This is a genomic window from Streptomyces sp. NPDC056479 (genome assembly GCF_042795335.1).
Classification (GTDB): Bacteria; Actinomycetota; Actinomycetes; order Streptomycetales; family Streptomycetaceae; genus Streptomyces.
In genome coordinates, this window is sequence record NZ_JBHTRZ010000004.1 from 707331 (window position 1) to 763036 (window position 55706).

General features: G+C 69.2%; 54 protein-coding genes, 1 tRNA gene and 2 pseudogenes (1 of these 57 only partly in view). 22 read left to right on the top strand and 35 right to left on the bottom strand.

Annotated features, from left to right (window positions below; genetic code table 11):
* The first annotated feature begins 157 nt into the window (after positions 1–157).
* The 7 genes from ACFQ6S_RS19695 to ACFQ6S_RS19725 all read left to right on the top strand — a co-directional run bounded on the left by ACFQ6S_RS19695 (position 158) and on the right by ACFQ6S_RS19725 (position 10951).
* A complete protein-coding gene (locus ACFQ6S_RS19695; RefSeq protein ID WP_383411313.1) occupies positions 158–1546 on the top strand; it encodes a hypothetical protein in 1389 nt (462 codons plus the stop codon).
* Between the two features lie 122 nt (positions 1547–1668).
* Positions 1669–2640, top strand: coding sequence for a glutamate ABC transporter substrate-binding protein (locus ACFQ6S_RS19700; protein WP_383411315.1), 972 nt, complete (start codon positions 1669–1671; stop codon positions 2638–2640).
* A gap of 75 nt (positions 2641–2715) precedes the next feature.
* Positions 2716–4044: a hypothetical protein gene (locus tag ACFQ6S_RS19705; RefSeq protein ID WP_383410941.1), complete on the top strand. Its 1329-nt coding sequence runs from the start codon at positions 2716–2718 to the stop codon at positions 4042–4044.
* 22 nt (positions 4045–4066) lie between these two features.
* Positions 4067–6577 (top strand): tetratricopeptide repeat protein, encoded by a 2511-nt coding sequence (locus ACFQ6S_RS19710; protein WP_383410943.1) that lies wholly within the window; start codon positions 4067–4069, stop codon positions 6575–6577.
* The gene (locus tag ACFQ6S_RS19715; RefSeq protein ID WP_383410946.1) at positions 6578–7891 is read left to right on the top strand and encodes a PP2C family serine/threonine-protein phosphatase; all 1314 of its coding nucleotides are present in this window, start codon (positions 6578–6580) and stop codon (positions 7889–7891) included.
* A 96-nt stretch (positions 7892–7987) separates the two neighbouring features.
* Positions 7988–9334, top strand: coding sequence for a VWA domain-containing protein (locus tag ACFQ6S_RS19720; RefSeq protein ID WP_383410949.1), 1347 nt, complete (start codon positions 7988–7990; stop codon positions 9332–9334).
* 93 nt (positions 9335–9427) lie between these two features.
* Positions 9428–10951: an FHA domain-containing protein gene (locus ACFQ6S_RS19725; protein WP_383410952.1), complete on the top strand. Its 1524-nt coding sequence runs from the start codon at positions 9428–9430 to the stop codon at positions 10949–10951.
* A gap of 69 nt (positions 10952–11020) precedes the next feature.
* On the opposite strand, the gene ACFQ6S_RS19730 is transcribed toward ACFQ6S_RS19725, so the two are convergent.
* Positions 11021–12007, bottom strand: coding sequence for a methyltransferase domain-containing protein (locus tag ACFQ6S_RS19730; RefSeq protein ID WP_383410955.1), 987 nt, complete (start codon positions 12005–12007; stop codon positions 11021–11023).
* Between the two features lie 144 nt (positions 12008–12151).
* Here ACFQ6S_RS19730 and ACFQ6S_RS19735 point away from each other — a divergent pair, with 144 nt between their 5' ends.
* Complete coding sequence (locus ACFQ6S_RS19735) at positions 12152–12556, top strand: globin (RefSeq protein WP_383410958.1); 405 nt, start codon at positions 12152–12154, stop codon at positions 12554–12556.
* Positions 12557–12584: 28 nt separating this feature from the next.
* Here the strand turns inward: ACFQ6S_RS19735 and ACFQ6S_RS19740 are convergent, their stop codons facing one another.
* From ACFQ6S_RS19740 to ACFQ6S_RS19755, 4 genes are all read right to left on the bottom strand, one after another.
* Positions 12585–13253 carry a hypothetical protein gene (locus tag ACFQ6S_RS19740; protein ID WP_383410961.1) on the bottom strand — a complete coding sequence of 223 codons (669 nt, stop codon included), beginning with the start codon at positions 13251–13253 and terminating at the stop codon, positions 12585–12587.
* Positions 13250–13678 (bottom strand): thioesterase family protein, encoded by a 429-nt coding sequence (locus ACFQ6S_RS19745; protein ID WP_363050329.1) that lies wholly within the window; start codon positions 13676–13678, stop codon positions 13250–13252. The genes ACFQ6S_RS19740 and ACFQ6S_RS19745 overlap by 4 nt, the downstream gene beginning before the upstream one ends.
* Positions 13679–13684: 6 nt before the next feature.
* Positions 13685–15349, bottom strand: a complete 1665-nt coding sequence (gene ettA, locus ACFQ6S_RS19750) for an energy-dependent translational throttle protein EttA (protein ID WP_383410965.1) — start codon at positions 15347–15349, stop codon at positions 13685–13687.
* A 132-nt stretch (positions 15350–15481) separates the two neighbouring features.
* Positions 15482–16108 carry a hypothetical protein gene (locus ACFQ6S_RS19755; protein WP_383410968.1) on the bottom strand — a complete coding sequence of 209 codons (627 nt, stop codon included), beginning with the start codon at positions 16106–16108 and terminating at the stop codon, positions 15482–15484.
* A gap of 283 nt (positions 16109–16391) precedes the next feature.
* Between ACFQ6S_RS19755 and ACFQ6S_RS19760 the strand changes: the two genes are divergently transcribed.
* The gene (locus ACFQ6S_RS19760) at positions 16392–16832 is read left to right on the top strand and encodes a VOC family protein (RefSeq protein ID WP_383410971.1); all 441 of its coding nucleotides are present in this window, start codon (positions 16392–16394) and stop codon (positions 16830–16832) included.
* 231 nt (positions 16833–17063) lie between these two features.
* On the top strand, positions 17064–17357 hold the full coding sequence (locus ACFQ6S_RS19765; RefSeq protein ID WP_383410974.1) for a hypothetical protein: 294 nt from the start codon (positions 17064–17066) through the stop codon (positions 17355–17357).
* 263 nt (positions 17358–17620) lie between these two features.
* On the opposite strand, the gene ACFQ6S_RS19770 is transcribed toward ACFQ6S_RS19765, so the two are convergent.
* From ACFQ6S_RS19770 to ACFQ6S_RS19785, 4 genes are all read right to left on the bottom strand, one after another.
* Positions 17621–19057, bottom strand: coding sequence for a Cys-Gln thioester bond-forming surface protein (locus tag ACFQ6S_RS19770; protein ID WP_383410977.1), 1437 nt, complete (start codon positions 19055–19057; stop codon positions 17621–17623).
* A gap of 260 nt (positions 19058–19317) precedes the next feature.
* A complete protein-coding gene (locus ACFQ6S_RS19775) occupies positions 19318–19779 on the bottom strand; it encodes a single-stranded DNA-binding protein (RefSeq protein ID WP_383410980.1) in 462 nt (153 codons plus the stop codon).
* A gap of 266 nt (positions 19780–20045) precedes the next feature.
* Positions 20046–22454, bottom strand: coding sequence for a GTPase (locus tag ACFQ6S_RS19780; protein ID WP_383410983.1), 2409 nt, complete (start codon positions 22452–22454; stop codon positions 20046–20048).
* A 3-nt stretch (positions 22455–22457) separates the two neighbouring features.
* Positions 22458–24065, bottom strand: a complete 1608-nt coding sequence (locus ACFQ6S_RS19785) for a dynamin family protein (RefSeq protein WP_383410986.1) — start codon at positions 24063–24065, stop codon at positions 22458–22460.
* A 320-nt stretch (positions 24066–24385) separates the two neighbouring features.
* On the opposite strand from ACFQ6S_RS19785, the gene ACFQ6S_RS19790 reads away from it, so the two are divergent.
* Positions 24386–24458: transfer RNA gene (locus tag ACFQ6S_RS19790), tRNA-Arg, on the top strand.
* A gap of 179 nt (positions 24459–24637) precedes the next feature.
* Here ACFQ6S_RS19790 and ACFQ6S_RS19795 read toward each other — a convergent pair.
* From ACFQ6S_RS19795 to ACFQ6S_RS19845, 11 genes are all read right to left on the bottom strand, one after another.
* On the bottom strand, positions 24638–26032 hold the full coding sequence (locus ACFQ6S_RS19795) for a tyrosine-type recombinase/integrase (RefSeq protein ID WP_383410989.1): 1395 nt from the start codon (positions 26030–26032) through the stop codon (positions 24638–24640).
* Positions 26032–26229, bottom strand: a complete 198-nt coding sequence (locus ACFQ6S_RS19800) for a helix-turn-helix transcriptional regulator (protein ID WP_383410992.1) — start codon at positions 26227–26229, stop codon at positions 26032–26034. The genes ACFQ6S_RS19795 and ACFQ6S_RS19800 overlap by 1 nt, the downstream gene beginning before the upstream one ends.
* Positions 26226–27605: a replication initiator protein RepSA gene (gene repSA / locus ACFQ6S_RS19805; RefSeq protein ID WP_383410995.1), complete on the bottom strand. Its 1380-nt coding sequence runs from the start codon at positions 27603–27605 to the stop codon at positions 26226–26228. Before repSA ends, ACFQ6S_RS19800 begins: the two co-directional genes overlap by 4 nt.
* Positions 27598–27780 carry a hypothetical protein gene (locus ACFQ6S_RS19810; RefSeq protein WP_383410998.1) on the bottom strand — a complete coding sequence of 61 codons (183 nt, stop codon included), beginning with the start codon at positions 27778–27780 and terminating at the stop codon, positions 27598–27600. Before ACFQ6S_RS19810 ends, repSA begins: the two co-directional genes overlap by 8 nt.
* 89 nt (positions 27781–27869) lie before the next feature.
* Complete coding sequence (locus ACFQ6S_RS19815) at positions 27870–28190, bottom strand: SpdD-like protein (protein ID WP_383411000.1); 321 nt, start codon at positions 28188–28190, stop codon at positions 27870–27872.
* A 24-nt stretch (positions 28191–28214) separates the two neighbouring features.
* Positions 28215–28370 carry a hypothetical protein gene (locus ACFQ6S_RS19820; protein WP_093746058.1) on the bottom strand — a complete coding sequence of 52 codons (156 nt, stop codon included), beginning with the start codon at positions 28368–28370 and terminating at the stop codon, positions 28215–28217.
* Positions 28371–28382: 12 nt separating this feature from the next.
* Complete coding sequence (locus ACFQ6S_RS19825) at positions 28383–28574, bottom strand: mobile element transfer protein (protein ID WP_383411003.1); 192 nt, start codon at positions 28572–28574, stop codon at positions 28383–28385.
* Positions 28575–28594: 20 nt separating this feature from the next.
* The gene (locus ACFQ6S_RS19830) at positions 28595–29266 is read right to left on the bottom strand and encodes a DUF2637 domain-containing protein (protein WP_383411006.1); all 672 of its coding nucleotides are present in this window, start codon (positions 29264–29266) and stop codon (positions 28595–28597) included.
* An 83-nt stretch (positions 29267–29349) separates the two neighbouring features.
* Positions 29350–30705, bottom strand: a complete 1356-nt coding sequence (locus tag ACFQ6S_RS19835; RefSeq protein WP_383411009.1) for an FtsK/SpoIIIE domain-containing protein — start codon at positions 30703–30705, stop codon at positions 29350–29352.
* Between the two features lie 2 nt (positions 30706–30707).
* Positions 30708–31061 carry a hypothetical protein gene (locus ACFQ6S_RS19840; RefSeq protein ID WP_383411012.1) on the bottom strand — a complete coding sequence of 118 codons (354 nt, stop codon included), beginning with the start codon at positions 31059–31061 and terminating at the stop codon, positions 30708–30710.
* Positions 31062–31202: 141 nt separating this feature from the next.
* Positions 31203–31982: a GntR family transcriptional regulator gene (locus ACFQ6S_RS19845; protein WP_383411015.1), complete on the bottom strand. Its 780-nt coding sequence runs from the start codon at positions 31980–31982 to the stop codon at positions 31203–31205.
* Between the two features lie 18 nt (positions 31983–32000).
* On the opposite strand from ACFQ6S_RS19845, the gene ACFQ6S_RS19850 reads away from it, so the two are divergent.
* Together ACFQ6S_RS19850 and ACFQ6S_RS19855 are read left to right on the top strand one after the other, a co-directional pair.
* Positions 32001–32462 carry an NUDIX hydrolase gene (locus ACFQ6S_RS19850; protein ID WP_383411018.1) on the top strand — a complete coding sequence of 154 codons (462 nt, stop codon included), beginning with the start codon at positions 32001–32003 and terminating at the stop codon, positions 32460–32462.
* Between the two features lie 146 nt (positions 32463–32608).
* Positions 32609–32851: a hypothetical protein gene (locus ACFQ6S_RS19855; protein WP_383411021.1), complete on the top strand. Its 243-nt coding sequence runs from the start codon at positions 32609–32611 to the stop codon at positions 32849–32851.
* Positions 32852–33222: 371 nt separating this feature from the next.
* Here the strand turns inward: ACFQ6S_RS19855 and ACFQ6S_RS19860 are convergent.
* The 4 genes and pseudogenes from ACFQ6S_RS19860 to ACFQ6S_RS19875 form a co-directional block, all read right to left on the bottom strand.
* A pseudogene (locus tag ACFQ6S_RS19860) lies at positions 33223–33375 on the bottom strand (LacI family transcriptional regulator); the annotation flags it as partial.
* A 91-nt stretch (positions 33376–33466) separates the two neighbouring features.
* A complete protein-coding gene (locus tag ACFQ6S_RS19865; RefSeq protein WP_383411024.1) occupies positions 33467–34459 on the bottom strand; it encodes an aldo/keto reductase in 993 nt (330 codons plus the stop codon).
* A 615-nt stretch (positions 34460–35074) separates the two neighbouring features.
* Complete coding sequence (locus ACFQ6S_RS19870) at positions 35075–35632, bottom strand: NADPH-dependent FMN reductase (RefSeq protein ID WP_383411027.1); 558 nt, start codon at positions 35630–35632, stop codon at positions 35075–35077.
* Between the two features lie 82 nt (positions 35633–35714).
* Positions 35715–36485, bottom strand: a complete 771-nt coding sequence (locus tag ACFQ6S_RS19875) for an SDR family NAD(P)-dependent oxidoreductase (protein WP_383411030.1) — start codon at positions 36483–36485, stop codon at positions 35715–35717.
* Between the two features lie 237 nt (positions 36486–36722).
* Here ACFQ6S_RS19875 and ACFQ6S_RS19880 point away from each other — a divergent pair, with 237 nt between their 5' ends.
* Both ACFQ6S_RS19880 and ACFQ6S_RS19885 read left to right on the top strand, forming a co-directional pair.
* Positions 36723–37163, top strand: coding sequence for a winged helix-turn-helix transcriptional regulator (locus ACFQ6S_RS19880; RefSeq protein WP_383411033.1), 441 nt, complete (start codon positions 36723–36725; stop codon positions 37161–37163).
* A 125-nt stretch (positions 37164–37288) separates the two neighbouring features.
* Positions 37289–38399, top strand: a pseudogene (locus ACFQ6S_RS19885) (PP2C family protein-serine/threonine phosphatase).
* Between the two features lie 299 nt (positions 38400–38698).
* On the opposite strand, the gene ACFQ6S_RS19890 reads toward ACFQ6S_RS19885, so the two are convergent.
* Complete coding sequence (locus ACFQ6S_RS19890) at positions 38699–40693, bottom strand: SpoIIE family protein phosphatase (RefSeq protein ID WP_383411036.1); 1995 nt, start codon at positions 40691–40693, stop codon at positions 38699–38701.
* A 462-nt stretch (positions 40694–41155) separates the two neighbouring features.
* Positions 41156–42532, bottom strand: a complete 1377-nt coding sequence (locus tag ACFQ6S_RS19895; protein ID WP_383411039.1) for a hypothetical protein — start codon at positions 42530–42532, stop codon at positions 41156–41158.
* A gap of 557 nt (positions 42533–43089) precedes the next feature.
* Here ACFQ6S_RS19895 and ACFQ6S_RS19900 point away from each other — a divergent pair.
* Positions 43090–44604, top strand: coding sequence for a restriction endonuclease (locus ACFQ6S_RS19900; RefSeq protein ID WP_383411042.1), 1515 nt, complete (start codon positions 43090–43092; stop codon positions 44602–44604).
* A 111-nt stretch (positions 44605–44715) separates the two neighbouring features.
* On the opposite strand, the gene ACFQ6S_RS19905 is transcribed toward ACFQ6S_RS19900, so the two are convergent.
* The 5 genes from ACFQ6S_RS19905 to ACFQ6S_RS19925 all read right to left on the bottom strand — a co-directional run bounded on the left by ACFQ6S_RS19905 (position 44716) and on the right by ACFQ6S_RS19925 (position 46787).
* The gene (locus tag ACFQ6S_RS19905) at positions 44716–45018 is read right to left on the bottom strand and encodes a hypothetical protein (RefSeq protein WP_383411045.1); all 303 of its coding nucleotides are present in this window, start codon (positions 45016–45018) and stop codon (positions 44716–44718) included.
* A 2-nt stretch (positions 45019–45020) separates the two neighbouring features.
* Complete coding sequence (locus ACFQ6S_RS19910) at positions 45021–45758, bottom strand: GntR family transcriptional regulator (RefSeq protein WP_383411048.1); 738 nt, start codon at positions 45756–45758, stop codon at positions 45021–45023.
* Positions 45755–45982 (bottom strand): hypothetical protein, encoded by a 228-nt coding sequence (locus ACFQ6S_RS19915; RefSeq protein WP_383411051.1) that lies wholly within the window; start codon positions 45980–45982, stop codon positions 45755–45757. Before ACFQ6S_RS19915 ends, ACFQ6S_RS19910 begins: the two co-directional genes overlap by 4 nt.
* A gap of 199 nt (positions 45983–46181) precedes the next feature.
* A complete protein-coding gene (locus tag ACFQ6S_RS19920; protein WP_383411054.1) occupies positions 46182–46376 on the bottom strand; it encodes a hypothetical protein in 195 nt (64 codons plus the stop codon).
* A 132-nt stretch (positions 46377–46508) separates the two neighbouring features.
* On the bottom strand, positions 46509–46787 hold the full coding sequence (locus tag ACFQ6S_RS19925; protein ID WP_383411056.1) for a hypothetical protein: 279 nt from the start codon (positions 46785–46787) through the stop codon (positions 46509–46511).
* A gap of 78 nt (positions 46788–46865) precedes the next feature.
* Here ACFQ6S_RS19925 and ACFQ6S_RS19930 point away from each other — a divergent pair, with 78 nt between their 5' ends.
* On the top strand, positions 46866–47621 hold the full coding sequence (locus tag ACFQ6S_RS19930; RefSeq protein WP_383411058.1) for a GntR family transcriptional regulator: 756 nt from the start codon (positions 46866–46868) through the stop codon (positions 47619–47621).
* On the opposite strand, the gene ACFQ6S_RS19935 is transcribed toward ACFQ6S_RS19930, so the two are convergent.
* From ACFQ6S_RS19935 to ACFQ6S_RS19945, 3 genes are all read right to left on the bottom strand, one after another.
* Complete coding sequence (locus ACFQ6S_RS19935; RefSeq protein ID WP_383411061.1) at positions 47611–48006, bottom strand: DUF5958 family protein; 396 nt, start codon at positions 48004–48006, stop codon at positions 47611–47613. The genes ACFQ6S_RS19930 and ACFQ6S_RS19935 overlap by 11 nt on opposite strands.
* Before the next feature lie 471 nt (positions 48007–48477).
* Positions 48478–48912, bottom strand: coding sequence for a septal ring lytic transglycosylase RlpA family protein (locus ACFQ6S_RS19940; protein WP_383411064.1), 435 nt, complete (start codon positions 48910–48912; stop codon positions 48478–48480).
* 69 nt (positions 48913–48981) lie between these two features.
* On the bottom strand, positions 48982–49848 hold the full coding sequence (locus ACFQ6S_RS19945) for a glycoside hydrolase family protein (RefSeq protein ID WP_383411067.1): 867 nt from the start codon (positions 49846–49848) through the stop codon (positions 48982–48984).
* Positions 49849–50072: 224 nt separating this feature from the next.
* Here ACFQ6S_RS19945 and ACFQ6S_RS19950 point away from each other — a divergent pair, with 224 nt between their 5' ends.
* The 4 genes from ACFQ6S_RS19950 (at position 50073) to ACFQ6S_RS19965 (ending at position 54002) form a co-directional block, all read left to right on the top strand.
* Positions 50073–50645 carry a hypothetical protein gene (locus tag ACFQ6S_RS19950; protein WP_383411071.1) on the top strand — a complete coding sequence of 191 codons (573 nt, stop codon included), beginning with the start codon at positions 50073–50075 and terminating at the stop codon, positions 50643–50645.
* Between the two features lie 43 nt (positions 50646–50688).
* Positions 50689–51141 (top strand): DUF6924 domain-containing protein, encoded by a 453-nt coding sequence (locus ACFQ6S_RS19955; protein ID WP_383411074.1) that lies wholly within the window; start codon positions 50689–50691, stop codon positions 51139–51141.
* Positions 51142–51306: 165 nt separating this feature from the next.
* The gene (locus ACFQ6S_RS19960; RefSeq protein WP_383411077.1) at positions 51307–51639 is read left to right on the top strand and encodes a hypothetical protein; all 333 of its coding nucleotides are present in this window, start codon (positions 51307–51309) and stop codon (positions 51637–51639) included.
* 266 nt (positions 51640–51905) lie between these two features.
* Positions 51906–54002, top strand: coding sequence for an ATP-binding protein (locus ACFQ6S_RS19965; RefSeq protein ID WP_383411080.1), 2097 nt, complete (start codon positions 51906–51908; stop codon positions 54000–54002).
* Here the strand turns inward: ACFQ6S_RS19965 and ACFQ6S_RS19970 are convergent.
* Entirely contained in the window at positions 53887–55146 is a 1260-nt protein-coding gene (locus tag ACFQ6S_RS19970) for an ROK family protein (protein ID WP_383411084.1), read from the bottom strand. The two genes, ACFQ6S_RS19965 and ACFQ6S_RS19970, sit on opposite strands and share 116 nt — an antisense overlap.
* A 231-nt stretch (positions 55147–55377) precedes the next feature.
* On the opposite strand from ACFQ6S_RS19970, the gene ACFQ6S_RS19975 reads away from it, so the two are divergent.
* Positions 55378–55706, top strand: partial view of a CAP domain-containing protein gene (locus tag ACFQ6S_RS19975; RefSeq protein ID WP_383411087.1) — the 5' portion only. The gene runs 181 nt beyond the window's last position; the window shows 329 of its 510 coding nt (coding positions 1–329); its start codon is at positions 55378–55380; its stop codon lies off the right edge, out of view.

Below are 55706 nucleotides of genomic sequence, written 5' to 3' on the forward strand. Positions count from 1 at the left end.
GGCTTCCGCGCTGCGATCCGATCAAGATCCAGTGAAGGCCGGTGCGGATGTCAGTCCCGGCAGCGATACTTGCCGCGACGGATGACCACGGGGGAGGTCAGCAGTGACACAGACGCCGAAGAGCAGTGCGCCACCACCGGGCTCCAGCACGCCCACCATGCCGTCCGTGCCTCCCCAGCTCAACCGGATCACGACACCCGCCCCGACTCCACCCGGCACCGAACCCCGCCGCACCGCCTTCGCCGAGGGCTTCGACCGACTGCGCGCCGCCGCCACCACCGAACCCGGCCGGCTCCGCATCATCGGCGCCCTGCTCGCCCTCCTCGTCGTCGCCTTCGGCGCCATCGCCGCCTGGCAGATGACGGAGCGGGCGGCCGCGGCCGACGACGTCCTCAACCGCAGCCAGCCCCTCACCTCCGACGCGGCCGACATCTACCGCTCCCTGGCGGACGCCAACACCGCCGCGGCCAGCGGCTATCTCGCCGGCCTGCAGGAGAAGCCCGCCATGCGCCAGGGCTACGAGACGGACATCCGCACGGCCGCCGCCAAACTCGTCACCGCGGCCGCCAACTCCGAACCGGGCTCCACCTCGGCGAACACGATCGCCGAACTCAGCAGGCTCCTGCCGGAGTACAAGGGCCTGGTCGAAACGGCGAGGGCCAACAACCGCCAGGGCTACCCCGTGGGCGGCGCCTACCTGCGCGCGGCGAACGAGATGATGCAGCAGAAGATGCTGCCGGCCGCCCAGAAGCTCCACCAGACGGAGAACCAGCGCCTGCGCGACGACTACGCGGACGCGAAGTCCTTCCCCTGGGCCGCCGCGGGCCTCGGCGTCCTCGCCCTGGCCGCCCTCGCCTGGGCCCAACAGCGCAACTACCGGCGCACGAACAGGGTCCTGAACCACGGCCTGGTCACCGCGACGGCGGCCTCCACCGTGGTCCTGCTCTGGCTCACCGTCGGCCACGTCATCGCCCGCGCCGGACTGAACGACTCCTACGACCACGGCGTCCGCTCGCTGAACGTCCTGCACGAGGCCCGCATCGCCTCCCTCACCGCCCGCAGCGACGAGAACCTCACCCTGGTCCGAAGGGGCGCGGACACCAAGAGCCTCGCCGACGGCACCGTCGTGGACGCGTACGAGTGGGGCTACGACAAGGAGATCGACGACCTCGGCAAGGCGCTCACCCGCGCCGAGGACCTCGCCGACGACTCGGCGGGACAGAAGCCCGTGCAGGACGCGAACGGTTTCATGAAGGTCTGGAAGGACCGCCACGGCGAAGCCCGCGACGACAACAACTCGGGCAACTACCAGGCCGCCCGCGACCGCGTCATCGGCGCCGCGAAGGAGCCGACGAGCGTGTGCTTCGACAACGTCGACAAGGCCCTGGCGACGGCGCTCAAGCATGAGCAGAACGAGTTCAGACAGGCCGCGAGCGACGGCCGCGACTCGCTGACCGGCCTGCCGACCGGCGCCGCGGTCCTCGCGGTCCTGGCTGCGGCCGGCGCGGTCCTCGGGATCGGCCGCAGGCTGTCGGAGTACCGGTGAGAGGGGGCACGACGATGAACGCACACGGCACTACGCCGGACACGAACGGCACGCCACCGAACGCAGACACCCCCTGGCGGCGCCTGCGCGCCGGCCTGCGTGGCTGGGGCGGCGTCGGAGGGATGGCCGTCGTCTGCGCCCTGACTCTGGCCTTCGCGCTGCTGCTCCCCCTGTCCCAGCAGCGTGACGGCGCCGAGACCGCCGGCCAGGGCGTCGCCCACAGCAGCCAGGCCAAGGCCGAGGAGTGCGAGAACCCGCAGGACCAGAGCCTGTCCCCGTCCGGCGGCAACGGCGACACCTCGGTGCTGGACGCCATCAAGGACCGCAAGGACCGCCGTCTGATCGTCGGCGTCGACACCAACAGCTACCGCTGGGGCTACCTCGACCCGAACAACCCCTCCGGTGAGCTGGAGGGCTTCGACATCGACCTGGTCCACCGGATCGCCGAGGACATCCTCGGCGACCGTGACGCCGTGCAGTTCAAGGCGATCCCGACCAGCCGCCGGATCGAGGCGATCCAGAAGGGCGAGGTCGACATGGTGGTCCGCACCATGACGATCAACTGCGACCGGATCGAGCAAGTCGCCTTCTCCGCCCCGTACTTCGTCACCGGCCAGCAGGTGCTCGCCGCCAAGACCTCGACGATCACCGGGTTCGACAAGACCCTGGCCGAGAAGAAGGTGTGCTCGGCGGAGGGCTCCACCGCGTACGACAACCTGGAGGAGGGCAGGAAGTCCGGTGACCTCCCCGCCTCCACCGACATCAGCACCACCGTCCCCAACCAGCTCGACTGTCTGGTGAAGTTGCAGCTCGGCGACGTCGACGCGGTCGTGACCGACGGCGCGCTCGCCGCCAGCCAGGCCGCGCAGGACCCGACGGTCGAACTGAAGGGCGGCCTGTTCACGGACGAGTACTACGGCGTGGCGATGAAGTCGGGCTCCGACGATCTGGTACGCCAGGTCAACCGGACCCTGGAGAACTACGTCAAGGACGGCGGCTGGAAGGCGTCGTACGAGAAGTGGCTGCACCCGACCATGGACCAGGGCGACAAGAAGTCGGTGTCGGCGACGCCTCCCGAAGCCCGCTACAAGTGACGGACCATCGACTGACGGGCGTTACGACAGCGCAGGACAGAACACAACGGACCACTACGCAGCGAGAGGTGATCGATGGGCGTCACGGACCCCGCCGGGCCGGTGATGGACCGGGACGAGGTGGACCGTGCGCTGGCGCGGCTCGGCGCGGAGCACGAGGCGATCGAGACCTCGCTCCTCGCCCTGCAGGACCACGCGGGCCGCAGGCTTCTCGAGGGCGCCGAGCTCACGGGTGTCACCAAGGAACGCTGGACTGCCGCAGACGCGTCGATCACGCTGCTGTGGGCGTACTTCGACGCGTACACGGACGCGTTGCGCTCCGCGCGCGACATCCGCTCCCGTCGCCGCTGGTCCAGCCGTGACGACCTGGTGGAGCTGACGGAACTGCTGCGCGGCGAGTCCGTGACGGTGGCCGGAAGCACCACGGCGACCGCCAACGCCACGACCCTGCAGGGCGGTTCGAGCAAGCTGAGCGAGCAGTTCTCGCTGGTCACCCTGGTGGACCGGATGAACGAGCTGTACGCGACCTCGCTCGACATGGTGGTCGCCGCCGACGCGGTCTGGTCGGCGCTGCCCGCCCGGATCGATTTACTCGCCGCGGAACTGCAGCGCACCCGTCAACTCGCGCACTCCGTCGGCGTACGCCCCGGCGAGCACCCGGCGGGCGACGACCTGGAGCGCATCACACGCACGCTCACCCATCTGCGTGTAGAGGTGGTGTCCGACCCGCTGGCGTACTGGCTGCCCACGCGGGGAAGTTCGGCGCCGGGCGGCGGCAAGCCCGACACCACGGTGTACGACCGCGAGGCGCGCGCCCTGGAGGACGTACGCCGTGAGATCGACGCGGTGCTGACGGTTCGTCAGGATTCCGAGCAGCGTCTGGTCAAGCTGCGTGACGTGCTCTCCCGCGCGGAGCGTACGCTCGCCGAGGCCCGCACCGCGCGCGGCGAGGTGCTGGCGAAGATCGCCGCCACGGAGGTGCCGGTCGTCAGCGGACCGCCGACCGTGCTGCAGGAGCAGCTGGCGGCGGCCGCCGAGTACCGCAGACACGCCCAGTGGCACCGTCTGTCCCCGCTCCTGGAGTCCCTGGAGCAGAAGGCGGAGGACGAACTGCTGCGCGCCCGCGAGTCGTTGACCGCGGTCACCGCGCCCCTGGCGGTCCGCGCGGAGCTGCGCGGCCGCCTCGACGCGTACAAGGCGAAGGTCGCCCGGCACGGCCTCGCGGAGGACCCGTTCCTCATCGAGCGCTACGACGCGGCCCGCCGCATGCTGTGGAGCGCGCCCTGCGATCTGCGCGTCGCCGGACAGGCGGTCCTGCGCTACCAGCAGGCGGCGGCCGAACTGCTCGGCGGCCGTGTGCCGGGGCCGCGCGGGCCCGAGGATCGCGGGGGGCCGCGATCATGAGGGACAGGGGGGAGTCGTCGTCATGAGTCAGGCACAGCAGAGCTGTCAGCGGCCGGACTGCGGCGGTACGTACGAGGACATGGGCGGCGGCGAGCTGTACTGCGACACCTGCGGTCTCGCCCCGGTCGTCTCGGCGTCCGGCATGGTCGGCTCGCCGCCCACCGGCGTGACGAGCGGCGGCAAGGACTCACGCGGTTCGACGGGCAGCGGCAGCTCCCGCTCCACCAGCCGCGGCAGTTCGCGTACGTCGTCCCAGTCGTCGAAGTCCCGGCGCTCGGTGTCGGGACGGCTGTCGCGGTCGCTGTCGGGCCGTTCCACGGGCCGTTCCGTGTCGGTGCGCAGCTCCGGTTCGAGCGCCGGCTCCAGCGGGCGCGGCCGACTCGGCGTCGGCCTGGTGCAGGTCCCGGACGTGCCGCGGCCCGATCCGCGCGAGATGGTGCTGGACAACCCGGAGGTGCCCGAGCGCAAGCGGTTCTGCTCCCGCTCGGACTGCGGCGCGCCGGTCGGCCGGGCCCGCGGCGAGCGGCCGGGCCGTACGGAGGGCTTCTGCACGAAGTGCGGGCACCCGTACTCGTTCATGCCGAAGCTGAAGTCCGGCGACATCGTGCACGGTCAGTACGAGGTCGTGGGCTGTCTGGCGCACGGCGGCCTCGGCTGGATCTATCTCGCCGTGGACCGCGCGGTCTCCGACCGCTGGGTGGTGCTCAAGGGTCTGCTCGACACCGGCGACCAGGACGCGATGGCGGCGGCGATCTCCGAGCGGCGCTTCCTCGCGGAGATCGAGCACGCCAACATCGTGCGGATCTACAACTTCGTCGAGCACCTCGACAAGCGCACCGGCTCCCTCGACGGCTACATCGTGATGGAGTACGTCGGCGGCAAGTCCCTGAAGGAGATCGCGAACGCCCGCCGCACACAGACGGGCCGACGCGACCCGCTGCCCGTCGAGCAGGCGTGCGCGTACGGCATCGAGGCCCTGGAGGCGCTCGGCCATCTGCACGCCCGCAACCTGCTCTACTGCGACTTCAAGGTCGACAACGCCATCCAGACCGAGGACCAGCTCAAGCTGATCGACATGGGCGCGGTGCGCAGGATGGACGACGACGAGTCGGCCATCTACGGCACGGTGGGCTACCAGTCGCCGGAGGTCGCGGACGTCGGCCCGTCGGTCGCCTCCGACCTGTACACGGTCGCCCGCACCCTGGCCGTGCTGACCTTCGACTTCCAGGGCTACACGAACGTCTACGTCGACTCGCTGCCCGACCCCGACAACATCGAGGTCTTCCGCCAGTACGAGTCCTTCTACCGCCTCCTGGTCCGCGCGACCGACCCCGACCCGGCCCGCCGCTTCGCCTCCGCGCAGGAGATGACCGAGCAGCTGACGGGTGTGCTGCGCGAGGTCGTGTCCTTGCAGACGGGGCGCGCGCGGCCGTCGCTGTCGACGCTGTTCGGGCCCGAAGTACGGGTGACGGACACGGAGTTGTTCCCGAAGCTGGACGGGGAGGTCTCGCGGCTGGGGGCTCGCGTGGCGCCCGCCCGCAAGGCGCTCACCGCGACCGGCGCCCCAGCCCCGGAGACCGGCGCGGGCATCGTCAAGCCCGTGGGCGCCCCCGCCGCCGCCCTCGCCCTGCCGGTCCCCCACGTGGACCCCGCCGACCCCAACGCCGGTTTCCTCGCGGGGCTGATGACCACCGCGGCGGCCGAACTGCTCGGCGCGCTGGCCGCCGCGCCGGCGCCGTCGACCGAGACCCGGCTCAGGCAGGTGCGGGCCTGGCTGGAGAACGGCGACACCGCGACCGCGCACCAGGCGTTGCTGAAGCTGGAGGACGAGCGGCCGGACGACTGGCGGGTGGTCTGGTACCGGGGCGTGGCCGCCCTCGTCACCGGCGACCAGGAGGGCGCCGCGCTCTCCTTCGACGCGATCTACGACGCCTTCCCCGGCGAACCCGCCCCCAAGCTGGCCCTCGGCCTGTGCGCGGAGGTGCTGGGCCAGCTGGACAACGCCGCCGAGTACTACCGCCTGGTGTGGTCGACCGACCCCAGCTATGTCAGCGCCGCCTTCGGTCTGGCCCGGGTCCAGCTGGCGACCGGCGACCGCCGCGGCGCCGTGGCGACCCTGGAGTCGGTGCCGGAGAGCTCCATCCACTACACGGCCGCGCGGGTGGCGGCCGTCCGGGCCCGGCTGCGTCAACGCACGGCGGTCGCCGCGGACGTACCGTTTCTTGACGACCTGACCGCCGCGGCGGGGCAGGTGGAGGCGCTGGATGCGTATGGCCTCGACCCGGCGCGCAGGGAGCAGTTGTCGGCGGAAGTCCTCGGCTGCGCGCTGGACTGGATACTCTCCGGGGGCCAGGGTTCCGCCCCTCCCGCCGCCGGAGGACGGACGCTGCTCGGCAGCGGCCTGGACGAGCGGGGCCTGCGTTTCGGTCTGGAGCGTTCGTACCGCATGCTGGCCCGGCTCGCGCGAGGCGGCGAGGAGAGGATCGACCTGGTGGAACGTGCCAATCGTTACCGCCCCCGGACGTGGGTGTAGTTGATGTCGCAGATGCCCCAGTTGTCCGCCTGCCCGAGCTGCGAATGGCCGCTCGAGTCGGGTGACCGTTTCTGCGGTGCGTGTGGATACGACCTGTCCGCCGTGCCCGTACGGCCGGACGACCACCCCACCATCGCCCTGAACGGCTCGACGCCGCCCCCGGGCGCTCCCCCGGCCCCGCAGGCGCCGCCGATCCCCGCGCCGGCACCCCCGGCGACGGTCGGCCCCGATGTGCCGCCGGCCCCGCCAGCTCCGCCCGCGGCCGCTGCCACGCCGACCGGCTCGCCCGTCTCCCCCGCCTCCGGCGTACGGTTCGACCGTCCGCCGGAGCCCGAGGAGTACCCGTTGCAGGCACCCGACCCACGCATCGCCGCCGACCTGCCGACCCCGCCCGAGGGCACCAAGGTGTGCGTCGCGTGCCGTGCCGGCCGCGTGGATCACGACGGGTACTGCGAGAACTGCGGACACGCCCAGCCGCGCGAGCGCGACCACATGGAGCTGGACGCCGGCCCGGTCGCCGCCGTCAGCGACCGTGGGCTGCGCCACCACCGCAACGAGGACGCGTTCGCCGTCGCCAGCACCGCGTTGCCCGACGGCCGACCCGCGGTCCTGGCGGTCGTCTGCGACGGTGTGTCCTCGGCGACCCGCCCCGACGACGCCTCGATGGCCGCGTCCCGCACCGCGAGCGAGTCGCTCCTGGCCGCCCTGCCGCGCGGCACACATCCGCAGCAGGCCATGCACGACGCGATCATCGCCGCCTCGAACGCGGTCAACGCACTCGCTGCCGAGCCGGCCACGGCCCGCGAGCAGGCCCCGCACCAGAACGCGCCGGCCTGCACCTTCGTCGGCGCCGTGGTCACCGCCGGCCTGCTGGTCGTCGGCTGGGTCGGGGACAGCCGCGCCTACTGGGTGCCGGTGGACCGCAGCACTCCCCCGGCCCGGCTCACCGAGGACGACTCCTGGGCCGCGCAGATGGTCGCCGCGGGCCTGATGAACGAGGCCGAGGCGTACGCCGACGAGCGCGCCCACGCCATCACGGGCTGGCTCGGCGCGGACGCCTACGAACTGGAGCCGCACACCGCTTCCTTCAAGCCGGACCGTCCGGGTGTAGTGGTGGTGTGCACGGACGGGCTGTGGAACTACGCGGAGGCGGCCGAGGACATGGCCGACGTCGTGCCCCTCGACGCCGCCGCGCGCCCCCTGCACAGCGCCCAGGTCCTCGTCGGACACGCGCTCGACGGCGGGGGCCACGACAACGTAACAGTGGCCGTCCTGCCGTTCCCGGCACCGCCGATGGGGGCAGGATCGGCCTGAGGCCAACTGCGGGGACGGCCTCATCGGACCGGAGGGGACCGGTCCGTCGACAGCCATGGCCCCACTGTGGGGTTCTTTAGGGGGATTTGAGAACGTATGGCCAACTTCTCGAAATCAAATGTGCCGCAGTTCTCGGTGGACGTGTACCAGAACGAGTACCTGCCGGAGGGCGGTCGCGAGGTCAACGCGATCGTCACGGTCACCGCGACCGGCGGCGGCACGGTCGGCAGCGCGGTCGCCGCGCCCCATCTGTACGCACCGGGGCAGAGCCCGTCCGCGGCCGTGGCGATCATGGTCGACTGCTCGGGCTCGATGGACTACCCGCCGACCAAGATGCGCAACGCCCGCGACGCCACGGCGGCCGCGATCGACACCCTGCGTGACGGTGTGCACTTCGCGGTGATCGGCGGCACGCACGTGGCCAAAGAGGTGTATCCGGGCGGTGGCCGAGTGGCTGTGGCCGACGCCACCACCCGCGACCAGGCCAAGCAGTCCCTGCGCAGGCTCAGCGCGGGCGGCGGCACGGCCATCGGCACCTGGCTGCGGCTCGCCGACCGGCTGCTGTCCTCGGCCGATGTCGCCATCCGGCACGGCATCCTGCTCACCGACGGCCGCAATGAACACGAGTCGCCGGAAGACCTCAAGGCCGCGCTGGACTCCTGTGCCGGACGGTTCACCTGTGACGCCCGTGGCGTGGGTACCGACTGGGAAGTGAAAGAAGTCACAGCGATCGCCTCCGCCCTGCTCGGCAGCGCCGACATCGTCGCCGATCCGGCCGCTCTGGCCGCCGACTTCACGCAGATGATGGAGACGGCGATGGGCAAGGAGGTCGCGGACGTCGCGCTACGGCTGTGGACGCCGGTCGGCACGACCATCAAGTTCGTCAAGCAGGTCGCGCCGACGGTCGAGGAGTTGACCGACCGGCGCACCGAGGCCGGCCCGCGCGCCGGTGACTACCCCACGGGCTCCTGGGGCGACGAGTCCCGTGACTACCACGTTTGCGTCGAGGTCCCGGTCGCGGAGATCGGCCGGGAGATGCTCGCCGCCCGGGTCTCCCTGGTCGTTCCGCAACCCGACGGCAGCGCGGGAAACTTGGGCGCGCAGGGCCTCGTACGGGCCGTATGGACCGACGACATGGTCGCCTCGACGTCGATCAACCCGCAGGTGGCCCACTACACCGGTCAGGCCGAACTGGCACAAGCCATTCAACAAGGGCTCGATCTTCGCAAAGCGGGCGATATGGATGGTGCAACGGCCAAACTGGGCCGCGCCGTTCAGCTCGCCAGCGCCTCCGGAAACGCGGATACGGCGAAACTCCTTGCGAAGGTGGTGGACGTGGTCGATGCCGCGGCGGGTACTGTGCGACTGAAGGCGAAGGTCGCGGAGGCCGACGAGATGACTCTCGAGACACGGTCCACAAAGACTGTTCGTGTAAAGAAGTGACCTAGCAGGACCCTGAAAAGAGCGAGCCCGGCCCCTCGGGGTTGGAGAAATCCGGTCGAAAAGCGACCGGAAAAGAGAGGGGGAAGCGCCGACATGCCGACCTGCCCGAACGGACACCAGTCGGGTTCCGACGACTGGTGCGAGGTCTGCGGTCACCGCATGGCCGGTGCCGTACCTCCGCCCCCTCCGCCCCCGCCCCCGCCCGGCGGTGGCTACGGCTTCCCGCCTCCCGGCGGTCCCGGCCCCGGCGGCCCGTCCGGTGGACCGAACGCCGGTCAGCCAGGCGGTCACCAGCCCATGCCCGGCTTCCCGGAGCCGGAGCTCTGCCCGCAGTGCCGTACACCGCGTGAGGGCGGTGCGCCGTTCTGCGAGGAGTGCCGGTGGAACTTCCTGACCAACACGGCGACGTCGTACACGCCCGCCGCGCCGCGCCCGCCGGCGCCGGGCGGCCCGGGCCTGCCGTCCCACTTCCAGCAGCAGTCGGGGCCCCCGCCGTCGTTCGGCGGCGGTGACTCGTATGAATATCAGGGCTCACGCCCGTCCCAGGTGAACCGCCCGGCGGAACCGATTCCGCCCTTCGGCGCGGATCCGCAGGCCCCGGGCGGTCCCGGTGGCCCTGGCGGCCCCGGCGCTCCGGGTGGCCCCGGCGCTCCCGGTCCCGGCCCCGGTGGCATGGGTGGGCCCGGTTCGGGCTACGGCGGTCCCGGCCCCGGTGGTCAGAGCGGCCCTGGCGGCTTCGGCCCGGGTCCCGGCGGCCCCAGCAATCCTGGCGGCCCCGGTGGACCGGGTGGACCAGGTGGTCCGGCTGCCCCCGGCGCTCCCGGTGGCTATGGCGCTCCCGGCGGCCCCGGTGGCCCCGGAATGAACGCCCCCTCCGCCTTCGGCGGCGACCCGTCGCGTCCGGTTCCGCCACCGCCCGGCGGCCCCGGTGGTCCCGGCGCGACCGGTGGTGCTCCGCAGGCGTTCCATCCGGCCGGACCCGGCCCTTCCGCCCCGCCGGCCCCGCCCGGGTTCGGTCAGGAGCCGAACCGTCCGCAGCAGGGCGGCCCGTCCTTCGGCGGCGGTGACGACGACTGGGTGATCTCCCCGCCGTCGTCGGGCCCCGGCGGCCCGGGTGCCCCCGGCGCGCCCCCTCAGGGCGGCTACGGCTACCCGCCGCCCGGCGCGACCCAGGCCCCGCCGCCGCCCGGTCCCGGCTACCACCAGCAGCCGATGACCTGGATGGCGACCATCGGCCCGGACCGCGAGTACTTCATGGCGATGATGCAGCGCTCCGGCCCCGAGGCCGCGGGCCTGAACCTGCCCGCGTACTCGCCCGAGCAGCAGCGCGCGCTCACCGGCAACCAGATCACCATCGGCCGCCGCCGCCACTCCACCGGCGAATCCCCCGACATCGACCTGTCGGTGCCGCCGGAGGACCCGGGCGTCTCGCACCAGCACGCGGTCCTGGTCCAGCAGCCGGACGGCACCTGGGCGGTCGTCGACCAGAACTCGACGAACGGCACGACGGTGAACGGCTCCGAGGACCCGATCCAGCCCTTCGTGCCGGTGCCGCTGCAGGACGGCGACCGGGTGCACGTCGGGGCGTGGACGACGATCACGATCCGGCGCGGCTAGGCATCTCGATACCGGGAGGGGGCGGTCGTACGGCGAGAAAGCGCCGTACGACCGCCCCCTCCCGGCGTTTCAGCCGGGCAGCGGCCACGCGTACGGCCCCTCGGGGTCGTCCAGCCACGCCCACTCGTGCTCGCCGCGCACCGTGATCCCGAACCGCTCCCGCTGTGGCTGCCCCTCGCGCTCCCACAGCGCGTACGCCTCCTGCGGGTCGAGGCTGCCGCGGGTCAGGGTGAGCAGGAAGCGGAACAGTTCGTGTTCCCTGGCCCGGCGCGGCAGCCCGCCCACGCGTGGTGGCTCCGGCTCGTTCCGGCTGCCGCCGCGCAACGGCACGAAGTAGGCGGGCGTGTGCAGAAAGCGCCCCTCGGCGTGCTCGGCGTCCCGCACGGCGAGGGCGACCAGGCCGGTGGCGAGCGGCGTCAGGACGCGGGCGCCGGGGCGGCACTGGGCGAGCCAGGCGCGGGGGATCGACGGCAGGGTGCAGGTCGCGATGATGCGGTCGAAGGGGGCGCGCTCGGGCACACCGCGTGCGCCGTCGCCGGTGACGACGGCGGGGCGGTGGCCGGCCGCCTCCAGATGCCGTCGTGCCGACTCGGTGATCTCGGGCTCCAGATCGACGGTGGTGACGAGATCGTCGTCGCCGAGCCGGTGGGCGAGCAGGGCGGCGTTGTAGCCCGTGCCCGCGCCGATCTCCAGCACTCTGTCGCCCTCCGCCACCTCCAGCGCGACCAGCATCATCGCCATGAGGGACGGCTGGCTGCTGGAGGAGAGCAGCTCGCCGTCGCGCAGCCGGGTGGCCAGCGGGGTGTCGGCATAGGCGCCGCGCACCCAGCGCTCGCGTGCGGCCGGGTCGGGGCTCTCCCCCCAGCGGCGCTCGTATCCGCCCGCGATACCGACGTAGTAGTACGGCACGAACAGATGCCGGGGTACGGCGGCGAAGGCCTCCCGCCACACGGGGTCGTCGGCCCACGCCCCGCTCATCTCGATCTCACGCACCAGTGCGGCCCGTGCCGAGGCGGCGAGGTCGTCCAGGTCCCTGTCGAGAGCGTGTGCGCTCATACGTCCACTGTCCTGCTGGAGGCGGTGTGAGGCGAGCGCCTCGCCGGACGATCCGGAACGCGTCACTCGGGGTCGGCCGCTGCTGATCCGTTGGCTGGTCCTAAGCCTGGAGTCCTCGGTCGCCGCGTCTGAGAGCATGGAGGCGTGAATGAGATTCGGCGCGGCACGCTGCAGGAGCAGACCTTCTACGAGCAGGTCGGCGGGGAGGAGACCTTCCGCCGCCTCGTCCACCGCTTCTACGAGGGTGTCGCGGAGGACCCGCTGCTGCGGCCCATGTACCCCGAGGAGGACCTGGGCCCGGCCGAGGAGCGCCTGACCTTCTTCCTGATCCAGTACTGGGGCGGCCCGACGACGTACAGCGAGAACCGCGGCCACCCCCGCCTGCGCATGCGCCACGCCCCCTTCACCGTCGACCGCGAGGCGCACGACGCCTGGCTGAAGCACATGCGGGTCGCCGTCGACGAGCTCGGCCTCTCCGAGGAGCACGAGCGGACGCTGTGGAACTACCTGACGTACGCGGCGGCGTCGATGGTGAACACGGCGGGCTGAGCCGCCCGGGAGCGCGTGTACGGCGGGATCAGCGGACGCTGACGTCCAGGGTGCCGAGTCCCGCACGCCGTACGGCGATCGACCCGTACGGCGTGCGCAGCCGTAGCCACGCACCGGACGAGAACAGGGCAAGCTCCCTGGTGGCGCGCAGGAATCCCAGCGACTGGGCCGCGTGCACGGCCCGCATCGGCAGATGGGTGTCCCCGACGGTCCGGGACCAGATCTCCCGCCCGACCCGGTCGAGTTCGGCCCGGGTGCGCCGCTCGGCCGCCAACTCCTCGGTACGCGACCGGAACTCCGCGACACCCGCACCGATCATCGCCCGCAGGGCATCGGGCGCGGGCAGCCCCGGCACCGGCCGCCATCCGCCGCGCGGCGGGAGCACCCCTGCCCACGGCGGCCCGGTCACGGCCCCCGGCACGACCGCGGTGGCCGCCGACTCGTCGACGGACTCCAGGAGTTCACCGGCGGAGACGGTCACGTCCAGCGTGACGTCGAGCCCGTTCTCGTACGGCTTCGCCAGCCGTACCGCGCGGATCGCCAGCACCTCGAAGGACGGCGGCCGCCCGAAGACGGCGAGCGCCGTGCCGGCCGCCTGGAGGCGCACCGCGGCCCCACGGTCGTAGTGGAGCAGCCGGGAGAGGAAGGCCGCGAGATCCGCTGCCTCCCCCTCGTCGGCGAGGTGCAGCACCGTCATGCGGCGACGGCCTCCTCCTCGTCGTCCTTGTCCTTCGCGTCGTCCGTGTACTCGCGGAGGAACTCCTTCTCCTCCGCGGTGAGCCGCCGCGGCCGTTCCGCCTCGAAGTCGAACGGCACGACCACCGTCGAGGCCCGGACGTAGACCAGGTCGTCGTCCTTCACCTCGTAGGTGATGGTGAAGGACGCGGCCCTGATCTCACTGACCCACAGCTCGATGTCCACCGGGTGGTGCCGGTGGACGAGCTGCCGCTTGTAGTCGATCTCGTGGCGCGCCACCACCGACCCCTGCTTGAAGTCCTTCTCCGGACGGAACAGGAAGTCGATACGGGCTTCCTCCAGGTAGCGGACGAAGACCGCGTTGTTGACATGCCCGTACGCGTCCATGTCGGACCAGCGCAGGGGGCAGCGGTAGATGTGGCGCAAGACCGATCAGCCCCGGGTCAGCTTCTTGTAGGTGGCACGGTGCGGACGGGTGGCGTCCGCGCCGAGCCGCTCGATCTTGTTCTTCTCGTACGACTCGAAGTTGCCCTCGAACCAGAACCACTTGGACTCGCCCTCGTAGGCGAGGATGTGCGTGGCGACTCGGTCGAGGAACCACCGGTCGTGGGAGACGACCACGGCCGCACCCGGGAACTCCAGCAGCGCGTTCTCCAGGCTGCTGAGGGTCTCGACGTCGAGGTCGTTGGTCGGCTCGTCGAGGAGCAGCAGGTTGCCGCCCTGCTTGAGGGTGAGCGCGAGGTTGAGGCGGTTGCGCTCACCGCCGGAGAGAACGCCGGCCGGCTTCTGCTGGTCGGGGCCCTTGAAGCCGAAGGCGGAGACATACGCACGGCTCGGCATCTCGACCTGGCCGACGTTGATGTAGTCGAGCTCGTCGCTCACTACGGCCCACAGCGACTTCTTCGGGTCGATGTTCTCGCGGCTCTGGTCGACGTACGAGATCTTGACGGTCTCGCCGACCTTGATGGTGCCGGAGTCGGGGGCCTCGAGCCCCTGGATCATCTTGAAGAGCGTGGTCTTGCCGGCGCCGTTCGGGCCGATGACCCCGACGATCCCGTTACGCGGCAGCGTGAAGCTCAGGTCGTCGATGAGGACCTTGTCCCCGAAGGCCTTGGAGAGGTTGTTGACCTCGACGACGATGGCGCCCAGCCGCGGGCCCGGCGGGATCTGGATCTCCTCGAAGTCCAGCTTCCGCATCTTGTCGGCCTCGGCGGCCATCTCCTCGTAGCGGGCCAGACGCGCCTTGGACTTGGCCTGGCGCCCCTTGGCGTTGGAGCGGACCCACTCGAGTTCTTCCTTGAGCCGCTTGGCCCGCTTGGCGTCCTTCTGCCCCTCGACCTTGAGACGGGTCTGCTTGGTCTCCAGGTACGTGGAGTAGTTGCCCTCGTACGGGTAGGCGCGGCCGCGGTCGAGCTCGAGAATCCACTCGGCGACGTTGTCGAGGAAGTACCGGTCGTGGGTGATGGCCACGACGGTGCCCGCGTACTTGGCGAGGTGCTGCTCCAGCCAGTTCACGGACTCGGCGTCGAGGTGGTTGGTGGGCTCGTCGAGGAGCAGCAGGTCGGGCGCCTCAAGCAGCAGCTTGCACAGCGCGACGCGGCGCTTCTCACCACCGGAGAGGTTGACCACGGGCCAGTCGCCGGGCGGGCACCCGAGGGCGTCCATCGCCTGCTCGAGCTGGGCGTCGAGGTCCCAGGCGTTGGAGTGGTCGAGGTCCTCCTGAAGCTTGCCCATCTCGTCGAGCAGCGCGTCGGAGTAGTCGGTGGCCATCAGCTCGGCGATCTCGTTGAACCGGTCGAGCTTGCCCTTGACCTCGGCGACACCCTCCTGGACGTTCTCCAGGACGGTCTTGTCGTCGTTCAGCTTGGGCTCCTGCATCAGGATCCCGACGCTGTACCCGGGCGACAGGTACGCGTCACCGTTCGACGGCTGCTCGAGGCCCGCCATGATCTTCAGAACGGTCGACTTACCGGCACCGTTCGGGCCGACGACGCCGATCTTCGCTCCGGGGAGGAAGTTCAGGGTGACGTCGTCGAGGATCACCTTGTCGCCGTGCGCTTTGCGCGCCTTGCGCATGGTGTAAATGAACTCAGCCAAGAGAAACCGTCCGGCAGCTTGAAATCAGGCAGTGGGCAGATACACCCCATCTTGCCGGATCGCCACCCCTGGGGGGAAACGGGTATGGGCGGGGGGCTCTGACCTGGGGTTTCACTGCCGCAGCAGGGCCGCTCACTCAAGCGGCCGGGGCGCCACCCGCAGCTGCTCGCTGTAGAGCCAGGTGAAGGTGCGGTCCGGTTCGAGGTGGGCGTCGCCCCAGTGGATGACGTGGATGCCGTTCTCCGGGTCGGCCGTGAAGAAGAGACACACGAGCTTCGTGGATGCGCCGAGGGCCTCGAAGGTCTCGTGCAGCTCCTCGTACTCCTCGGTCGTGAGCTCGTCGTCCAGGGGGAAGAGGGTGTCTTGTGGGTCCGGGCCGTGGCTCAGGAGCATCCGACGGCGCGTGGGGGAAGCGTTGGCTGCCAGCCGGGCCCGTTGGAGGGGCTTGGGGCGGTCGGCGTATTTAAAGGGGAAAAGTGCGTGGTCGTTGATGACGGCGTACTCATATCCGCGCACGTCCCGCACGGCTTCGTCGAGCTCACGAGCCGTATCCGCGAGGTTCTCCCGCACCGCCTCGGCCAGGGTGACGCCGTACGGGCTGCGCTTCTTCAGCCTCGCGGTGAGGTGCACCGCATGAGCCCGCCCGTGGGCCCTGGCCAGCTGCTCCGGAATCGCCTCGCCGAGCCTGCCGGCGTGCCGCCCGAACCGCTCCACGGCCCAGTCCGACGGCTCACCGTGGTTACCACCCAGCACGGACATGCAGAGTCCCCTCCCCCAGTCACCCCGCTTACCAAATGTGTGACACGTGCATAAAGCATCAACAAGGGAGCGGATCCGGCCACGCGGCGCGAAGGGTCGCTGTGATCGTCGGCGCCTTCGACACGTATGCGACAGGGGAGCGCCAACGTCCACCTGCTACGGCGAAGCGCGATCCATATTTTTTGGAGTTCGGCGGTCCACGGATGTCGAGAACGTGCCACCGGCTCCGTCCCAGCAACATCAGCGACCACCACCGGCCGCACGAGGATGAAGGAGAACCAGCATGGCGATTCAGCGGATGGACAACGTCGGCATCGTCGTCGAGGACATGGACGCCGCCATCGCGTTCTTCGTGGAACTCGGCATGGAACTGGAGGGCAGGACGGAGGTCGAGGGCCTCGTCGCCGACCAGTGCACCGGACTCGACGGCGTCCGCTGTGACATCGCGATGGTCCGGACCCCGGACGGTCACAGCCGGCTCGAGCTGGCGAAGTACCGCAGCCCCGCGGCGATCAGCGCCGGGCCGCGCAACCGGCCGCACAACATTCTGGGCACGCACCGCGTCATGTTCGCCGTCGACGACATCGAGGACACCGTTGCCCGCCTGCGCCCTCACGGCGCCGAACTAGTCGGCGAGATCGCCCGGTTCGAGGACAGCTATCTGCTCTGCTACCTCCGCGGCCCGGAGGGCATCATCGTCGGACTGGCCGAGCAACTGAACTGAGAAGCCACGCTCCGTCGCCGTCTGTCAGTGCCATCGGCGCCGTGCGTCGCGCTCGTCGTCCACGGACGTCCGGCGAAGCCCGGGGCTTCGGGTGGGTAACGCGTTCGGGCAGGAATGGTGTGATTCCCGGCGCGTCGTAAGGACATATACAAATTTTTCACATTAACCTCTCGTAACTGTACGGAGTCGATCTATCACAGATCGCACCCACCTCACTCCATCGGAGATGACATGCACAAGCTTCAGAGGGCTGCCGTCGTGGTCGTCGCCCTTGGCAGCGTCGGCCTGCTGAGCACCGGCACCGCCACGGCCCAGGGCCTCGACGGTCACGGCGGCAAGGGCGGGGACAAGGTCAGCGTGCTGCAGAGCTCCAACTGCAAGTCGCACGACCTGAACCTCGACGTCCTGGGCCAGGTCGGCATCCTCAACGGCGCGCTCGGCAGCGCGCTCAACGGCGAGGGCGACCCGGGCGCGCAGGGCACCCACATCGGTTCGACCATGGGCTGCGACAACAGCGCCTTCTGAGCCGCGGCTCAGAACGGGGACCGGCCGCGTCTCATGCCGTGACGATCTCGGCGTGAGACGTGGGACGGTGGGCGACGGTGCGCCCCAGGCGAGACCTACCGGTGGAGTACGGGCCGTGACGGGCGGCCCATGGGTTGTTCCGCCGACCAAGGCGCACCGAGACCTGCCGAACCGCGCCGGCGCCCCGAAGATCAGGGCCCGATCCGTCTTCGTGGATCGGGCCCTGATCGGCGTTCTGCAGCAAGGAAAAGTGGGGTGCCCCCCTACTCCTGTGCCGACGCTTCCCTCTTCCGTACGACGACCAGGGCCGCGCCGCCGATCACGACAAGGCCGATGGCGATGCCGGCGATCAGGGGGGTCATCGTGGAGCCGCCGGTGGCGGCGAGGTTGGTGTCGTCGGAGTCGGTGCCGACGGTCGCGGGGCTCGGCTCGCTGAGGGTCTGGGTGACGGTGCCCGCCTGTTCGGCCTCGCCCGCCTGCGTCATGCAGTCCAGCACACCGGTGAACCGCTTCTCGAAGCCGCCCGGCCCCTCGATGGTGAAGTCGTAGGCCTGGTCCTCCTGGAGCGGGACCGTGACCGTGCGCGAGGCGCCCGCCGGGATGCTGTACTCGATCCCGAGCAACTCGAAGGTGAAGGGCGCGTCGCCCTCGTTGGCCGCGGTGATGTCGACACCGCCCTTGTCGCAGTTCTCCACCGCGGACAGCGCGGGTATCGCACCGGTCTCCGCCCAGCTCGCGCTCGCCGTCGCCGAGACCGTCGACTCACTGGAGCCGGCCAGGATCTGCGTCTGGCTGCGGCTCTCGGCGGCGAAAGCACGCCCCACCGGCACGGTCGTGGAGGCCTGCACGGTCAGCTCGGCCTGGCCGTCCGGGGTGTCCTCGGGCACGTCGAAGAACACCTGGCCGCCGTCCGCGGCGGTCGTGACGGGCTTGCCGTCCTTGTCCACGAGCCGCACCCCGCTGGTGGCGGCGTCGGCGGGCGGGGTCAGCGTCACGCTGTCCGCGTTGGTGTGCACCGTCACCGGACCGAGCCGCTCACCGGCGTGGCCGGAGACCGCGGGCGGGTCCAGCGTCAGCGACGCCTGGGGCTCGGCCACGCCCCGCGCGCTCTTCTCCAGATAGTCCGCGAGCTTCTCGGCCTGCGGGTCGGCGGCATCGACCCGCACTCCGTCCGAGTAGCGCCAGATGGCCACCTGGGTGCCGGCCGCCGCGTCCTGCTCGGTGAGGCCGCCCTTGAAGCCCGCCTTCTCGGCCAGCGCGGCGAGGTCGTTCACCTGCGGGTAGGAGTTCTCCAGGATCCAGCGGATCCGGCCCGCGTCCTTGTTGGCGCCCAGGGAGGTGCCGCTCCAGGGCGTCTCGTGGTACTTGGCGTCGCGCTGGGTGGGGTTGTGGATGTCGACGCAGTACGTCTGGAGCATGCCGCCGCCGTCGACGGACATCTCGAACAGGCCGGCCGAGATCTCCTGGTCGCCGGAGTCGGTGTGGACGACCGCGGCGCCGTAGGTCTTCAGGCCACCTATGGTGGCGGTCGCCCCGCCCTGGCTCGGCGCTGTCGCGTCGGCGGCGGGCGCGGCCGCGGCGGTGCCGGCGCCCGCCAGCACCGTGGCGGCGACGAGCCCGGACACCAGGGTCGCGGCGGCGAGGCGTGCCGCCCCTCGCCCGCGCGCCGACAGCGCCGACGCTGAGAACGCAGCAAACACAGAATTCCCCTTCGAGCAGGACCCGTTGACGTGGGGGACGGTCCCACCAGCAGCTTCTTGAAGCCCCGAGAGCTATGCCCGGCATCCTAGGGACGCGGCGCAGCAGGCTTCCCCGTGATCTGGTCGGAGGGCCGATCCGACTCGGAATCGTTATCGCCAAGATCCCTTGCGAGCAGGGCTTATCGACAAATCCACCGGGGTCGTTCGGTACGCATTCGTCGATAAGCCGCAGTTCGGTCAGGCCCCACCAGTGACTGACGTCACGTCATCGCCATTGGTTCCGGGGCCTGTTGGTCAACGGGGTCGGCGGGGGGTGTCTCCCAGTCGGGCTCGGGCTGTGCGGGTGCGGCGGGCACCGTCTCCGGCCTCGGCGCGCGTCGGAAGGCCGATGTGCCGCGCGCGAGGTCGTGACCGATCGCCAGCGCGTCGATGTCCGCCGACGTCCAGCTCTGCCCCTCCCGTACGTCCGAGCGCACCTTGAGCCTGCCCTGCACCACGACCGGATCGCCCACGTTCAGCGACGCGGCGGCGTTCGTGGCGAGTTGGCGGTTGGCCCACACCGTGAAGAAGTTGGTGTGGCCGTCGGTCCACTCGTTCTTCCCCCGGTCCAGATAGCGCGAGGTCACCGCCAGCCGGAAGCGGGCGGACGGTCCCGTCGCAAGTTCCCGGAACACCGGCTGTGTCGCCACGTTCCCCACCGCGCAGATGATCGTCTCGTTCATCACGAACCCCTCCCTGGCCCGGCCGTTCACGCCGGGCGGATACGCGTACGGGCCCGTCCCGTACGGCTGCGTCCGACATGACGGCCGCGCCCCGGACACCTCCGGGTGCGCCGCCGTCACCGCGTTCGACCGCGTCCGTCGCGATCGCCGCGAAGCCAGACTGCCTCCGCCGGGCCGAGCCCGCAGAGCCCTGTGGATCACCGCCCGTCTGTGGATATCTCCGCCACCCACAAGGGTGAGCTCCACGTCCCGGGCGGCGCCTCAGCTCACCTCCCCGTGGCCCCCACCCCCATCACCCGCCCGTACTGCTCACGAACCTCCCGGTATCGCAACAGCTCCGCCGCCACCGGATCCAGCACCCGGGCCCGTCCGCATCCGGCCGCCGCTTCTCGAAGCCGTCGTTCCGCATCGGTGCCGTACCGCCGTGCCGGTCCCCGTGCCGCCATCCGGCAGCCCCATTCGACGAGCGGGCCTCCGACGATGCCGGCCGCCATCAGCAGCACCGGCACGCCCAGGTTGGGCTCCATGACGCCGATGATCTGCCCCACCAGCCAGAGCCCGCCCACGATCTGAAGGATCGTCATGGCGGCCTGCACCAGAACGGCCATCGGCCACCAGCCCGGCCGCGGCGGCCGCCCCGGCGGCAGTCCGGCCCGCGCGGCCAACTCGTCCAGCGCCTCGGGCAGCCCCTGGGCCCCCCGTACGGCCGCCTCGCGCACCGCCTGTGCCCACGGCGTGGGCAGCCCGGCCGACGCCTGCTCGGAGACCGTTCGCACCGCCTGCTCCACACGCTGGCGCGCGGTGGCCTCCTCGTCCGTCTGGGTCCGCAGGGACAGCCGTCCCGTCGGTGGTTCGCTGCGGTCCTGGTACCAGCGATACAGCCGCAGCCAGGGCGTCCCGCACGCGCGGTTGGCGTTGCGTAGCCACGCCCGCTCGGCGGCCTCGCCCGCGGCGGTGGCGCCGATGGCGTCCGCGAGCCGGGCGGAGAACTCGTCCCGCGCCTCCTCGCTGAGCCCGGTCCGCCGCCGCGCGGCGTACACGGGCCGCAGCCCCAGCCCGGCGGCGTCCACGTCGGCCGAGATCCGGCGCGCCGCCGCCCCGCGTTCCGCGACGAACTCGCCGAGCGCCTCGCGCAGGTCGCCGACGCCGTCCCCGGTGAGTGCGGACAGCGCGAGCACGACCGCGCCCGGTTCACCGTGCTCGCCGAGCGCGATGCCGTCCTCGTCGAGCAGCCGCCGTAGGTCGTCGAGGACCTGGTCGGTGGCCTCCCCGGGCAGCCGGTCGGTCTGGTTGAGGACGATGAACATGATCTCGGCGTGTCCGGCCATGGGCCGCAGATAGCGCTCGTGCAGGACCGCGTCGGCGTACTTCTCGGGGTCGACGACCCAGATGACCGCGTCCACGAGCGCCAGCACACGGTCGACCTGCTCACGGTGCTGTACGGCCGCGGAGTCGTGGTCGGGCAGGTCGACCAGGACGAGCCCGCGCAGCTGCCCGTCGGCGGCCGCGTTCTGCGCGGGGCGCCGTCGCAACCGGGGCGGGATGCCGAGCCGGTCGATGAGGCCCGCCGCGCCGTCGCTCCAGCTGCACGCGAGGGGCGAGGCGGTCGTCGGCCGTCGTACGCCCGTGTCCGAGATGGTCACTCCGGCGAGCGCGTTGAACAGCTGGGACTTGCCGCTGCCCGTGGCTCCCGCGATGGCAACGACGGTGTGCTGCCCGGAGAGCCTGCGCCGCGCCGCCGCCTCGTCGAGCACCCGGCCCGCCTCGCCGAGCGTCTTGCCGTCGAGCCGGGTGCGGGAGAGTCCGACCAGTTCACGCAACGCGTCGAGCCGTGACCGCAGAGCCCCGTCGTACGCGAGCGGCGTCGCCACCTGTGGCCCCGAGGACGCCCGGGGCTCCACGACTGGGGGCTGCTCGGCAACGGCGTTGCTTTCGTTCACCCGGCGTGCGATCAGACCGTCGTCCCAGGGGGTCGAGGGGTCGGTGCCGGAGGGGGCGTCCTTGCGGAACGAGGCGTCCGCGCGGGAGGGGGACTCCGGGCGGGAGGAAGGTGTCGTACGGGAGGGCGGTGCCGTACGGCGGGAGGGGGCGCTCTCCTTGCGGCCGACGGGGTCGGAGACGCTCCCACGCGCGGGTGTGGTCCCGGCTCTCTTGCCCTCCTTGCCTCCCCTGCCTCCCGCGGGCGTGACGTTGCTGCTGCCCCCGTCCCCGGCGCTGTCGTCGTCGCCGGCGCGGTCTTTGCCGTTGCCGTTGCCGTTGCCGTTGCCGTTGCCGTTGTGGGAGTTACGACCGCCCGGGTCGGGCGCGCTCGCGTGTGCGGCTCCGGCGGCGTCACCCTGACGGCCGTCGTCCGAGTCGGCGGCGTCCTCGCGCGCGGGTGGGTCGCCGAGGCCGGAGGGCTGCTCCACGCGCGCGTCGTCGTCCTCGATCACCCGGCTCTCCCACTTCGCCAGTTTTCTCCAGATCTTGCGCTTGTCCGGCTCCTCGGCGGCGATGACGCCGTCGCTCTCGCCGGGCTGCTCGTCCGGCGTGCGTTCGTCGGCCGAGGGGAGGCCGTTCTCGGCGGCACCCGGCACGGGGATGTCGTTCACGCGATCGTCGTCCTTGCTGACGCGGCGGTCCTCCTGCTGCTGATCGGCGTGTTCCGTGTGGTCCTGGTCAGTGACGGCGGTCACCGGTCACCTCTCCTTCTGCAGTACGGACAGCGCGGCGATGAGTTCGGCCTGGGGATCGGGGTGGACCTCCAGGGCGTCGAGCGGGGCCAGCCGTCGCTCGCGTTCGTTGTGCATGACCCGGTCGAGGTGCTCGGTGAGCAGCCGGCCGGCCCGGTCGCGCAGCCGCAGCGCCCCGTGCGCCCCGATCCGCTCGGCGAGCCCCTCCCCCGCGGACCGCGCCCGGCGGCTGCCCAGCAGCGCGGTGGCGACGAGGGCGGTGACGACCTCGGAGTCCGGAGCGACGCTGCGGTCGAGGTAGCTCACCTCGTCCTCGGCGTACTCCTCGAGCTCGCGCCGCCAGCGCCGTACGGCCATGCCGATGCGGTGTTCGAGGCTCGCCGCCTTCGGATCGCGGTCCGTCAGTTCCGGGGCGGCGGCGGCCGGTTCACGCCGCCAGGCGTCGTCGACGCGCTCGTCGGCGGCGGTGACGGCGCACAGCAGGAGGGTGCTCAGGCTCTCCACCAGTGAGTCGAGAAGCTCACCGGCGGAGCAGTCGAGGGGGAAGGCGCGCCAGCGCTTCAGGGCGTCACCGGCGAGCACGGCGCCGCCCTGGAGCCGGGCACGCACGCGTGCGTACTCGCTGTCGTAGGCGCTGTCGACGGCGGCGGTGAGCCGCAGGGCCGCCGCGTACTGGGCGGCTGCGGCGGCGGCGAGCTCGGGCAGGCGGGCCTTGAGGGAGTCGAGGAGGCCGTAGGCCGTACGGGCCATGACGTGCTCTCGGGCCGCGGGCTCCTGGGCCTGATGGACGAGCCAGGTGCGCAGCGAGGCCACCGCGGTGGCCGGCAGCAGCCCGCCGCCCCAGGCCGACTCGGGCAGCTCGGGCACGGTGAAGCGGGGTACGTCGCCGAGGCCGGCCTTGGTGAGCAGGGCGCCGTACTGCCGCGAGACCTCGGAGACGACCTGGTGGGGCACGCGGTCCAGGACGGTCACGAGGGTGGCGTCGTACTCCTTGGCGGTGCGCAGCAGGTGCCAGGGGACGGCGTCGGCGTACCGGGCGGCCGTCGTGACCATGATCCAGATGTCGGCCGCGCAGATCAGCTGGGCGGCGAGGGCGCGGTTGTCGGCGACGAGGGAGTCGATGTCGGGCGCGTCGAGGAGGGCGATCCCGGCCGGCAGTGAGTCGGCGGTCTCGATCCGCAGCACGCGCGCGGCGTCGTCGCCGGGCATGATCAGCTCCTCGCCCGGGTCCTGTTCGGGTACCCACACGCGGGTGAGGTCGGGCAGTACGCGCATCCCGCTGAACCAGTGATGGTCCTCCGGATGACAGACCAGCACCGGGTTTCGCGTAGTCGGGCGCAGTACGCCCGCCTCCGATACGCGTCGGCCCACCAGAGAGTTGACGAGCGTCGACTTGCCGGCGCCGGTGGATCCTCCCACCACTGCCAGCAAGGGCGCTTCGGGCTCTTTCAGGCGGGGCACCAAATAGTCGTCGAGCTGCGCGAGCAGTTCGTCGCGGTTGGCACGCGCGCGTGGCGCCCCCGCCAGGGGCAGCGGGAAGCGTGCGGCCGCGACACGGTCGCGCAGGGCGGAGAGTGCGTCGAGCAGCTGAGGCCGTACGTCCAAGGTCACCACATGCGAAGAATGCCCAATTTTAGGGGAATTCTGAAGCATATGAGCATGTCTGCGCGCCGATAGGACACAAGGGACGGAAGGGACGACTGGGACACGGGCACAGTCCAGGCATAACGAGTGCACAACACCCGGGGCGGGAGAGGCCAAAAGCGGTGCACGATTCGTACCTGCCTGCGATTATCAGGACCGCTTCACCGAACCTCCACATCGAGCCACGGAGGCGAAGCAACTGGGACACGGATGCGGGAGCCCTATCCTTGTCCCCGGCAACGTCACGGTTCGGCCCACACCCGGGCACCACGAACGAGGCCACACAACCGGCCCCCGTAGCTCAGTGGATAGAGCAGGCGCCTTCTAAGCGCTTGGCCGCAGGTTCGAGTCCTGCCGGGGGCGCCCAGTCTCCGCCCTCCCATCGGGAGGGCGTTTTTGCTGTTCAGAGCAGGTACCGCCCGACATGACCAAGCCCCGGGCCCTCCCCTGACGATCAAGGGAGTGCTCCGGGGCCGTCCGGCTGTCACCGGGTTTTTGCGGGTGGCCGTGTCGAATACGTGTCGAAGTTTCTTGGCCGAAGATCAACCAGCGTCGGGCGGCTCGGGGAGGTCTCCGGCCGCTTCGAGGCGCTTCTTCAAATCAGGAAGCTGCCCTTCGACACAGCGGGCGTACGTGGCGAGGAGTACCGGCACACTGTTCCCGGCCCACTCGGCAACCTGCGCGGGCGGGATCCCGTCGTTGAGCCATTTGGTAAGGCGCGTGTGCCGGTTGTCGTACACCCGCCTTCCCGTGGGCGACTCGAAGACGTGCGGGGGCAAGACAGCCTTGCGCGCACCGCGCCAGGCCCGACGGATGACCGAACCCGCGAGGATGCCACCCGTCTCCCCCTGGAACAGCAGGTCTCCCGGCTTGAGCTGTTCGTCCTCCATGTGCAGCCGCAGGATGCGCGTCAGGGCGGGATGCCCCGGCGCAGTGCGCGTCTCGCCCTCGGCACGGCCCTTCAGGTCGCGTTCCTCGTGGATCTCTCCGGTGTCGGTCCACTGCTTGCCGACCTCCGGAGTCGCCGTGTGGATCAGCAACTCACACCACTGATCCCCGGCGTCAGGGTCGGGAATCGTCACGTCTTCCACTCGCATGGCTATGGCTTCCTCCGGTCGCAGACCGCAGTAGTACAGCGTGGCGAAGAACGCGTGCAGCCGCTTTCCCCCACGGGGCCGGCGCCGGATCCAGTCGAGGAGTGACGCCGCCTGGTCCGCGTTCAGCAAGGACCGCTTGTCCACGGCATTGCTGGTCTTGGTGACAGCCGTCGATTCCTTCCCCTTGGGGAGGGGGTTGGTCCGCAGGACGCGCCGGCGGATGGCGTGCTTCATGACGACGTTCAGGATCCGGCGGTGGCGCTTCCTGGACCAGGCCGCCGCCTGCTTGCCGTCGAGGCGCGTGTCGACGGCTCGCAGGACCTCATCGACCCTCTCTGGCTCCTCCCAGGCCGAGACCGGCAGAGAGTTGCGCTCCACCCACCTGAGGATGGTCACTACGTCCCGCGGGGCGTCCGCACGGCGGGTCACGTTGAACGCCCATTCGCGCAGCGCGGTCCGCACGGCCACCGGGGCGAACTGGGTCGGTTGGGCCCTCAGCAGTGCGATGGTGACCGCCGTCAGGGTCTTGGCGGTGTTCTTACGGCTGTTGCCGCCGAGCTCCGGCCAACGGGCATCCACGTACCCGACGGCGAACGCGTACCAGCTCATAGAAGCCGACTTGGAGCGGTGGGACACCGGCAGCCCAGTGGCGATGACGAAGGCCTCACCCTTCCCCGTGGCCCGGATCAGTTCGGAGCGGAAGCCCTCAGCAAGCGCCACGGTGCCGAAGGGTTCACGCCAGCGCTTGCCCGCGACCACCCAACGCACTGTGTACGTAGTCTTCCGGGCACCCTTGTACGTGAGGATCTTGTACACCTTCACGTCGTACGTGGTCTCCATCAGGCAGCGTCCTCACGGTCGTCGAGCCAGTGGTCGAGATCGCTACGCCGGATCCTCAGGTCGCCGTTCGGAAGCTTGAGGCAACGCGGCGCACGCCGCTTCGCCCGCCAGTCGTAGAAGGTCGAGCGCGAGATGCTCAGCTCCTCGCAGACCTCCGCGAGAGTGAGCATGTTGCGCGAACGAGTGGCGGTGATCATGCTGCAGCTCCTTCCTGGGCGAGCTGGTCGCGTAGGGCTTCGCGGGCTGTTTCGCGGTTGTGTTGGAGGTCGCGGGCGATGGTGGCGGCGAGTTCGGATTCACCAGGGGTGTGGCCGTGTCCGGCGTACTGCCAGTCGGCCAGGACGAGCACCGTGTCGGGTTCGCGGTCCTCCAGGCCGAGGACTGCACGTTCTTGGGCGGCGCGGAAGTCGGCGCGGGCCTGACGGAGTTCGCCGAGGGTGGTGGAGTAGCGGCGGGACTTGGAGGAGAAGTGGCCGCGAAAGCCGAGCATGTGCGCCCAGGCCCACAGACGCCGATCGGGGTAGAGCGGATCGAGCAGCTTGCAGGCTTCGATCAGGCGGCGGGTGTGGTCGGGGACCTGGTGGCGGTCGAGCTCGGAGAGTTCGCCGATGCGGCGGTCGAGGGTGCCGGTGTTCTCAGCGGCCTTGGTCGCGTACTTGGCGACGTAGGAGGCGACGGCCTGTTCGGTGATGTCGGAGCCGTCACCGAACGCTTTAACGGGGCGTACGTCGAGTTGTGTGCCCCAGCGGAAGGTGCGGGCGGGCTGGTCGGAAACGGCCGGCACTGAGACGGAGGTGTACGAGTGCACGGCGGCGGCACGGATCGAGTCCGCGAGCAGTTCGACCATTGCCCAGGCCGGAGGAGCCGTCTCGGGTCCCTCGGGGCCGTCGATCCGGATCACCGCGTGGAAGTGCAGGGCGCCGCGCTTCTGGAACTCCGCCACCTTGCCGTACGAGACGCGCACATGGTCGGCGAGTTCACGGCGGGTGAGTCCGGCGCGGGCAGCGATTTCGCGGCGCAGACGGGTTGTGAAGCGCTGCCACAGGTTGCCCGCGTGATTGTTGAAGAGGACGGCGCCTGCGTAGTCGTACGTGATCGGGTCGAGGGCGGTGCCGAGGGTGGGGTCGTCTGCGGGGTGGCGGGCGCCGCAGCGGCAGGTGCCGTGGTCGGGCCGGTTGTGGACGGGGCCAAAGGAGGGGGCGGTGAGGGTGGCGAAGACGCGGGGGTGGTCGCGGACGGTGGCGGGGATGTCGCGGTGGTCGTCTCCGGCCAGGCCAGCGCGGATGAGGTGGTAGGTATCGCCCGCGTAGGTGAAGGCGCAGGACGGGCAGCGGGAGGCGCGGCGGTTGCCGCAGGCGAGGCGGAGGCGTCCACCAGGCTCGCTCTCGGTGGAGTAGTGGTGCAGAGTCTCGCCGGTTGTCTTGTCTTTGGTGAGGGTCCAGCCGGTGAGGTGGATGGGGTCGGAGCAGCCGCCGGTGCGGCGGATCTGTTCGTGCCAGCGGTCGTAGTCGTCGGCCGAAGCCACCCTCAGCAGGTCGCCAAGGGTGACCGGGTCGAGCAGCTGGTCAGGCACGGGCGCCCTCCCGCGTGCGGAGGGGGCGGGTGCCGGTGCCGTGGCAGGCCGGGCAGTATGCGGTGATGGTCCGCAGGTGGCCTCGGGTGTCGCGGCCGCCGAGGGTAATTGCGGCGGAGGCGTGTCCCTCGCAGTCGGGGCAGATGCGGGGCGGCGGTGTGGTGCGGTGCGTCATGCTGGGGGTTCCTTCCGGGCCTTCGGGTTCGGTAGGGGCAGGGCTCCCGGGCGGCGGAGACTTGGCGGTTGAGGCCGCCCGGGGGCCGGTCAGTGCCGCTTGGCTTCGCTGTTGATGAGCGAGCGGATGACCAGGGCGCATATGGCGACCGAGGCGCCGGTGATGGCGACCGCGAGGAGCATCGAGACCAGCACGGCGCCGACCACCAGGACCACGGCCGTGCCACCACCGATCAGCGCGGCAACGGCGCCCGGGGTGAGCTGGACGGTGGGCCGGGCAGACGCCGGAGCCGGGGTGACCTGTGCGGGGGTGTTGTCCTGGTGCGGGATGACGGCGGTCGGCTCGACGACGGCGGGCGGGGTGATCAGGCTGGTCGGCTGCGGCATGGTCGGGACCTTGGGGCGGAGCATCAGCGGATCTCCATTCGCGGCGGGTTACTTGATGGCGGTGTCGATGACCGGGGCGAGCAGGCTGTCGGCGATGAGGTAGCCGCCCAGAAGCAGCACCAGGACCAGCCAGAGCGGCGGGCGGATGAGCTTGATGCCGAGGTAGCCGACGGCGGCGAGGGCGAACCAGAGGGGGACGTCCATGGCGGTGGCCTCCTAGCGGACGGTGCAGCGGTGGGTGCGGGCGGCGAGTTGGGCGGCGGTCTGGCTGGAGTAGTCGGCGGACCAGCCGCAGCGGTCGTTGGTGCACACGGCGGCGTGCTGGGTACGGCCGTTGCAGTCGCGGTGAGTGCCGATCTGCACGGGGCCGATCCGCATGACGGAGTGGAAGTAGTCGCGGGCAGGCATCGAGGTCGGGTCCTCTCGAGTCAGGCGATTTGGGCGGCGATGGCATCGGCCAACTGCGGCGGGACGCCGAGGCGAGCGCGCAGGGTTTCGGTGTCGATCGGTGATCCGGTACGGGCCTGGTGGTCGTCGGCGACCTTGCGGGCGTGGTCGACCAGCGCGGCCGGGACCGGAGGAGCCGGGACAGCGGGAGCAGCCGGACCGGGTTCGGCGGCCGGAAGCGCAGGGGCTTCTTCGGGCTCGGTCACTGCGGCCGGGATGACTTCTGGCGCAGGTGAGGCGGCCGGTTCGGGGTTGGGTGTAGTGGCCGGCGTTTCGGGGGCCGGGTGGTCGGTGGCGGAGTGGGCGAGAAGGGTGCCGCCCATGAAGGCCAGGGCGGGCCAGGCGGCGACCAGGATGCGCAGCCAGGCCGGGACTTGCTGGAGGTTGAGGAGTCCGGCGGTGGCGACGTTGGCGCCGAGGGAGGCCACCAGCGCGATCAGGAACCACCACCAGGCCAGCCGGGACGGGCCGTCGGAGCGCAGCCGCCGCCAGGAGGCGACCAAGAGCAGGTCAACCGACACCGGGTAGGCCCAGGCTTTCCAGCCGTCCTGTCCGGCAGCGGCGGCGAGGTCGTGCAGGTGGGCGAAGGACAGTGCCCCGGCGATGACGGCCTGGACGAGCACGGCGTCGACGCGGAGGGCGGTGCGGGCCATCACGGCTCCTTCCTGTGATGAGGCATGGCAGGGGTAGGGACCTGGCGCGGAACGGTCGCGCCGACCGGTGGAGCGGGAGAACGTCAGGCGGTGGCGGGGGCTGACTTGGACAGCGGCGCCCAGGCCGGGAGCGGCGGGGCAACCGCGGGGCGGAAGGCCGCCAGGGCGGGCAGGTCCGGGACGCGGTGGGCGTGCTTGTTGCAGATGTTCACGGCCTCGCGAAGCGAGGTGTGCGGGGCGCGGATACGGGCCCAGCCTCCGGAGGAGTCCCCGGCGATGGCGACGCCACGCATGTCAGTGGGGATCTGAACGGCCGCCAGGACGGCATCCGGGGAGATGTCTCCGAAGGCCATGTTGGCGGAGGTCTCGTCGTTGACGCGGTGGGCGGTCCGGCCGGTGAGCTGGGAGCGGAGCATGGTGATGCTCTTGCCGAGTTCCGCGCCGAAGCGCTGACCGCAGATCTCCAGGTAGATGCCGGCGGCGCGGCCGAGCTGGGCGAGGCGGACCAGGGCAGTGACGATGCGATCCCGCCGCTTCTCATCGTCCTTGGTGGCGAACAGGGCGAGTTCGGCGACCTCGTCGACCAGGACCACGACCGGAACCGGTCGCAGGTCGGCGGGCAGGTCCCAGATATCAGCAGCGATCTCCGCATCCGGTATCGCGACACTGATGCGCTGCTGGGCACGGATGAGGTGGTAGACGTCCGCCATGTGGGAGACGAGGGCTTCCAGGAGATCTACGGCGGTGTCCGGGTCGTCGGCAAGTGCAGAGAACCGGCGTGCCAGCGGGAAGAGTTCCACGCCCTGCTTGCAGTCGATGCCCACCAGCGCGACATCCATCGGAGCCAGCCCGGCGACCAGGTTGCGCTGATAGATGGACTTCCCCGACTCCGTTGCACCCAGCGTTAGCCCGTGCGGAACCGCCCGGTAGTCGCGGTAGTGGACAGCACCCTCCTCCCGCAGAGCGACCGGGACCCGCATCGGACTGCTGTCGGTCCTGGCGGGCATCTGCACCCGCTTGAGGACGTCATAGCCCGTCATGCGCACCTCGACTACACCTGAGCGCAGTTCACGCGAGGTGACGCCGTACAGGCTGAAGGAGTGGCGCAGCCTGTCCGAGGCCGCCGCGACGTCGAAGGCGTCCTGCCCGGGACGCAGGCCCAGCCGCAGAACCAGGCCGGTGCGGGTCGGGCGGATGCGCAGGATGCGCGGCGGACGGGGCTGCGGGACGGGCCGGTTGGTGACTCGGGCCAGGGCCAGCCGCCACCGGGAGGGCGGCACCGTGAGGCCGCAGGCATCCATGACCGAGACGTAGCGGACCAGGACCCGCAGCGTGGCGAGGGTGACCCCGAAGGTCAGCCAGTACCAGGCGGGGCGCCGCCACCGCAGGATCACTGCGGCAGCGACGACCAGCACCAGAGCGACCATGAACCACGTCATGATCAGGCAGCCTCAGCCTGCGAAGCCGTACCCGCGAGCGAGGTCACGGCCACCGCTCGGAAGGCGATCCCGTGCCGCTTCTGACCGTTGAACTCGTTCTCCCACGCCGAGGCCACCAAGCCGGTCAGCGCGACCGGGGTACCCATGGTCAGCTCCTGCGAGACGCCCGGCTGCGGGACAGTGAGCTTGAGGATCTCGACCTCATCCGGCGTGGAGAACATGACCTCCACGGTCATCAGCGTCACGCCGTCCTTGTCCAGGGCGATCTCACCGGTACGGCGGTCCTTGACCTTCGGCTGCGGAGCCTTGGCGACCATCACGGTCGCGGCGGAGGTGTCGACGGGAATCTGACGCACAGCAGATCACTCCTATATAGAGGCTGGACTCCGCCACTCATGTACATGAGTGACATGAAGAAGAGTGCCTCACTCCTATACATGAGTCAACCCGCCGCGAAGAAGAACTCGCGACGGGCTGCGGGGAGTTGAGTTCGCGCGTCAGTCGGCGGCCGGGATCCGGTACTCGAAGACGAACTGGTCAGCGGCCATGAGCGTGTCGCAGACCTCGACTACGAGACCCTCGGCGGTGCGGGCCTCACGGATCAGATGAACTACCGGCGCACCAGGGCTGAGTGCCAGCTCGGACGCCTCCGCCTTGGAGGCCGGGCGCGCTTGCAGCGTCTCAACGAACTCGGCGAACTCGTGCCCGTGGTCTTCGAGTCGGGCGTAGATGCCACCACCGCCGGGGTTCTCGGCGAACAGCTCGGGGATCTCCTTGACAACGTCCCACGGGAGGTACGAGGTCGCGGTCTCGACGGGCGTTCCGTTGCGGAAGTAGAGGCGTCGCCGGGCGAGGACCTGAGTGCCGGCGGGGACGCCCAATCGCCGGGCGGCATCCTCGGGGGCCTCCATGGGGCCGATGTAGAGGACGCTCACCTTGGCCGTGGCGCCAGATTGCTCTGACTCGGCGAGGTACGCGGCCTTACCACCCTGCCGCAGGGAGCGCCGGAAGCGATCGGACGAGCGGTGCCGCACCGGAGGTCGATCCTTCACCATCGAGCCCTTGCCGTGCCGGGTCTCCACGAGTCCGCTCGCCCGGACCTCAACCATGGCCTTGCGGATCGTCCCGCCCGAAACTCCGTAGCGGTCGACTAGTTCCGACTCGCTCGGCACCATCTCGCCAGGCTTGAGGACACCCGCTCGGATCTGCTGAATGATCTCTTCGGCGATCTGCACATACCGAGGTACGGACCTCTCGCCTCCTACTGCGGTTCCCATAGTCCTTCTCTGCCTCCTATGCTCCTGTACATGAGTCAATCACAGGAAGCAACGCCGCCGCCGCTGCACTCCGTATCTGTGGCCGGAGTAGTCGTGCGCGAAGACGGCCGCCTCCTGGCGATCCGCCGGGCAGACAACGGCACTTGGGAGCTCCCCGGCGGCATCCTCGAACTCGACGAGACCCCCGAGGCCGGAGTCGCCCGCGAGGTCCTGGAGGAGACGGGCATCCACGTCGAGGTGGACGAGCTGACCGGCGTCTACAAGAACACGACCCGAGGCATCGTGGCCCTGGTCTTCCGCTGCAAGCCATCCGGCGGCACGGAGCGCACGTCGAGTGAGTCGACGGCCGTCTCATGGCTTACGCCCGACGAGGTCGCGGAGCGTATGGCCGAGGTCTTCGCGATCAGGCTCTTGGATGCTTTGGACGGCAACGGCCCGCATGTCCGGAGCCACGACGGCAAGCACCTGCTTCGCGGATAGAGGAACCACAGGTGACAGCGGGGAACGAGCCTCGAGGACAGCCAAGGCCGCTCACCGGGCTGAGCGGCGTCCACGAGTTCCTCAACGAGATACGACTACGCCCTTCGATGTGGCTACGTCGCGGCTCCCTTCAGCACCTGGACTCGATGTTGGTCGGCTATCGGGTCGCGCTCGAAGTCCATGGCGTCCGTGAGGACTTCGACTTCTGGAGCCCCGGCAACCGAGGTCCGTTCGAAGATTGGCTGTGGGAGCGCCTCGGTCGGCACAGCCCCCTGGGATGGTCAGTAGAGATCGAGCGCGAGGCCGAAGCGGCAGGCGTGCCAGCGGTTGACCTGTTCTTCAGCCTGCTCGACGAGCATCGAGCCGAGCGGGACCAGGCCAAGGGATAAGACTTTCCCTACTTCATCAAGACCCGCGCACGGCGCGCTACGTGCTGCGGGCAGAAGCGAGAAAGCCATCCGCAGGTCAAGAACGTGCCTCCGGCGGGGGCGCTCAGACTCCGGGATGGGCCGGGGCGCCGTTCGCGAGTGCCGACCGGATCGTGGTGAGCGTTGCGGGCTCCCATCCCGACCACCTTCGACCCAGGCAGAGCCGAGCAGTCGCGGCCCAGGGCGTCAAGGTCGTTCGTACAGTGGCGCGCTCCACCTTGACGCCCTGAACCACGCCCGCTCCACGACGTGTGGGCCGAAGGCGGACGGGATGGGAGCCAGGGAGAGTGGTGGGTTGAGGGGGTGCTGAAGCGCGTTGGTGGATTTGGCGCCGGGGACGTGGGGCACATCGCGAGCCCAGCATCGAGCGCTCCCTCCCACTCCGCGGTGAGCCCCACCATCAGGCCATCGCGCATCTGCCGAGTGATGTGCGCGTAGCGGGCCTGGACCGATCCGTCCATGTGGCCCATGCGCTCATCCATCAGCTTTGGTCAACGAGGAGGACGCCTGCGTTCCAGACGAGCCTGTGAGGGGTCTCCGCTCACGCGACCCGGGACCCCTCCGAACGGGCGTGGACTACCGGTTGATGCGGCTCATGTCGGCGTACCGGTCGCCGACCGGTGCCGCCACCTCGGACAGCTGCTGCAGTTGCTCGGCCGAGAGCACCAGCTCGTCCGCCGCCACATTCTGCTCCAGGTTGGCGACCCGGCGCGTGCCGGGAATGGGCGCGATGTCGTCGCCTTGGGCGAGCAGCCACGCGAGCGCAACCTGAGCGGGCGTCGCGCCGAGCTGCTTGGCGACATCGTCCACCTGCTCCACGATCCGGATGTTCGCCTCCAGGTTGTCCCCCTCGAAGCGCGGGTTGGACCGGCGCCAGTCGTCGGCGTCGAGCTGGTCGAGCGAGCGGATCGTGCCGGTGAGGAAGCCGCGACCGAGCGGCGAGTAGGGCACGAAGCCGATGCCGAGCTCGCGCAAGGTGGGGAGCACTTCGGCCTCGGGGTCGCGCGTCCACAGCGAGTACTCGGTCTGGATGGCGGTAATCGGGTGCACGGCGTGCGCACGCCGGATGGTGGCGGGCGCCGCCTCCGACAGCCCATAGTGGCGGATCTTGCCTTCCTCGATCAGCTCGGAAAGCGTCCCGACCGTGTCCTCGATCGGCGTCTCAGGGTCTATCCGGTGCTGGTAGTAGAGGTCGATGTAGTCGGTGTTGAGGCGTCGCAGCGAGCCCTCGACCGACCGTCGCACATTCTCGGGGGTGCCGTTCAGCCCGAGGACCGGCAGCCCGTTCTCCTGGGGCACGAGGTGGTTGATCTGACCGAACTTGGTGGCGATGACCACCTCGTCGCGGTGGCCAGCGAACGCCTTGGCGAGCAGTTCCTCGTTCGTGTACGGACCGTAGATCTCGGCGGTGTCGAAATAGGTGACGCCCAGCTCCATGGCGCGGTGGATCGTAACGATCGACCCGGGGTCGTCGGTGCCGGCACCGGTGTAGCCCCCGGACATGCCCATGCAGCCAAGGCCCAGACGCGAGACCTCGAGCCCCTCGCCTCCCAGTGTGATCTTCTTCATGCGGATACCCTTTCCTGATAGAAACCGATCTTGTAGTCGATAGCGGCGAGGCTCGCCGTTTCCTTGAGCCCTCCCATTGGTGGGCATATCCCTGCGGCAAGTGAGGGTGCGGCGCTGGCGCGGCAGGTGGGATCAGTGTCGGAGCGATGAGGCGGGAATGCACGGCTTGCAGTGCCCGGAATTTTCCGCCCTGTGCGCATACCGACCGGTTCGTTGACGTCCGGCGCGTAAGTCCACTGTGCAGGAGCGCGACGAGGGTTACAAAAGGTACTTTTATGTTCCTGAGGGACACCGGAATTGGGCACCTTCGTGGATGGCAAAGGCTGTGCCTCTACCGAATCGGTGCGTAACGCGGCGGCATCCACAAGGCAATCCACCGCCTTTGCGATCTGCCACACCCACCATCCGCACGATCAGGGTGCCCGGCCTCTAATGGCCCTGCGCCGAGTGCGGTAAGCCCAGTCATTTTTGGAGCCGGTGCGGGGAACCGGACGTCGCCCACGTTCCCACGCCGCCCGTGTGCCTTGTGTATGGATCACGCCGGGTGGAAGGCCGTCCCTGCCCTCCACCCGGCACCGGAACGCCTCCGCTCGGAGCGTGTCGGGTATAGGGGGCTCAGGACGCGGGGACCTCGATGGTGGCGGCGAGGGCGCTGAGCACCTGCTTGAGCTGCGCGACGGCTTCGGTGTCATCGGCCGGGTGGGTCTCGGCGAAGCGAGTCACTGAGCCGGGTATCGCGAGTTTGGCGTCTTCCAGGATCGTGGCGCCGGCGATACCGGCGGATTTGCGGGCGTCGTCCTGGGCCCACACACCGCCGTACTGACCGAAGGCGGTCCCGACGACGGCCGTCGGCGAGCCCGCTAGGGCGCTGGAACCGAACGGGCGGGACAGCCAGTCGATGGCGTTCTTCAGCACGGCGGGCATGGTGCCGTTGTACTCGGGGGTGACGAGCAGGAACGCGTCAGCGCGCCCGGCAGCCTCGCGCAGGCGGGCGGCGGCGGGACGTTGCTCGTCGGTGTCGATGTCCTCGTTGTAGAAGGGCACCTCGGCCAGGCCCTCGTAGAGGGTGACCTCGACGCCCTCGGGGGCGTGTTTGACGGCGGCCTCGGCGAGCTGACGGTTGTGTGAGCCGGAGCGCAGGCTGCCGACGAGGGCGAGGATGTGGATGGACATGGGTTCTCCAGACATAGACGTGCCGACGGAATAAATACGTGCTGAGAGCGGTGTGGATCTCGGCGTGCGGTAGCGGGCAGGGCTACTCGCGCATGGTCAGGCCGCCGTCCACCGACAGGATCTGGCCGGTGATCCAACCGGACTCCGCACACAGGAGGAAGGCGAGCATGGAGGCGAGGTCCTCGGGCTCGCCGAGCCGCGGGAGCGCAGTCTTCCCCAGCAGAGCCTCGCGCACCTCGGGGGGCGTGCCGGCGCGGACGTTCTCCGTGAGGACCACCCCGGGGGCAACGGCGTTGACCCGGATGTTCTTCTTTCCCCACGCGTGAGCGGTGTGGCGGGTGAGGGCATGCAGGGCGATCTTGGATGAGGCGTACGCGGCGGGCGCCGATTCCGGCTGCCACGCCGCCAGGGAGGAGACGTTGACGATCGAGCCGCCCCCCGAGGCGACCAGCGCGGGCAGGCTTTCGCGGATCATGAGCCCGGCGCCGGTGACGTTGATCCGCATCATCTCGGCCCACACGTCGGGGTCCATGGTGTCGACGCCCTGGTCGCGGGCCATGAGGTCCGCGCCGACGGCTGCGGCGACGTTGGCGACGCCGTCGAGTCTGCCGAACCGGTCAGTGGTCTGGGCGACCAGAGAGTTGATGGAATCCTCGTCCCGAAGGTCAAACTGGACCGTAAGCAGCCGATCGGCCGCTTCCGATGCCTGCTCGCGGGCCCGCGCGAGCTTCTCGGCGTTGGTACCGGCCGCGGTCACTCGGGCGCCTTCGGCCAGCAGTCGCTGCACGGTGGCCGCGCCGATCCCCGATCCGCCTCCGGTGACGATGAAGACCTTGTCCTTGAGCCCTTCCATTGCTGAGCACATCCTTTCGGCTTGTGAGGGTGCGGCGCTGGCGCGGCAGGTGGGAACAGTGCCGGAGGCGAAGAGGCGGGAATACGCCTGAACTGCCCGGTGGTTGCCGCCCTGTGCGCAGAACGACCGCTTCCACCGGTGCGTTGCCCCCGGTGCGTAGGCCCACTGTGCAGGAGCGTGACAAGGGTTACAAAAGGTATGTTTATGTTCCTGGGGAACACCGGAAGGGCGTCATCAGTGAGCAACGACGAGAGCCAGGCGACCTCCACCGGCGAGGCACGGGCGAACGTACTGCGCCTCTCGGGTCCGTGTGAGCGCTGGGACGAGCGGGACGCGGACTTCATTCGCGAAATCCTCGACCTGGTGGGCGACAAGTGGAGCATGCTGGCCATCGGCGCCCTGGCCGCCGGCGATGCCCGCTACTCGGACCTCGACACCGCGATCCCCGCCATCTCCCGGCGTATGCTCACCCTCACCCTCAAGCGCCTTCAGCGCAGCGGGCTGGTCGACCGCACTGCCTACGCGGAGGTGCCGCCCCGCGTCGAGTACTCACTCACCACCCTCGGCGCCTCCCTGCTCTCCGCCATCGAGTACCTGGCCGCCTGGAGCTCCGAGCATCGCACCGAGGTCCGACGCCACCAGGACACGTACGACGTGAACGCCACACACAGTGCGTAACTGGCGTGAACAATCGATCATCGTTCGTGTGTAGCGCCCTTTAGGCCTGCAACATCCTGATGCGAGCTGTGGCTCCCTGCTCGTATCGTGAAAAGACATACGGCAGCGTGGTAAGCAGGAAAATCATGGGAGAGCCGGCGGTCGATTACGCGGCGGTGTTCCAGGCGCTTCCCGGGGCGGTGGCGCTGGTGACTCCGCAGTTGATCTTCGCGGACGCCAACGCGGAGTTCTTGCGCCTCCGGGGCCTCCCCCGCGAGCAAGTAGTCGGTAAACTTCCTGCCCGAGGACTACCCCGAAAACAACTCTGCCGAGCCATTCCTGCTCAGAGTTCTGGCGTCACTGCGCCGGGCGGTGGACACCGGTGAGCGCAGCATCATAGCGCTGCAGCGCGTCGACTTGGAGGACCACGACCAGCCCGGGATATGGCACGAGCGGTATTTCAACGTGACCAACATTCCCGTATTCGGACCTGATGGGCGGATGACGCTGCTGCTGGAGCGGCTGGAGGACGTCACCGAACTCATCCGCGCCCGTGAAGTCGCGCTGACCTTGCAAGAAGCCATGTTGCCCGCTCCTCGCCCGGTCGGGCGGCACCCGGCGGCCGTTCGCTACCGGCCCGCCGCCGAAGCGCTGAATGTGGCCGGCGACTGGTACGACCTAGTCGAGCTGCCCGGCGATCGCATCGCCGTCGCCGTCGGCGACGTCGTCGGCCACGGCCTGTCCGCGGCCTGCGTCATGGGACAACTGCGCAGCGCCCTCACCGCCGCCTCTCTCGACCCCGAGGGCCCCGCCCGCGCCCTGGAAGTCCTCGGGCTGTACGCCCGCACCGTCGACGGCGCCGAGAACACCACCGTGGCCACCGCATTCATCGACTGGGAGAACCACACCATCACCTACAGCAGCGCCGGTCACCCCCCACCAGCGCTCCTGCAGAGGGACGGGACCGTCGAGTTCCTGGATCAAGCCACCGACCCGCCACTGGCTGCCCGTCCTCAACACGGCCCCCGGATACAGGCTGTCGCGGACTTCCGTGAGGGCGCCGTCCTCGTGCTTTACACCGACGGCCTGATCGAACGCCGCGGCGAAGACATCGACACGGGCCTCGCCCGGCTCGCCGACTCCCTGGCCCGCCACCAGGCAGACGATCCCGAAGCTCTCGCCGACGCCGTGCTCACCGACGTACTCCCACCTGGCGACGCCACCGACGACACCGCTCTGGTCATCGTGCGTCTGTGAACCTGGCTTCTGGGAGCTGACCCGCCAGGCTTCGGGATCGGGCTGGAGGAAGCTGCGGGTCTTCTTTACGGTGGCGGCTTTGACGCTCGCCGGGCTGCTCGCCGTCTAGCGATGGCCAGTCGACGTGCCCCTCCCGTGCCCGTTCGGTCGGGGAACAGCGGGGACAGACAGCAGGATCGCCGCCGGATCGCAGGTTGCAAGCGTGCAGGTCAGGGGCCATCCAGATACGGGATCTTCCAAACTGGGGCTCTGGGTGACTGGGGCCGGAGGGTCCTTCCGCGGCTGGCTTGGAGGGGCCGTCATGTGCGTCGGATGACCAGCACGGCCACGTCGTCGAGGTGGTCTACCGCCACCGCGGCGTCGAGGATGCGGTCCGCGGTCTCCTCGGTGTTCAGTCCGTCGTAAAGGGCCGCGCCAGCCAGTGTTCCGGCTCGCTCCAGTCCGGCTTCCAACGTGAGGCCCGGTCCTTCGACCACGCCGTCGGTGACCATGACCAGCGCGCTGTCCTCGTCCAGGGTGAAGGTCTCCTCGCGGTACTCGGTGTCGGGCACGACGCCCAGGACCGGCCCGCCCGCCAGCTCGCGGATGCTGTGGCTGCCGTCCCTGCATGCGTACAGCACCGGCACATGGCCGGCGCTGGCGCCGGTGACCCGTCCGTCGCGCGGGTCGAGATGCAGCATGGTGCAACTGGCGAAGCGTGCCGCGCCCATCGTGACGAGCAGTTCGTTGGTGCACGTCAGCACGGCTGCGGGATGCGGTTCGCGCGCGGCGATCCCGCGCATGAACGAGCGCACCTGTCCCATGAAAGCGGCGGCGTCCACGTCGTGCCCTTGGGCGTCGCCGATCTCCAGTGCGACCGTGCCGTCGGGCGTCACGAAGGCGTCGTACCAGTCTCCGCCGATGTCCAGCCCGTCTCGGCTTGGCCGGTAGCGGGCGGCGACCTCCAGGCCCGGGAGGTGTTCGGGCAGCGTGGGGAGCATGGTCTGCTGCAGTGCCGTGGCCAGCTCGACCCGTGCCTGCTGCAACCTGATGCGCCGCAGTGCCTGGCCTGCCAGGTCGGCCAGAGTACCCATGAGGGTCTGCTCGTCCAACGACGGCCGGTGTCCGCTGCCGTAGGTCACCAGCCATCCCCCGAGCGGTTGATTGCCGGCCTCGCTGAGGGGGGTGACGGAAAAGGCGTAGTCGAAGCCGTGCCGGGCGAGCCGCCCGAATTCGGCCCCGTGCGGCCAGCGGCGGACGTAATCCTCCCGGTCGCGGATGAACTGCGGCCGGCCGGTGCGGATCGCCTCGGGCAGCGCGGTCGGATGGTCCAGCGACATGCCGTGCAGGGCCTCGGCCTCCCACATGGCTATTCCGGCATCGGTGGAGATGCGCAGGCGGCCTTCGTCGACGAGTGCGAGCAGGGCGCCGCTGGCGCCGAAGGTCGCGGCGAGCCGGGTCAGGACGACCTGCTGCAGTTCCTGCTCCGTGGCTGCAGTTATCAAGGCGGAGGAGAAGTCGGCGATCTCCTTGGCGCGCTGTCGCTCGGCAGCCAGTGCGGCCTGCGCCTTCTTCCTGTGCTTCTCCTGCTTGGTGTCGTCGCGGACCACCCCGAAGATCCGCTCGGGTCCGTCATATCCCAACTGGATCCGACGGGTCTGAGCGGCCAGTTGGTGCCAGCCGTCGTGCTGGGTGAGGTACCGCAACCGCAACCAGGGCGACTGGGCGGGGGGCGGGCGCAGGAGCTGCCGAAAAGCCCCCTGGTCGTCGGGGTGCACTGCCGAGATCACTCTGGAAAGGGACGCAGTGGGATCCGGGAAGGTCGCGGCCAGGGCGGGTGCGCCACCGAGCCACTCCAGCTGGTGCTCATGGGGTGAATACATCCACAGGCCGAGGTCGGCGGCCGTGGTGGCCATCCGGAACGGGATCAGCAGGCTCGCCAGGTCGTTCCTCGTATCCAGTGCGTGCACCCAGACCAGCTGCTCGCCACTCGTGGAATCCTTGACCGGCCGCGCCTCGATCAAGCAGGCAACGGGTGCTCCGCCTCGCCCGGGGAAGTCCAGCACCCGCATCGCGACCGCCTTCGTCCTGGCGGCGTGGACCACGAGACTCTCGGCCGACATCCGCTGGCTTGCGGGCCACAGATCACCGAAGTCACGTCCCAGGAACTGCTCACCGAAGTCACATCCCAGGCACTGCTCCGCCGGCCTGCCGAGCGCCGTGGCCATCGCAGCGTTGAGACCGCGGATGGCACCCTCCAGCGTCAGAAGAGCCGCCGGGTCAGCCCCTCGAAGGAGTTCGTCCGAGGCGTCCATCTGTGACTCCCTGGCACATACCAAAACAGCCTCTTCAAGAATTTTTGCACATTTTGCCGCGACGCCTTGGGCGAAGGGTGTGTTTGACCGGCTGCGTCGAGTGACGACGGCAGGGAACCCGCCGGGAAACGGCAGACGGCCGCCTGTAAAGAGGGGTCGACGGAGCTCGGTCGCGGTACAGCAGCGGAGTACAGCAACCCCAGCAATGGCCCATGGCCTGTAGCGTCCCTTGGAGACTTCGACGCGACCGCTATCGCCGCCGTTGACCGATCCACATAGAGCTACGGATCAGAAGGCGTCTGACATCCATGGCTGACATCAACGACGCCGAACGAGGGCGTACGCCAGCGACGCCGTACAGCCGTCACGTCAGGCGACAGCAGCGGCCAAAGGGGGTTCGGATCGAACTCCTAAAGCGGGTGTCAGGCCAGCAGTATCGGGTGAGTAGCATGAGGCGGTTGGCTACGCTGTCCGGCCACCGGCGCCGCTGACGGTGCGGGTAAGGAAAAGGTGAGCAGCACGGCGTAGAAGACGCTCGAAATCGCCGACCAGGGCGTGGAGATCACTGGTCGTAGCGCCATCGAGGAGGCGAAAGGGCCCGGCCTGCGCTACGTCGCCATGCATCTCGACGTTGCGGCGTCTATAGATGTCTTCGATCAAATGCTCAACGTGCTGATCCTCTGCGCCCAGATAAGGGTCACCACTCAGGAGAGCCTTCGCACCAGCCACGAGGTGCTCACGCTTCTCCCGTCTCCGCGAAAGGCCACTGTGTTGGATGAACAGAGACTCGGCAGTGATGCACAAGTCGATAAGCCTGTCCACAGGCAAGGTGCGGCCACCCGCCATGGTCAAGCGGCGCAGGGCATTGAGCAGAAACCTCTTGCTCTGGACAGCCGGCTCACCCAGCAGTTCATACACCTCACGCAAGCTCCCCAAGGTGACAGCGTCGACAAGGAGAGTTGGTCGGTCCTCAACCGGATGGTGGACCTCGGTGAGGCGGGATGAGGCATGCGGCTGAGCGTCAAAATCTTCCCGGCTCTGCATGCACATCGGGCGACCGTAGGTGACTGAGCCGCCGCACACGATGCGCAGGGCGATGAGCATGCGGTCGACCGCGGTGTCGAATGGCGAAGGAGCCCCTGCCTCCGGGTGCTGGTTGTAACCGCTGTGCACCGGTAGATCGCGTTCAAGTACGAGGGCATTGTGATGGAAGCGGGACAGGTTCAGTGAGTTGGTGCTGCTGAGCTGAGCGATGGGAATGCCCATCACCCGCACCGCTTCGGACACTTCCCCGTCGGTCATCGGCCGTATCGTAAGGCCATCAGGCAACGGGGCATCCGACACGGCCTGCGACATGTCGAACCCGAGCAGAGGAACGTATTCGACCAGGCGGACCGTCTTAGCGAACAGCCCGGCTTCGACAGTTGCATATGCAGCCTCGAAGGCGGCGCCGTCGAAGCGATAGGCACGGGCCGCCTCCACCACAGGAGTCAGCAGATACCGAACCACGACATCCTCTAGCCGACGGAGGAGGAGGCTGGACGGATAGCCGACCAAGGTGTCTACCCGGCTTCGAAGCACCTCGTGATCCCGGATGACTGCGCGTAGGACCTTGTAGGCCGGGAAGCGATACCACCACTCCCGTGAGGAGAACTCATTTGGCCACCGCCACTGTTCGCGTTCTTCCACCAAGAAGATCTCCTGCTGGCAGCGTCGCCAGCTACTGGCCTCCCGTTGCAGGCCGAACTGCGGCTCGGATGCCGTCTCGGCCAGCTCGGCAAGCACCGCCATGACCAAGTCTTCGGCAGCACGGTGCAGCGGCTCGTGGGTAGTGGGCATCAGCGGCCTCTCAAGGCAAGGACCGACCTGGTCCAGCAGGGCCCGCCAGCAGGCGAACAGACGAGTATGCCCGAACTCGCTGGCCTGAGGCTGGTCAATTGTCGCAACGTGGGCCCACGCTTGAGGCAGCCACCGGCAGTCCCTGACGGCTGTCCTACAGCAGCGAAGTACAGCGACCACTGTGACCGCAGCTGACTACCGACACCTCTCGATGGCTGCGTGACCAACCCAGCAGATCTAAATGACGCCCAGCCAAGAGTTCGGGACAAAGAGGTCCGTGCCAGACGCGTGCCAGATCCTGCGGGGAACCACGGGGAACAAGGGGGAGCCAAGTCGACGGCCACCAAGCATCAACACCGCCTCGCCGCAGGTCAGCCCAGCAGCGAGCCCGAGATCACCTTAGCTTCCCAAGCTCATGGCCTTGCAGTGGTCAGACCGCAGGCGGTGGGCGCAACGATTCCCGCCTATCCGGTCTGGGTATCGCTGAGGGGTGCCCCGACGGGGCGAGCCGTCTGAGTGCAGCTTTCGAAGGTTGCGTGAGTGCAGGTGGGGGACTCGTGGCGCGCCGCAAAACAGTGATGCAAGTGCTCGCTGAGGCGTACAAGGCGAAGCAACAGGCAAAGGCAGCTGAGTTGAAGCGCGCCCAGCAGAAAGAGCAGAGGGCAGCAAAGGCTGCTGAGGAGCGTCGGCGCGGTCAGAAACGAGAGACCGCCAAGGCCGAGGCCGAACATGCCCGCCTGCTGGCCGCAGGGGAAAAGCACCTCAATCGGGAACAGGCTGCACAGGCGCGGGAGGTTGCCCGTATCGAGAGGGAGTTGGCTAAGCGCCAAGCCGAGCGGAAGCGCGCTGCCGAGCAGCAGAAGCGGGAGCAGGCGCGCGCGGAGAAGGAACGGCAGAAGCAGGAGCGAGAGACCCGCTTGGCGCAGTTGAAGGACGAGGCAGAGCAACGCACACTCCAAGCCCAGGAGCGCATGACGGCCCTGCAGGCTGTGCTTACTGACCGGCCCAAGAGGCTGAAGAGTTGGCACCCGTATGTCGAGCAGACATTCGCTGAACAGGGCCCGCAGGGCGTGGCAGACGCTGTGGAGGAAGTGCTTAGTCGCTCGCACGTGCCCGAGGGTTGCCGAGCAGGTGCGGGAGCTGCTTACGTTCCGGAGGCTCAGCGACTGCTCATCGAAGTCGAACTACCTCAGCACGAAGTGGTGCCGGCCGTGATGTCATACCGAGTTGTGGCCCAGCGAGTCGAGATCGTCGCCCAACCTCGTAAGGAAGCCGAGTCCAAAGAGGCATACCGCACTCTGGTTGCCCGGCTCGCCCTTCGGGCATTGGACGAGGCGTTTTCGACCACCCCACCCAGTCTCGTCACGACTGTGGTGTTCAACGGGCATGTGAGTGCCAAGGACCGCGCAACCGGGCGGCCGGTGCGGCCTTGCCTTGTGAGTGTGGTTGCCCAGCGCGAGGCCTTCGACCAACTCGTTCTGGACGAGCCCGAGCTAGATCCACAGAGTTGCCTCAAATACCTCGGCGCTGTCGTCTCCCGCCATCCGCACGATCTTGAGCCGGTTCCCCCGGTCGTGGAGATCGACCTGTCGATGTACCGCATCACTGCCGATGCTGGTGCCGTAGCAGGGCTCGACAGCAGACCCGACCTCCTACAGATGGACCCCTACGCTTTCGAGCGGCTCGTACGCGAATTGTTCGAAGCGATGGGCTTCGAGACCTGGCGTACCCAGGGTTCTCGGGATGATGGTGTGGACGCCGTCGCTGTGCAACGTGACCCGGTGGGGACCACGGTCTTCGCCATCCAAGCAAAGCGGTCGAAGAACGCGGTGCCCGTTGAGACAGTCCGCGCGTTAGCAGGAGTGATGCACGACAAGGCTGCAAGCCGTGGGGTCCTGGTAACGACTTCATGGTTCGGCAAGGCAAGCGATGACTTCGCTCACCGAACGGGCAGGATGCAGCTCATCAACGGACGCAACCTGAAGGCTCTACTCAAGGAGTACCTGAACATGGACGTCCTGATCGGCCTCCCGAAGACACCTCCGGGTTGGCAGCCCTCCGACGTGCAATGAGCCGTTCAGCGTGACGCAACAGGGAGAGGGACCCGGATCTTGTCCAAGTCCCTCTCCCTGCGCGGATTGAACGGGAGGCTGCGCCGGTACCTGCCTTGCCTGCCGTCCTCCTCAGATGCTGTGAGGTTCGCTCGCCTCCAAAAGGTGACCGCGGGTGGTGGCTACGCGGAGCACGTCTCGCAGGGCTCCGGCCAGTTCCTTCGCCAGGAGCTGCATGTCCTCCGGGCACGCGCGCTCGTCGCCGAGGGTCTCCGCGGCCTGCTTCAACAGTTCGGCCGCCGCCTCGAGCTGCTCCGATTCGATGGCGTCGGCCAGGCGGGACATGTAGCCGCCTCTGTCGTTGGTGCTCAGGTAGCAGGGCTTGTCCTCCGGCCCCGACCACGGGAGAAGGCGCAGCTCGTTCTGTGCCGTCATCCTTATGTCTGCCTCTCGTCGATCACGTGGTGGGTAGTGAAGACCGCGTCGACACGGTCCCCCGGGAACACCAGAAGCGCGGCCTCGACGATGCGCCCGGCGGTGTCGGCGGCGACGCGTGTGATCGCGAGCACCGCTGTGGTGGGGTTGATCCGGAGGGTGGACGCCTCATCTGGTGTCGGGGGGCGGGCAGAGACCGTCTCCCGGACCTCGGCCGACAGAGGGCTCAGGACAGCGAAGCACTGTTCTGTCCGCACGTATGAGGGGCGGTCACCGAGCAGTCCGGTGGGCCCCAGCTCGCGCGGGACGTAGATGCGGGCCAAGCTGTGCGGGGACTCTCCCTGGTAGCTGATGCTGAGGAACTCGGTCATCGGGCTACCGTTCGGAACTCGCAGCAGAGCCGCCAGGTGCCCACGTGCCTCGATCGCAGTGGCGCGGTCCGTGACCCGCAGAGCCGTATCAGTGGCTGTCCACGGGTCCAGCGTCCCCCAGCCGCCGACATACATGATCTTGCGGAAGCGGTGGCGGACGAAATTCCCCTTGCCGTGGATCTTCTCGACGAGGCCTTCCCCTTGAAGCACCGCGAGAGCGCTCCGCAGCGTCGCCGTGCTGACTTTGTACTGGCCGGCCAGTCCGACCTCAGACGGAAGGCGTTCGCCAGGCTTGATGCGACCCGTCGTGATCTGGCGCCTGAGGTCATCGGCGATGTCGTGATGGCGAGAGCGCACGGTCTGCGTCACCGCCTTCTCAGCATCCGCACGGCGAGGAGCCGGGTCCGCGTGTGTATGGTCAGCAACTCGCCCGACTCGAACAGCAGTTGCTTTGCGCCCTGGGGCAACTGGAAGAGGTTGCTCACCCTGCACGCCCGGCCACCGACTTGGATGATGTCGCCGCACTGCACAGTGGTCGAGGTGATCTCGACAGGCTGGGATACCAGCGCGCCGCTAGGTGCCCGTTGCCTCACCGCTGCACCTCCGCAGGCGTGGACTGGCTGGACGCCGCGTGACACGGGCAGTCGCACGCCTCGTAGATCACCGGCAGGTCGACCGGCGCCACCTTCGCGGAGGACTCCGCGCAAGCCTGGTGAGTGCCGATACGGCATGCGGTCGATCGGTACGGTGCGAGCGAAGCGTCCGTAATGTGGAGCCGTCGACGAGGAGGCATCAGCGGGCTCCCGCGATGACCGACCAGGCGTCGGCCGGCAGATGGGGCGTCACGACCACCGAACGCCGCGGCCGTTCGCGGTTCTCCCAAGCCAACACGTACGGGCGGACGAGCGCGATGTCCTCACCCACGAGCGAGCCCGCGAAGTGCGCCCGGTCTGGGCCCCTCCCCCGGACGGCCGTCGGCCCCTCCATGAGCGCAGGGGGTGCATAGGTGGGCGACGGCCTGGTGGACGTTAAGGGGCGGCGGTGCCTGCCCTTGGGGAAGTACCGCGCTCTGGTGAACGAGACGGCACGGCGGATACGGTTGAGCACGCTGCTCAGCTCCTATCGCTGATGGCTCGGTCCCCCGACATCGCCCGTCGCGGGGACCGCTTTGCGTACGACCGCCCAGAGGGTGCGGCCGTTCAGGCTGGTGGCGAGGAGACCGAAACGGTCGGCCACGGCCACTACTTCCAGGGCCTCCCGCCATAAGTCGGCGGAGAGTGATTCCGGCACCTCCGCTTCGACCGACGTATGTCGGGGGTGTTCCTCCACTCGCGTGAGGAGCCCGATGGCGGACAGCCGGGCGGCGATGGCCGCAGCGCTAACTCCCGAAGCGGGCACAGGGCAGCCTCCGTCACCGGCGATCACTTTGAGTGAAGCTAGTTAACTAGATTAGAGCTAGTGGACTAGATTTTCCATATGCCTGAGCAGCCGCCTTATCTCCGCATCGCCGACGAACTCCGGCGGCGGATCGCGGAGCACGTGTGGGAGCCGGGAGACCGCCTGCCCTCCCGTGCCCAGATCGGCCAGGAGTGCGGCGTGGGCGAGAACGTGGTCCGCCGGGCTCAGGAGTTGCTGATCTCTCAGGGCGTTCTGGAGGGCCGCGCTGGATCAGGCACGTACGTCGCCGAGCCCCGGCAGCGCGTGCGGGTGGTTCGTTCCTCGGCACGCGAGCAGCCCAACGGGTCACCCTTCCGCGCGGACATGAAGGCTGTCGGCAGGCAAGGGGATTGGGAGAGCCGGACCGACGCCAAGGTGCCGGCACCGGCGGAGATCGCGGCGCGGCTCGGGATCTCCGAAGGCGACCTGTGTGTCCGAACGGCGTATGAGTTCCTTGCCGACGGCAGGCCGGTGCAACTTTCGACGAGTTGGGAGCCGTACGACCTCACGGCCGGCACTCTCGTCGTCCTCCCCGAGGGAGGGCCGCACGCCGGGGCGGGTGTCGTGAACCGCATGGCCGCGATCGACATCACCGTCAGCCACGCCGTGGAGCAGCCGGAGCCGCGGCAGGCGACTGCCGAGGAGGCATCGCTACTCGGCGTCCAGAAGGCAGCGCTCGTCACGCACATCCGACGGACTTACTACAGCGACGAGGGACAGCCCGTGGAGACGGCAGACATCGTGGTGCCCGCCGCTCACTGCGAGATCGTCTATGAGATCCCGATCAACCGCTAGTCGAGCCCATATTTGCGTTCATCGGCAGATCCGGAAGGTTGTGCCACTCGTGGCTGCACCCCTCGGCGCAGTACAGCGTCCGCCTGCGGGTATCGGCGATGCTGAAGAGGGCGACGAGCAGGCGAAACGACTTGGTGAGTTCATAGGCCGGAAGCTGGTCCATCCCGAAGCGCCACTTCGTGAGCATCACGGCCGGCGTGTGAGTCGGGCGAATGCCGGAGCGTGCGATGCTCTCTGACACGTCGTCTTCGCGAGCGCGGGCCTGTCCGCAGAACAAGACCAGCGTGTGCAAGACCTTGCGCCGGTCATCCTCCGTAAGGCCCTCGAACCACTCAACACCCTTGGCCGTCGGCCTGAGCCCCTGCGCAAGTTCGTTCAGGATCATCTCGTTTGCGTACAGCACGGGCTTCCACCCCTATGGTTTCGGGTTGACCGTACGCTCACGACCGCCCGTGAGCAGCTCAGTTTTCACGCGTCCTGATGGCGCAACCGCCTGACGGGTGCAGTGGGGGGCGAGCCGTCGGGCGGAAGCGGGGCTTGTCGAATGCGTGTCGAAGTCGCCGAACGCCCGAAACCATCGTCAGGAAACGACCAGGTCAGGCCTGCTCATCCGATAGTCTGCCCTAGCGCCTTCTAAGCGCTTGGCCGCAGGTTCGAGTCCTGCCGGGGGCGCATAGTCTCCGCCCTCCTTCGGGAGGGCGTTTTTGCTGTTCAGGGCGGGTGCGGACGCATACGCGGGTGCAGAACGCATACACAGGTGCTGACGCATACAGAAGAGCGCCGACCCCTCCCCCGATGATCACAGGGAGGAGCCGGCGCTGTCCGGCCGCTAGTCAGCTCCGCGCCGGGCAGAAGATCAGTTCAGGACCTTCTGCCGGACGACGATGTGGCCGGCGTCGGGGTTGAGACTGCCGCCGAGGCGGCGGAAGGCGCCGTCGGTCAGGTCCAGGCACTTGGGTTCCTGCTTCGTCCGCTTGAAGGTGCCCCGGTCGTTGATGCGCACGACCAGGGATTTGCCGTTCGCCACGTTCGTGACCTTCACCCTGGTGCCGAACGGCAGCTGGTGCCTGCGGGTCAGGGAAGTCGCCGCGGTGTTCTTGCTGTTGTCGAAGATCTCGCCGCTGGCCGTGAAGCTGCCGGGCGGTATCGGGCCGTAGTGCGTGGCCCAGCACTTCGGCTTGCGAGCCGCGGCGTCATTGGGCTCGGCCGAACTCGCCGGGGCGAGCGCCACCAGGGCTGCCAGCGCGGCGGCACCGGCTGTCAGGGAGACGTGCAACGTCCGCTTGGTCATCTTCTTGCCTCGTTTCATTTGCCGTTGAATCAGATGAATGAGATGAATCGGTCGAATCGGCGCGCCCGCTCAGCCCGCCGCGCGGTATGCGTCGCCCACCCGGTTGGCCCTCGCGCCGTGGTACAGACCCGTGCGGTCGCCGCGGCTCGTGGAGAGGGTGAACCAGGCGTAGCGCTTGACGTAGGGCAGTGCCTGGAGCATGGCCGTCGACTTCTTCACGAACGCGGCCTGTTGGGCCTGCGTCGGATACCGCGGGGTCCCCGTCGAGAAGTCGGTCAAGGCGTACTCGGTCAGCCAGATCGGCTTCTTGTAGCGCTTGTGCACGGCCTGGAGGTAGCTGCGCAGCTGACCCGTGGCGCGCTCGGCGTTGAAGTCCGCGCCGTACCAGTGCAGCGGGATGAAATCGACCTTGTAGTGACGGGCGGCCGCTCCCTTCATGAACCGGTCCAGCCAGCCACCGGCGACATCGCCGCCGGTCGCCACCGCGGGAGCGCCGAGCCGCATGCCGGTCGACTGGAGCCGGGGCCACAGGTCGAGCGCTTCCCGCACCGTCATGTGTGCCTGATCCGGCCTGTCGGGCTCGTTGAAGCCGAGCAGGGTCTTGCCTTGCTTCTCGGCCCGGTCGAGCTCCGCCCTGGTCACCGAACCGGCGTCATGGATCATGGGTACGAACTCGACGCCGGCCGGGGGCTTGATCCGGTCCTTGCCCGAGGACCAGTCGTAGAACCAGCCGACCCTCGAGTCGGCCAGCGCCTTGGTGACACCGTCGAACTTCCAGGCACTGATGCCCTTCTTCTTCGTCGCGGCTGTGAAGGCACCGGAGTGACTCCCGGCCGCGAGCGCGTCGGACGCACCGCCCCGACCGGCGACCGCAATCACGGCTGCCAGCGCGAGCACCAGGACGAGGGCGCGGACGCGGACGCGGGTTCTTCGCATGACGACTCCTTTCTGCCGGGGATCGTGTCGCAATGTGCGGGAGAGTCGCTGAGTGATGTTGGCCGGAGCGCTCCACGCAATTGGCTGCGGACCCCAATTCCGGGAATCCCTCGATCTCCGGCACTCCCGCAGCGTGAATCTAATCTCTGCGAACTCGACTGCGGTGGTCAGAAGTTGCTGGGCGAGGGGCACTTGTTGCTCACGCTCTCGTTTCGGTTGGGCGCGTGATTCTCGTGTCAGCGAAGACAGCAACAACTGGCCTTCCCGGCGCAACTATTCGCCACCGTCCCGATCTGTCGCCGGATAGTTTGCCTGGCGATTTGGGTTACCAGCCGGGCTCTCCCGCCCGCTGGAACCCCGCGCTCACGAAGGGGATTTCCATGGCAGACACGAAGCACAGGGCGGCCATCGTCATGGCGGCCATCGCGGCGGGGTGCGGCATCGTCGCCTCCGCCGTCCCCGCCGCCGCCGCGACTCCCGCGAAGCCAGTCATCCATCGCTGCAAAGACGCGCAGCACGCAACGCCGGGAACACACCTCTTCATTCAGTCGGCGGCGAACCACGGGTTCTGCGTCACCGGCAAGGGAACCCTTCGCGATTTCAGCGCCATCACCGCGGAACCCGCCGGGCGTGCCTTCAATCTCAAGCCGGCCAACGGCAAGCTCATGAAGGTGCGTCTCGTCTACTACGTCGGCGGCCCGAGCGGAACTCGCGAGGTGAGGGTGCTCGACCGGAAGAACGAGTCCACGGACATCAACTACGCGACGTTCAAGGAGATCACCATCACGTCCCTCTGACCCGACAGGAGAATCATCCGTGGCCGTCATCTACGGTGAGCCCATGCGACCGATAATCGACCGCAGCGGTCATGACTTCGAGGGCGAGGCCCTTGTCGTGCGCACCGACTACTCGGACGACGGAGCATGGGCGGTGGTCGTCGAACTGCTCAACCAGCCCGACGGCGAGTTCGAAGTGCGCACCCACCTCGTCGACGACCGAGCCTTCGCCGGGGCAAGTCCCGAAGAGGTCGTGCTGTCCACCCTCGGAGGCGATCCGGACCTCGAAGTGGTGTACCTGGCCGATGCCGTCACGATGAGAGGTGACCACGCCCTCCTCGCGGTCTCGACCAGAAGCGAGGACGCGGACGAGGACGACGAGGAACTCGGCTGTGAGTTCCGTCTGCTGCCCACGTTGGTCAACGAGATGCACGTGAACCTGGCCATCGGACACCTGGACTTCTGGGAGTTCGCCTACCATGCGGCTCGCGACCCGGAGCGCATCCTCCGAGGTTGATCGCGCAGGGCCGGTGTCGCCGTTGCTTACCGGACGGCGGTCCTGAAGCCGCCGTCGAAGCCACGTCGAGGCGCGGTCAGGACCGCGCGTCGAAGCCACGATCGAGGCACGGTCAGGACCGCCCCCCGTCCGCGGCGGCGGTACCACGCTGGTCGTACGCGGCCCGTGCCGCCAGGATCTCGGCCGTGTGGTCGATCGACCAGCCCTTCAGTACCGTCAGGATCTCGCGCAGCGCTCAGCGAGCTTGCCGCCGCGCTGTCCCGCGCCTCGGGGCAGAAGGTCGTCTACACGGATCTTCCCGCCGCGGAGTACCGGCGTGCACTGCTCGATGCCGGACTGCCCGCCGAACTCGCCGAAGTTCTCGCCGACTCGGACCTGGGCCTCAGGCGCGGCGACCTCTTCACCGATTCCGTCGACCTACGGCGCCTGACCGGGCGGCCCACGACCAGCCTCACCGATGCACTCACCGACGCTCTCACCGGCGCCCTCGCCTCCTGACGGCCCCCTTGGGCCAGGCCGACCCGGAGCCGCCCGCCCGCGGCGCCGGGTCGGCCGTACGGACCTAGGCGCCACTACCGAGGCGCCCGCCGAAGCACCCTTGCCGGAGCACCACTGCCGAACCACCACTGCCGGATCACCACCGCCGGATCACCACCGCCGGATCACCACCGCCGAAGCGCCACAAGAAATCCACAAAGTCGGTCCCTACCGTGCGGGCGCGTTCAGCGATGCCCCATCAGAAGTCATGTGGAGGGACCAACGAGATGTCCGTACTTGCCCTGTCACACCATGAACGACTGGCCGGACGCCTCGCCGAGAGCCGCGCGTCGATGTTCGTCGGACGGACCGACCTGCTGACGGTCTTCGGGACCGCTGTCGCCGCCGCCGCGGGACACGAGAACGTGGCCGTCATCTTCGTGCACGGGCCCGGCGGCACAGGCAAGTCCGCCCTTCTTCAACGCTTCGCCGACGAGGCACGCGCCGTGGGACGACGGGTCCTTCAGGTGAACGCCCGGGGCATGGAGCCCTCCGGTCAGGCCTTCGAGTCGTACGCCGGAGGGATCCTCGACCTGCCGGCCGGGGTGCTCCTCGTGGACAACTTCGAGCATTGCCAGGGGCTGGAACCCTGGCTCGCCCACGAGTTCCTGCCGCGTCTCCCGGTGGGCGCCCTGGTGGTGCTGGCGGGCAAGAACGCACCCTGCACCCATTGGCGCGAGGACCTCGGCTGGTCCACGGCTCTCCACGTGGCCCGTCTGTCGAACTTACGGAACGCGGAGGCCCGCGAACTGCTGCACAGGATGCGAGTAAGGCCGTCGTTGCACGACACGCTGATCGAGTTCACCCACGGCCATCCTCTCGCCCTGCGCCTGGCGGCGGAGATCGCGCAGCGCGACAACCTCGAGACCATGACCTGGACGTCGAGTGGGCCTGTTCTGCGGCAACTTGTCGAGTGCCTCGTCGGTGAAGCGCCCTCTCCGTCACACCAGCACGCGCTCGAAGTGTGCGCACACGCCCTGAACACGACCGAGGGGCTGCTGCGGGCCACGCTCGGCGAGCAGGCGCCCGCTCTGTTCGCCTGGCTACGGCGTCAGCCCTACGTGGAGTCCGGGCAGCACGGTCTGTCCCCGCACGATCTGGTCCGGGAGATCCTCGACGCCGACCTGCGCTGGCGCGATCCGGCCGGATACCAGCGGATGCACGAGAGGATGAGCCGCCATCTCCTCGACGAAGCGCGGGCGGCCACCGGTCCCGACGTTCTTCCCGCGGTTCTCGCGGCCACCTATCTGCACCGGCACAACGGCTTCGTCTCGCGCTTCCTGACCTGGAACATGGACAGCGGGATCTACGAGGACGCCTGCCGGCCCGCCGACCGCGCCGACGTCCTGCGCCTGATCGAAGCGGCCGAGGGCGCCCGATCCGCCGAACTCGCCGAACGGTGGATGGATGTCCAACCGAGCGCCTTCCGTGTCTACCGGCTGGCCGATTCCCGCACGCCGGTCGCCGTGATGGCCTGGCTGCGGCTGACACCTGACCTGGCCGATGTGGTCGACCAGGACCCCGTCACCTCGGCCGCCTGGCAACACATCCGGTCCCGACGGCCGCTGCGGGACCATGAGCACTTCGCCGTAGCCCGGTTCATGGTGGCCGCCGACACCTATCAGCGTCCCTCCGCGGCCATGGACCTGATGATTCACCGGTGCGTCGCGCAGTTCCTCCACTCCGACCACCTCGCCTGGTCGTTCATCGCGCTCGCGAGCGACCCCTTCTGGATCGCGTTCATGGAGTACCTCGACCAGCGGCAGCTCCGGGATCAGACACCGGTGGGTGCGCGGCAGTTCACTCTGTACGCGCATGACTGGAGGGTCGTCACCCGGAAACGGTGGATGGAAGTCGGTGCCTCCATAGAACTGGCAGGTCCCGATGCCAAGCCGAGGCCTCGCCTTCATTCGGACTCGGCGGTCGTGACCGTTCTGAGCCGGGAGGAGTTCGACAGGGCGGTCCTTGACGCTCTTGGCTCCTGGCATCGACGTGACGGCCTCGCGGGCAATCCGCTGACCCGGACCAGGCTGGTGACCGCCCACGGAGACGGCAACCCGGTCGGGGCGCTGCGCGCCCTGCTCACGGAGGCCGTCGCCGCCCTGCGCGAGGACCCGCGAGCGGAGAAGTACCACCGATCCGTGGACATGCGCTTCTTCCGGGGCGCTCCGACGCGTGAGGTGGCGGCCGAGAGGCTGGGCCTGTCCCTCAGTACGCACCAACGTCATCTGAAGCGCGGCCTTCAGCGTGTGCTGGACCATCTGTGGGACCGGGAACTCCTGGGCGAGGAAGCCGAGATGAAGGTGAGCCCCGCCTCGGCATGAGATCGCGCACCTCCGGCCGCAGCAGCGCCACGGCGCCCAGGGCAGCGCTCATCTCACCGAGCCTCGCCCACCGCAGGCGCAGTTGCGCGCGTGCCCCGCGCAGCGGGCCGAGCGCCACTTCCCGTTCGATCGACCGCGTCACGGGTGGTCCCACCTCGGCGAGTTCGCCGCCGACCACGATCACCCGTGGATCGACGGTGTGGGACAGCGTGGCGAGCGCGCGGCCCACCCGTGCTCCGGCCGCGGTCAGCACCGCACGGGCCCTGCGGTCACCCCCGTCCAGCGCGGTCACGAGTTCCGGCAGGTCCCCGGCCGTACCGCCGGCGGCCCGATAGGAGTCGAGTACGGCCCCGACCGACGCCACCGCCTCCAGGCACCCGGTACCGCCGCAGCGGCACGCCGGCCCGTCCGGGGCCACCGTGATGTGGCCGAACTCCCCGGACCGTCCATAGGCGCCGCGATGCAGCGTGCCGTCCACGACGAGGCCGCCCCCGACGCCGTGCGACAACTGCAGGTACAGCACGTCGCGTTCTCCCGCGGCTGCACCCCACTGGGACTCGGCCAGCGCGGCCAGCCGGGTGTTGCTGTCCACCCGCACGGGCGCTCCGAAGCGCTCGCGGACCGACTCCGCCACAGTGCGGTGGTCCTGTGCGTACGAGTGGTCCGCACCCGGCGCGGCCGCCACTTCGGCGACACCGACACCGACACCGATCGCGCTCAGCGAGCCCAGCCGTGGTGTCCGGCCCATCAGCCCGCCCACCAGGCGGTACGCCGTCTCCACGCGGTCCCTCCAGGGCGCCTGGGGCGCGTGCTGCTCGCCGGCCGTGCCGATGTCCTCATGGGCGATGCCCATGACCGCGACCCGTACCGCCTGCCGCGCGAAGTCGATGCCGATCACTTGACCGGCGTGTGGGCTCAAGTCCAGTTTCTCCACGGGGCGTCCCCGCTTGCGCCGGGCGACCTCGGGGATCGAGACGGTGACGGTGCCGTTGTCCACCAACGGAACGACGATGTCGTACAGCGTGGTTCGGGACAGCCCGCTCATGTCGATCAGTTCACCCCGGGACAGCGGACCGTGCCTGCGCAGCAGGCGCAATACCAGTTCCTCGTGTTTACCGCGCATCCGCAGCACTGCTTGTGGCATACGCAAGAGGTACTCGCAGGAGCGGATCACCCTCCAGTTCAGAAGCGGGTCAATTTCCGGTCAGCAGGTGCTTCCGGAATGCCGGAACCGGCGGTACGACGGAATTCCAAGGTGGGCAACGACGGTCGTTCCCGTGGCAATTTCTGTGCACTTCCGAAAAATCTCGCCGGATAAGTTCGGTATCCGCCCGAGGATTCGGGCGAGACCACCTTCCCTGATGGGAGCGAAACCTTGTCAGTCTTCCGACATCTGACCACGGTCCTGGTCGGTGCCGCCGCATCCACCGCGCTGCTGGTCGTGCCCGCGGCAGCGGCGTCCCCCTCCGCGTCAGCCGAACCGGGCGTCGCCTCGGTCCAGAAGACCGTGGTCGAGCTGACCAACGCCGAACGAGCGAAGGTGGGATGCCCGGCGCTCAAGATCCGGCCCGCGCTGCACAAGGCCGCGCAGCGTCACTCGGCGGACATGGCGAAGCACGACTTCGTCGGCCACACCGGTTCCGGCGGAAGCACGATGGTGAGCAGGGTCGAGGCAGCGGGATACACCGGCTGGAGCTCGCTGGC

Bases quoted from the DNA above. Each gene is read 5' to 3' on its own strand.
- ACFQ6S_RS19815 (WP_383411000.1), bottom strand. From the start codon at position 28,190: ATGCTCCGCCCCAAGGTCCCGACCATGCCGCAGCCGACCAGCCTGATC.
- ACFQ6S_RS19945 (WP_383411067.1), bottom strand. From the start codon at position 49,848: ATGCGAAGAACCCGCGTCCGCGTCCGCGCCCTCGTCCTGGTGCTCGCG.
- ACFQ6S_RS19830 (WP_383411006.1), bottom strand. From the start codon at position 29,266: ATGGCCCGCACCGCCCTCCGCGTCGACGCCGTGCTCGTCCAGGCCGTC.
- ACFQ6S_RS19765 (WP_383410974.1), top strand. From the start codon at position 17,064: ATGCACAAGCTTCAGAGGGCTGCCGTCGTGGTCGTCGCCCTTGGCAGC.
- ACFQ6S_RS19850 (WP_383411018.1), top strand. From the start codon at position 32,001: ATGCTCCTGTACATGAGTCAATCACAGGAAGCAACGCCGCCGCCGCTG.
- ACFQ6S_RS19970 (WP_383411084.1), bottom strand. From the start codon at position 55,146: ATGCCACAAGCAGTGCTGCGGATGCGCGGTAAACACGAGGAACTGGTA.
- ACFQ6S_RS19965 (WP_383411080.1), top strand. From the start codon at position 51,906: ATGTCCGTACTTGCCCTGTCACACCATGAACGACTGGCCGGACGCCTC.
- ACFQ6S_RS19810 (WP_383410998.1), bottom strand. From the start codon at position 27,780: ATGACGCACCGCACCACACCGCCGCCCCGCATCTGCCCCGACTGCGAG.
- ACFQ6S_RS19710 (WP_383410943.1), top strand. From the start codon at position 4,067: ATGAGTCAGGCACAGCAGAGCTGTCAGCGGCCGGACTGCGGCGGTACG.
- ACFQ6S_RS19935 (WP_383411061.1), bottom strand. From the start codon at position 48,006: ATGATCCTGAACGAACTTGCGCAGGGGCTCAGGCCGACGGCCAAGGGT.
- ACFQ6S_RS19855 (WP_383411021.1), top strand. From the start codon at position 32,609: ATGTTGGTCGGCTATCGGGTCGCGCTCGAAGTCCATGGCGTCCGTGAG.
- ACFQ6S_RS19705 (WP_383410941.1), top strand. From the start codon at position 2,716: ATGGGCGTCACGGACCCCGCCGGGCCGGTGATGGACCGGGACGAGGTG.
- ACFQ6S_RS19920 (WP_383411054.1), bottom strand. From the start codon at position 46,376: ATGGAGGGGCCGACGGCCGTCCGGGGGAGGGGCCCAGACCGGGCGCAC.
- ACFQ6S_RS19930 (WP_383411058.1), top strand. From the start codon at position 46,866: ATGCCTGAGCAGCCGCCTTATCTCCGCATCGCCGACGAACTCCGGCGG.
- ACFQ6S_RS19835 (WP_383411009.1), bottom strand. From the start codon at position 30,705: ATGACGTGGTTCATGGTCGCTCTGGTGCTGGTCGTCGCTGCCGCAGTG.
- ACFQ6S_RS19820 (WP_093746058.1), bottom strand. From the start codon at position 28,370: ATGGACGTCCCCCTCTGGTTCGCCCTCGCCGCCGTCGGCTACCTCGGC.
- ACFQ6S_RS19740 (WP_383410961.1), bottom strand. From the start codon at position 13,253: ATGACGGTGCTGCACCTCGCCGACGAGGGGGAGGCAGCGGATCTCGCG.
- ACFQ6S_RS19955 (WP_383411074.1), top strand. From the start codon at position 50,689: ATGCGACCGATAATCGACCGCAGCGGTCATGACTTCGAGGGCGAGGCC.
- ACFQ6S_RS19895 (WP_383411039.1), bottom strand. From the start codon at position 42,532: ATGCCCACTACCCACGAGCCGCTGCACCGTGCTGCCGAAGACTTGGTC.
- ACFQ6S_RS19940 (WP_383411064.1), bottom strand. From the start codon at position 48,912: ATGACCAAGCGGACGTTGCACGTCTCCCTGACAGCCGGTGCCGCCGCG.
- ACFQ6S_RS19755 (WP_383410968.1), bottom strand. From the start codon at position 16,108: ATGTCCGTGCTGGGTGGTAACCACGGTGAGCCGTCGGACTGGGCCGTG.
- ACFQ6S_RS19870 (WP_383411027.1), bottom strand. From the start codon at position 35,632: ATGTCCATCCACATCCTCGCCCTCGTCGGCAGCCTGCGCTCCGGCTCA.
- ACFQ6S_RS19775 (WP_383410980.1), bottom strand. From the start codon at position 19,779: ATGAACGAGACGATCATCTGCGCGGTGGGGAACGTGGCGACACAGCCG.
- ACFQ6S_RS19890 (WP_383411036.1), bottom strand. From the start codon at position 40,693: ATGGACGCCTCGGACGAACTCCTTCGAGGGGCTGACCCGGCGGCTCTT.
- ACFQ6S_RS19800 (WP_383410992.1), bottom strand. From the start codon at position 26,229: ATGATCACCGCCACTCGTTCGCGCAACATGCTCACTCTCGCGGAGGTC.
- ACFQ6S_RS19700 (WP_383411315.1), top strand. From the start codon at position 1,669: ATGGCCGTCGTCTGCGCCCTGACTCTGGCCTTCGCGCTGCTGCTCCCC.
- ACFQ6S_RS19825 (WP_383411003.1), bottom strand. From the start codon at position 28,574: ATGCCTGCCCGCGACTACTTCCACTCCGTCATGCGGATCGGCCCCGTG.
- ACFQ6S_RS19865 (WP_383411024.1), bottom strand. From the start codon at position 34,459: ATGAAGAAGATCACACTGGGAGGCGAGGGGCTCGAGGTCTCGCGTCTG.
- ACFQ6S_RS19875 (WP_383411030.1), bottom strand. From the start codon at position 36,485: ATGGAAGGGCTCAAGGACAAGGTCTTCATCGTCACCGGAGGCGGATCG.
- ACFQ6S_RS19695 (WP_383411313.1), top strand. From the start codon at position 158: ATGCCGTCCGTGCCTCCCCAGCTCAACCGGATCACGACACCCGCCCCG.
- ACFQ6S_RS19845 (WP_383411015.1), bottom strand. From the start codon at position 31,982: ATGGGAACCGCAGTAGGAGGCGAGAGGTCCGTACCTCGGTATGTGCAG.
- ACFQ6S_RS19725 (WP_383410952.1), top strand. From the start codon at position 9,428: ATGCCGACCTGCCCGAACGGACACCAGTCGGGTTCCGACGACTGGTGC.
- ACFQ6S_RS19795 (WP_383410989.1), bottom strand. From the start codon at position 26,032: ATGGAGACCACGTACGACGTGAAGGTGTACAAGATCCTCACGTACAAG.
- ACFQ6S_RS19720 (WP_383410949.1), top strand. From the start codon at position 7,988: ATGGCCAACTTCTCGAAATCAAATGTGCCGCAGTTCTCGGTGGACGTG.
- ACFQ6S_RS19730 (WP_383410955.1), bottom strand. From the start codon at position 12,007: ATGAGCGCACACGCTCTCGACAGGGACCTGGACGACCTCGCCGCCTCG.
- ACFQ6S_RS19905 (WP_383411045.1), bottom strand. From the start codon at position 45,018: ATGACGGCACAGAACGAGCTGCGCCTTCTCCCGTGGTCGGGGCCGGAG.
- ACFQ6S_RS19760 (WP_383410971.1), top strand. From the start codon at position 16,392: ATGGCGATTCAGCGGATGGACAACGTCGGCATCGTCGTCGAGGACATG.